Source organism: Chryseobacterium hagamense, from assembly GCF_007991455.1.
Lineage (GTDB): Bacteria > Bacteroidota > Bacteroidia > Flavobacteriales > Weeksellaceae > Chryseobacterium > Chryseobacterium hagamense.
The window spans coordinates 288,358-345,152 of record NZ_BJYJ01000001.1 but is presented as its reverse complement, the minus strand read 5'-3'; the positions used below and the strand labels follow the sequence as shown (position 1 = coordinate 345,152).

At 42.6% G+C, this 56,795-nt stretch carries 60 protein-coding genes (1 of these 60 running past the window's edge); 25 read left to right on the top strand and 35 right to left on the bottom strand.

The window, feature by feature from the left end; all coding sequences use genetic code 11:
* The first annotated feature begins 117 nt into the window (after positions 1-117).
* The 4 genes from CHA01nite_RS01465 (at position 118) to CHA01nite_RS01450 (ending at position 3,670) form a co-directional block, all read left to right on the top strand.
* Positions 118-1,101: an aldo/keto reductase gene (locus CHA01nite_RS01465; RefSeq protein ID WP_146939442.1), complete on the top strand. Its 984-nt coding sequence runs from the start codon at positions 118-120 to the stop codon at positions 1,099-1,101.
* Between the two features lie 374 nt (positions 1,102-1,475).
* Positions 1,476-2,348, top strand: coding sequence for an NAD(P)-dependent oxidoreductase (locus CHA01nite_RS01460; RefSeq protein ID WP_146939441.1), 873 nt, complete (start codon positions 1,476-1,478; stop codon positions 2,346-2,348).
* Between the two features lie 177 nt (positions 2,349-2,525).
* Positions 2,526-2,930 (top strand): MauE/DoxX family redox-associated membrane protein, encoded by a 405-nt coding sequence (locus CHA01nite_RS01455; RefSeq protein ID WP_146939440.1) that lies wholly within the window; start codon positions 2,526-2,528, stop codon positions 2,928-2,930.
* 230 nt (positions 2,931-3,160) lie between these two features.
* Positions 3,161-3,670: a pyridoxamine 5'-phosphate oxidase family protein gene (locus CHA01nite_RS01450; RefSeq protein WP_146939439.1), complete on the top strand. Its 510-nt coding sequence runs from the start codon at positions 3,161-3,163 to the stop codon at positions 3,668-3,670.
* 394 nt (positions 3,671-4,064) lie between these two features.
* Here the strand turns inward: CHA01nite_RS01450 and CHA01nite_RS20785 are convergent, their stop codons facing one another.
* The 18 genes from CHA01nite_RS20785 to CHA01nite_RS01370 form a co-directional block, all read right to left on the bottom strand.
* Positions 4,065-4,424 (bottom strand): DUF6766 family protein, encoded by a 360-nt coding sequence (locus tag CHA01nite_RS20785; RefSeq protein WP_228458315.1) that lies wholly within the window; start codon positions 4,422-4,424, stop codon positions 4,065-4,067.
* A gap of 22 nt (positions 4,425-4,446) precedes the next feature.
* Positions 4,447-4,668, bottom strand: a complete 222-nt coding sequence (locus CHA01nite_RS20780) for a DUF6766 family protein (protein ID WP_228458314.1) — start codon at positions 4,666-4,668, stop codon at positions 4,447-4,449.
* Between the two features lie 71 nt (positions 4,669-4,739).
* A complete protein-coding gene (locus CHA01nite_RS01440; protein WP_146939438.1) occupies positions 4,740-6,266 on the bottom strand; it encodes an FAD-dependent oxidoreductase in 1,527 nt (508 codons plus the stop codon).
* A 45-nt stretch (positions 6,267-6,311) separates the two neighbouring features.
* A complete protein-coding gene (locus CHA01nite_RS20425; RefSeq protein WP_170234663.1) occupies positions 6,312-6,482 on the bottom strand; it encodes a hypothetical protein in 171 nt (56 codons plus the stop codon).
* Between the two features lie 28 nt (positions 6,483-6,510).
* The gene (locus tag CHA01nite_RS01435) at positions 6,511-7,263 is read right to left on the bottom strand and encodes an SDR family oxidoreductase (protein ID WP_228458313.1); all 753 of its coding nucleotides are present in this window, start codon (positions 7,261-7,263) and stop codon (positions 6,511-6,513) included.
* Positions 7,264-7,270: 7 nt separating this feature from the next.
* Positions 7,271-8,068, bottom strand: a complete 798-nt coding sequence (locus tag CHA01nite_RS01430; RefSeq protein WP_146939436.1) for an SDR family NAD(P)-dependent oxidoreductase — start codon at positions 8,066-8,068, stop codon at positions 7,271-7,273.
* Positions 8,069-8,075: 7 nt separating this feature from the next.
* The gene (locus tag CHA01nite_RS01425; RefSeq protein WP_146939435.1) at positions 8,076-8,576 is read right to left on the bottom strand and encodes a CinA family protein; all 501 of its coding nucleotides are present in this window, start codon (positions 8,574-8,576) and stop codon (positions 8,076-8,078) included.
* Between the two features lie 246 nt (positions 8,577-8,822).
* Positions 8,823-9,002: a hypothetical protein gene (locus CHA01nite_RS01420; RefSeq protein ID WP_174771803.1), complete on the bottom strand. Its 180-nt coding sequence runs from the start codon at positions 9,000-9,002 to the stop codon at positions 8,823-8,825.
* A gap of 43 nt (positions 9,003-9,045) precedes the next feature.
* Positions 9,046-11,184, bottom strand: a complete 2,139-nt coding sequence (locus tag CHA01nite_RS01415) for a catalase (RefSeq protein WP_146939434.1) — start codon at positions 11,182-11,184, stop codon at positions 9,046-9,048.
* A gap of 147 nt (positions 11,185-11,331) precedes the next feature.
* Positions 11,332-11,940 (bottom strand): ferritin-like domain-containing protein, encoded by a 609-nt coding sequence (locus CHA01nite_RS01410; RefSeq protein WP_146939433.1) that lies wholly within the window; start codon positions 11,938-11,940, stop codon positions 11,332-11,334.
* Positions 11,941-12,013: 73 nt separating this feature from the next.
* Positions 12,014-12,808, bottom strand: coding sequence for a KGG domain-containing protein (locus CHA01nite_RS01405; RefSeq protein ID WP_146939432.1), 795 nt, complete (start codon positions 12,806-12,808; stop codon positions 12,014-12,016).
* A 346-nt stretch (positions 12,809-13,154) separates the two neighbouring features.
* Positions 13,155-13,751, bottom strand: a complete 597-nt coding sequence (locus CHA01nite_RS01400; protein WP_146939431.1) for a Crp/Fnr family transcriptional regulator — start codon at positions 13,749-13,751, stop codon at positions 13,155-13,157.
* Positions 13,752-14,050: 299 nt separating this feature from the next.
* Entirely contained in the window at positions 14,051-14,260 is a 210-nt protein-coding gene (locus tag CHA01nite_RS01395; protein ID WP_146939430.1) for a hypothetical protein, read from the bottom strand.
* A 470-nt stretch (positions 14,261-14,730) separates the two neighbouring features.
* The gene (locus CHA01nite_RS01390; RefSeq protein ID WP_146939429.1) at positions 14,731-15,327 is read right to left on the bottom strand and encodes a Crp/Fnr family transcriptional regulator; all 597 of its coding nucleotides are present in this window, start codon (positions 15,325-15,327) and stop codon (positions 14,731-14,733) included.
* The gene (ytxJ, locus tag CHA01nite_RS01385; protein ID WP_146939428.1) at positions 15,324-15,704 is read right to left on the bottom strand and encodes a bacillithiol system redox-active protein YtxJ; all 381 of its coding nucleotides are present in this window, start codon (positions 15,702-15,704) and stop codon (positions 15,324-15,326) included. The genes CHA01nite_RS01390 and ytxJ overlap by 4 nt, the downstream gene beginning before the upstream one ends.
* On the bottom strand, positions 15,701-16,162 hold the full coding sequence (locus CHA01nite_RS21040; protein WP_373869008.1) for a DUF1569 domain-containing protein: 462 nt from the start codon (positions 16,160-16,162) through the stop codon (positions 15,701-15,703). Before CHA01nite_RS21040 ends, ytxJ begins: the two co-directional genes overlap by 4 nt.
* Complete coding sequence (locus tag CHA01nite_RS01375; RefSeq protein WP_146939427.1) at positions 16,156-16,692, bottom strand: YfiT family bacillithiol transferase; 537 nt, start codon at positions 16,690-16,692, stop codon at positions 16,156-16,158. Before CHA01nite_RS01375 ends, CHA01nite_RS21040 begins: the two co-directional genes overlap by 7 nt.
* A gap of 290 nt (positions 16,693-16,982) precedes the next feature.
* Complete coding sequence (locus CHA01nite_RS01370; RefSeq protein ID WP_146939426.1) at positions 16,983-18,125, bottom strand: DEAD/DEAH box helicase; 1,143 nt, start codon at positions 18,123-18,125, stop codon at positions 16,983-16,985.
* A gap of 159 nt (positions 18,126-18,284) precedes the next feature.
* Here CHA01nite_RS01370 and pncA point away from each other — a divergent pair, with 159 nt between their 5' ends.
* Positions 18,285-18,890, top strand: coding sequence for a bifunctional nicotinamidase/pyrazinamidase (pncA, locus tag CHA01nite_RS01365; protein ID WP_146939425.1), 606 nt, complete (start codon positions 18,285-18,287; stop codon positions 18,888-18,890).
* Between the two features lie 259 nt (positions 18,891-19,149).
* Here pncA and CHA01nite_RS01360 read toward each other — a convergent pair whose 3' ends face one another.
* Positions 19,150-20,346, bottom strand: a complete 1,197-nt coding sequence (locus CHA01nite_RS01360; RefSeq protein ID WP_228458311.1) for a pseudouridine synthase — start codon at positions 20,344-20,346, stop codon at positions 19,150-19,152.
* A 103-nt stretch (positions 20,347-20,449) separates the two neighbouring features.
* Here CHA01nite_RS01360 and aroB point away from each other — a divergent pair, with 103 nt between their 5' ends.
* From aroB to CHA01nite_RS01335, 6 genes are all read left to right on the top strand, one after another.
* Positions 20,450-21,496 (top strand): 3-dehydroquinate synthase, encoded by a 1,047-nt coding sequence (gene aroB / locus CHA01nite_RS01355; protein ID WP_146939424.1) that lies wholly within the window; start codon positions 20,450-20,452, stop codon positions 21,494-21,496.
* A 282-nt stretch (positions 21,497-21,778) separates the two neighbouring features.
* Complete coding sequence (locus CHA01nite_RS01350) at positions 21,779-22,471, top strand: porin family protein (protein WP_146939423.1); 693 nt, start codon at positions 21,779-21,781, stop codon at positions 22,469-22,471.
* A gap of 240 nt (positions 22,472-22,711) precedes the next feature.
* Positions 22,712-23,434: a porin family protein gene (locus tag CHA01nite_RS01345; RefSeq protein WP_146939422.1), complete on the top strand. Its 723-nt coding sequence runs from the start codon at positions 22,712-22,714 to the stop codon at positions 23,432-23,434.
* A gap of 493 nt (positions 23,435-23,927) precedes the next feature.
* On the top strand, positions 23,928-24,191 hold the full coding sequence (locus CHA01nite_RS20770) for a hypothetical protein (protein ID WP_228458310.1): 264 nt from the start codon (positions 23,928-23,930) through the stop codon (positions 24,189-24,191).
* The gene (locus CHA01nite_RS20765) at positions 24,158-24,565 is read left to right on the top strand and encodes an outer membrane beta-barrel protein (protein WP_262712127.1); all 408 of its coding nucleotides are present in this window, start codon (positions 24,158-24,160) and stop codon (positions 24,563-24,565) included. Before CHA01nite_RS20770 ends, CHA01nite_RS20765 begins: the two co-directional genes overlap by 34 nt.
* Positions 24,566-24,794: 229 nt before the next feature.
* Positions 24,795-25,379, top strand: a complete 585-nt coding sequence (locus CHA01nite_RS01335; protein ID WP_146939421.1) for a porin family protein — start codon at positions 24,795-24,797, stop codon at positions 25,377-25,379.
* A gap of 73 nt (positions 25,380-25,452) precedes the next feature.
* On the opposite strand, the gene purF is transcribed toward CHA01nite_RS01335, so the two are convergent.
* The 5 genes from purF to CHA01nite_RS01310 all read right to left on the bottom strand — a co-directional run bounded on the left by purF (position 25,453) and on the right by CHA01nite_RS01310 (position 31,129).
* Entirely contained in the window at positions 25,453-26,952 is a 1,500-nt protein-coding gene (gene purF, locus CHA01nite_RS01330; RefSeq protein ID WP_146939420.1) for an amidophosphoribosyltransferase, read from the bottom strand.
* 97 nt (positions 26,953-27,049) lie between these two features.
* Positions 27,050-27,769: a phosphoribosylaminoimidazolesuccinocarboxamide synthase gene (purC, locus tag CHA01nite_RS01325; protein WP_146939419.1), complete on the bottom strand. Its 720-nt coding sequence runs from the start codon at positions 27,767-27,769 to the stop codon at positions 27,050-27,052.
* Between the two features lie 34 nt (positions 27,770-27,803).
* The gene (locus tag CHA01nite_RS01320; RefSeq protein ID WP_146939418.1) at positions 27,804-28,499 is read right to left on the bottom strand and encodes a DUF3307 domain-containing protein; all 696 of its coding nucleotides are present in this window, start codon (positions 28,497-28,499) and stop codon (positions 27,804-27,806) included.
* 2 nt (positions 28,500-28,501) lie between these two features.
* Positions 28,502-29,107, bottom strand: a complete 606-nt coding sequence (locus CHA01nite_RS01315; RefSeq protein WP_146939417.1) for a SatD family protein — start codon at positions 29,105-29,107, stop codon at positions 28,502-28,504.
* A 120-nt stretch (positions 29,108-29,227) separates the two neighbouring features.
* Positions 29,228-31,129 (bottom strand): endonuclease, encoded by a 1,902-nt coding sequence (locus tag CHA01nite_RS01310; protein WP_146939416.1) that lies wholly within the window; start codon positions 31,127-31,129, stop codon positions 29,228-29,230.
* Positions 31,130-31,320: 191 nt separating this feature from the next.
* Here CHA01nite_RS01310 and CHA01nite_RS01305 point away from each other — a divergent pair, with 191 nt between their 5' ends.
* The 6 genes from CHA01nite_RS01305 to CHA01nite_RS01280 all read left to right on the top strand — a co-directional run bounded on the left by CHA01nite_RS01305 (position 31,321) and on the right by CHA01nite_RS01280 (position 37,939).
* Entirely contained in the window at positions 31,321-32,460 is a 1,140-nt protein-coding gene (locus tag CHA01nite_RS01305; protein WP_146939415.1) for an acyl-CoA dehydrogenase family protein, read from the top strand.
* Positions 32,461-32,667: 207 nt separating this feature from the next.
* Positions 32,668-35,598, top strand: a complete 2,931-nt coding sequence (locus CHA01nite_RS01300; protein WP_146939414.1) for a reprolysin-like metallopeptidase — start codon at positions 32,668-32,670, stop codon at positions 35,596-35,598.
* A gap of 487 nt (positions 35,599-36,085) precedes the next feature.
* Positions 36,086-36,553 carry a pyrophosphohydrolase domain-containing protein gene (locus CHA01nite_RS01295; protein ID WP_146939413.1) on the top strand — a complete coding sequence of 156 codons (468 nt, stop codon included), beginning with the start codon at positions 36,086-36,088 and terminating at the stop codon, positions 36,551-36,553.
* 6 nt (positions 36,554-36,559) lie between these two features.
* Positions 36,560-37,126 (top strand): TlpA family protein disulfide reductase, encoded by a 567-nt coding sequence (locus CHA01nite_RS01290; RefSeq protein ID WP_146939412.1) that lies wholly within the window; start codon positions 36,560-36,562, stop codon positions 37,124-37,126.
* Positions 37,127-37,134: 8 nt separating this feature from the next.
* A complete protein-coding gene (locus CHA01nite_RS01285) occupies positions 37,135-37,740 on the top strand; it encodes a DUF4230 domain-containing protein (RefSeq protein WP_146939411.1) in 606 nt (201 codons plus the stop codon).
* A gap of 10 nt (positions 37,741-37,750) precedes the next feature.
* The gene (locus CHA01nite_RS01280; RefSeq protein ID WP_146939410.1) at positions 37,751-37,939 is read left to right on the top strand and encodes a hypothetical protein; all 189 of its coding nucleotides are present in this window, start codon (positions 37,751-37,753) and stop codon (positions 37,937-37,939) included.
* Positions 37,940-38,255: 316 nt separating this feature from the next.
* Here CHA01nite_RS01280 and leuB read toward each other — a convergent pair whose 3' ends face one another.
* From leuB to CHA01nite_RS01260, 4 genes are all read right to left on the bottom strand, one after another.
* Positions 38,256-39,377: a 3-isopropylmalate dehydrogenase gene (leuB, locus tag CHA01nite_RS01275; protein WP_146939409.1), complete on the bottom strand. Its 1,122-nt coding sequence runs from the start codon at positions 39,375-39,377 to the stop codon at positions 38,256-38,258.
* Positions 39,367-39,966 carry a 3-isopropylmalate dehydratase small subunit gene (leuD, locus tag CHA01nite_RS01270; RefSeq protein ID WP_146939408.1) on the bottom strand — a complete coding sequence of 200 codons (600 nt, stop codon included), beginning with the start codon at positions 39,964-39,966 and terminating at the stop codon, positions 39,367-39,369. Before leuD ends, leuB begins: the two co-directional genes overlap by 11 nt.
* 269 nt (positions 39,967-40,235) lie before the next feature.
* Entirely contained in the window at positions 40,236-41,615 is a 1,380-nt protein-coding gene (leuC, locus tag CHA01nite_RS01265; RefSeq protein WP_146939407.1) for a 3-isopropylmalate dehydratase large subunit, read from the bottom strand.
* A 29-nt stretch (positions 41,616-41,644) separates the two neighbouring features.
* Positions 41,645-42,808, bottom strand: a complete 1,164-nt coding sequence (locus CHA01nite_RS01260) for a 2-isopropylmalate synthase (protein WP_146939406.1) — start codon at positions 42,806-42,808, stop codon at positions 41,645-41,647.
* 148 nt (positions 42,809-42,956) lie between these two features.
* Between CHA01nite_RS01260 and CHA01nite_RS01255 the strand changes: the two genes are divergently transcribed.
* A complete protein-coding gene (locus CHA01nite_RS01255; protein WP_146939405.1) occupies positions 42,957-44,501 on the top strand; it encodes a hypothetical protein in 1,545 nt (514 codons plus the stop codon).
* A gap of 219 nt (positions 44,502-44,720) precedes the next feature.
* On the opposite strand, the gene CHA01nite_RS01250 is transcribed toward CHA01nite_RS01255, so the two are convergent.
* The 3 genes from CHA01nite_RS01250 to CHA01nite_RS01240 form a co-directional block, all read right to left on the bottom strand.
* Entirely contained in the window at positions 44,721-45,170 is a 450-nt protein-coding gene (locus CHA01nite_RS01250) for a hypothetical protein (protein ID WP_170234662.1), read from the bottom strand.
* 39 nt (positions 45,171-45,209) lie between these two features.
* On the bottom strand, positions 45,210-45,557 hold the full coding sequence (locus tag CHA01nite_RS01245) for a phage tail-like protein (protein WP_146939403.1): 348 nt from the start codon (positions 45,555-45,557) through the stop codon (positions 45,210-45,212).
* 79 nt (positions 45,558-45,636) lie between these two features.
* Positions 45,637-46,086, bottom strand: a complete 450-nt coding sequence (locus CHA01nite_RS01240) for a hypothetical protein (RefSeq protein WP_146939402.1) — start codon at positions 46,084-46,086, stop codon at positions 45,637-45,639.
* A 188-nt stretch (positions 46,087-46,274) separates the two neighbouring features.
* On the opposite strand from CHA01nite_RS01240, the gene thrS reads away from it, so the two are divergent.
* The 7 genes from thrS (at position 46,275) to CHA01nite_RS01205 (ending at position 53,755) form a co-directional block, all read left to right on the top strand.
* Positions 46,275-48,194, top strand: coding sequence for a threonine--tRNA ligase (gene thrS, locus CHA01nite_RS01235; protein WP_146939401.1), 1,920 nt, complete (start codon positions 46,275-46,277; stop codon positions 48,192-48,194).
* Between the two features lie 150 nt (positions 48,195-48,344).
* Positions 48,345-48,845: a translation initiation factor IF-3 gene (gene infC, locus CHA01nite_RS01230; RefSeq protein WP_174771802.1), complete on the top strand. Its 501-nt coding sequence runs from the start codon at positions 48,345-48,347 to the stop codon at positions 48,843-48,845.
* A 173-nt stretch (positions 48,846-49,018) separates the two neighbouring features.
* A complete protein-coding gene (locus CHA01nite_RS01225; RefSeq protein ID WP_146939399.1) occupies positions 49,019-50,794 on the top strand; it encodes a DUF8728 domain-containing protein in 1,776 nt (591 codons plus the stop codon).
* Between the two features lie 87 nt (positions 50,795-50,881).
* Positions 50,882-51,079, top strand: a complete 198-nt coding sequence (gene rpmI, locus CHA01nite_RS01220) for a 50S ribosomal protein L35 (RefSeq protein WP_076390550.1) — start codon at positions 50,882-50,884, stop codon at positions 51,077-51,079.
* Positions 51,080-51,200: 121 nt separating this feature from the next.
* On the top strand, positions 51,201-51,545 hold the full coding sequence (gene rplT / locus CHA01nite_RS01215; protein ID WP_146939398.1) for a 50S ribosomal protein L20: 345 nt from the start codon (positions 51,201-51,203) through the stop codon (positions 51,543-51,545).
* A gap of 101 nt (positions 51,546-51,646) precedes the next feature.
* Positions 51,647-52,819, top strand: coding sequence for a M20/M25/M40 family metallo-hydrolase (locus CHA01nite_RS01210; protein ID WP_146939397.1), 1,173 nt, complete (start codon positions 51,647-51,649; stop codon positions 52,817-52,819).
* A 24-nt stretch (positions 52,820-52,843) separates the two neighbouring features.
* On the top strand, positions 52,844-53,755 hold the full coding sequence (locus CHA01nite_RS01205) for a M28 family metallopeptidase (RefSeq protein WP_146939396.1): 912 nt from the start codon (positions 52,844-52,846) through the stop codon (positions 53,753-53,755).
* Between the two features lie 472 nt (positions 53,756-54,227).
* On the opposite strand, the gene hisIE is transcribed toward CHA01nite_RS01205, so the two are convergent.
* The 4 genes from hisIE to hisH form a co-directional block, all read right to left on the bottom strand.
* Positions 54,228-54,818: a bifunctional phosphoribosyl-AMP cyclohydrolase/phosphoribosyl-ATP diphosphatase HisIE gene (gene hisIE / locus CHA01nite_RS01200; RefSeq protein ID WP_146939395.1), complete on the bottom strand. Its 591-nt coding sequence runs from the start codon at positions 54,816-54,818 to the stop codon at positions 54,228-54,230.
* The gene (gene hisF / locus CHA01nite_RS01195; RefSeq protein ID WP_146939394.1) at positions 54,815-55,567 is read right to left on the bottom strand and encodes an imidazole glycerol phosphate synthase subunit HisF; all 753 of its coding nucleotides are present in this window, start codon (positions 55,565-55,567) and stop codon (positions 54,815-54,817) included. Before hisF ends, hisIE begins: the two co-directional genes overlap by 4 nt.
* 283 nt (positions 55,568-55,850) lie before the next feature.
* Positions 55,851-56,564, bottom strand: coding sequence for a 1-(5-phosphoribosyl)-5-[(5-phosphoribosylamino)methylideneamino]imidazole-4-carboxamide isomerase (gene hisA / locus CHA01nite_RS01190; protein WP_146939393.1), 714 nt, complete (start codon positions 56,562-56,564; stop codon positions 55,851-55,853).
* Between the two features lie 2 nt (positions 56,565-56,566).
* Positions 56,567-56,795: the 3' end of an imidazole glycerol phosphate synthase subunit HisH gene (hisH, locus tag CHA01nite_RS01185; RefSeq protein WP_146939392.1), read on the bottom strand. Its footprint extends 350 nt past the window's final position; only the last 229 of its 579 coding nucleotides appear in the window; the start codon falls outside the window, past its right edge — the gene reads right to left on this strand; its stop codon occupies positions 56,567-56,569.

Genomic DNA, 56,795 nt, shown 5'->3' with positions numbered 1-56,795 from the left:
ATGATCCGGCTAAATAATTCAAACAGGATCAGTATAAATCAGTTCTATTTTCAGGAAAAGCCCATAAACAGAAGTTTAACCGGGCAAGTCATATCATACCATTAAAATTATTACAATATGCAATACAGAAAATTAGGAAAAAGCGATCTTGAAGTTTCAGCTATAACGTTCGGCGCATGGGCGGCCGGAGGATGGATGTGGGGAAGCACCGACCGGAATGATGCCATTGAAGCCATCAGGGCTTCTTATGACGCGGGGGTAACCTCCATCGATACGGCTCCGATTTACGGCCAGGGAACCAGTGAAGAAATCGTAGGGGAAGCAATCAAAGGAATTTCGCGGGACCAGGTTCAGATCCTGACCAAATTCGGAATGCGTTGGGACCTTGCCAAGGGGGATTTCGCCATGCACAGCAAAAATAACAACGGGGAGGACATTGATGTCTACAAGTATGCGGGAAAAGACAGCATCATCTATGAATGCGAACAGAGCCTAAAGAGACTGGGCACGGATTACATCGACCTGTACCAGATCCACTGGCCGGATTCCACCACACCGATCGACGAAACTTTTGAAGCGGTTGCCAGGCTGATCGAACAGGGAAAAGTACGTTTTGCTGGCGTCTGCAATTATAACGCCGCGCAGATGGAAGAAGCAGAGAAAACCCTGAAGCTGGTTTCGAACCAGATTCCGTTCAGCATGGTGAACCGCGGAGTTGAGGAGGAAACAGTTCCTTACTGTATGGAGAATAATAAATCCGTTTTGGCCTACAGTCCGCTCGAAAGAGGTTTACTGACGGGTAAAATAACACCCGGCTACCGGTTTCAGGAAGGCGACCACCGTGCCGGCCACAAACACTTCCAGCCGGATTTCATTAAAAAAACCAATGCATTGCTGGATCAGATAAAACCTGTTGCTGACCGGCACAGCGCTACCCTGGGACAGCTCGTTCTCCGGTGGACTATTGAGAGACCGGGAATTACCGTGGCCCTGGCAGGAGCAAGAAATGCAGAACAGGCCGTGCAGAATGCCAGGTCAGCCGAGATTAATCTGAGCAAAGAGGAGATCGACAGCATTAGTGAGCTTGTTGAAAGGTTTTAGTATCTGCAGTAAATGGTCAATGGTCAATCCGCTTTGCCGGTTAATTTTTTATGTTTGGAAATATTTATTTAACATTTAAAATCAATGATTGACCTTAGCTAGAAGATGGTTGGATAATAGTGAATTCGCTGGTCAAGTTTATATAAGCTGTGAAAAGAAATTCGTAAATTAGTTCAAAACGAAGCTGATAAAACTTTAACCACAATTCCACTCCTTTGGGAGAGGTGGCGGAAATTCCAGAAGAATTTTTGAAGGGGCGGTTTTACAGTACCTGCATTTAGCAGATACTCCTGTAAATCAATTTTAAAAATAAAATTCACCATTCATCATCGACCTTTTAAATTAATTTTAAGATAAACAAATCTGAGAAAAAAATGAACAAAGAAAGATTAGGATTTATCGGCCTTGGAAATATGGGGCATCCTATGGCAAAAAATCTGGAAAAGGCAGGATTTCAGCTATCGGTCTATAACAGGACACCGGAGAAGGCGGATGACTTCCGGGAAAATTCCATTGTCTGCAATTCGGTGGCAGACGTCGTAAAAAACAGTGATATTATCTTTACCATGCTGACGAATGATGAAGCGTTGAAGGAAGTATTTGAAGAAATTCTGACTCAGGATCTCTCAGGAAAGCTGCTCGTGGATATGAGTACCGTTTCGCCTGAAGCCAGCAGTAAGATTTCGGCAGCCGTGATCATCAAAGAAGCTTCTTTTATCGATGCTCCGGTGGCGGGAAGTACCAAACCGGCCGCCGACGGGACGCTCATCATTATGGCCGGCGGTAAAGAGCGTGATATTAACCGGGCTCTACCCTATCTTGAAAAATTAGGAAAAGAGATCCGGCATCTGGGCGAAAACGGTAAAGGAATTGCCGCAAAACTGGCGGTAAATTATTTTATTTCCTGCCTGTACCAGGGACTGGCGGAAACCGTTCTCTTTTCAGATAAGTTGGGAATCGACCGTAAGGAAATGCTGGACATCATCAATGAAAGTGCCAGCGGCAGCGGTGCCACGAAAGTAAAAACCCCTCTTTTAGTTAATGAAAATTATGATCCTGCCTTTTCCCTTGATCTCATGCTGAAAGACATTCTTCTGGCAAAAAATGCAGGGGCACAGTTCCCGTTGTCGGAAACATTGATCCGGACTTATCAGGGCGCAAGTACTGCAGGCTTTGGTAAGGATGATGTGATCGGGATTATTCAATATTTAAAGGAATCCGGACAGGAAAAGTCAGATGAAGAGTAAAAAGGGCGATGTGGAATGTAGTCTGAACCAGTAAGGTGGATGAAGACCTTAAAATTGGAATAAGGTGAAATCAAAGATTTATTCAGCCTTTTGCTTAGAATAAAACTGGCTGAATTTTTTAAATCACGTATAGATCTCAATGGTTCGTATCAGAAATTTTAATTAAAATAATTAAGTATGAAAGATTTCAGAACGGCTTTCTTTTTTCTGAGGCTGCCGGTGGCGGTTTCTCTTTTGGGCCACGGATTGGTCCGGCTGCCAAAACTACCGGATTTCAGTACCTGGATGGTGAAAACAATGGAAAAATCAACTATTCCGGAAGCTTTAATTGTTCCTTTCAGTTATTTCCTTCCGGTAGCGGAAGCGGTTATCGGGCTTTTATTGCTGATAAACATAAAGACGGAATATACGCTGTATGCAGCGTTGGTTTTAATGAGCATCCTGACAGCCGGAAGCTGCTCGATCGAAAACTGGATGGCTATTGAAGCGCAGCTGCTGCATTGCGTTTACCTTTTCGGACTCTTCTGTTTTTATAAGAGATTCAGCGGTAAAGCAAATGGAGATTCTGTAAATGTTAAATAGTCAATTCGCTGCACTTGTGAATTTCCTGAAATACCTGATTAAATGATGCTTTCATTACCGGTACAACTTAATCAAATTATGTTGATCATTCAGTTACCAGGCATAATTGGTGATTCGCTCTTACATTATTGATCTTTCCGCTCTAATATTTCGATTATGGTCGGATTTTTGAATACGTACTGTAATTAAATTCAGGTTTAATTAAACCAGTCACTTAAAATATATTTATTATGTCAACAGAAAATCTTACGAACACAGAAGCGATTAAAAAAATTAAAGAACTTTCAGAAAATGCAAAGATCTGCATGTTCTGTACGGAACTGAATACCCTTCCGGTCAATTCCCGCCCGATGACTTTACAGGAAACGGATGATGAAGGAAACTTATGGTTCATCAGCGGCGATACGAGCAACAAAAATTTTGAAATAAAAGACGATAAAAGAGTACAGTTATTTTTCATGAACAACGGCGATTACCAGTACCTTTCCGTTTTCGGTGATGCAACAATTTATAAAGATAAGTCTACGATTGAAGACAAATGGTCACCAATGGCTAAAGCATGGTTTGAGGACGGTAAAGACGATCCGAATGTATCAATTATCAGGGTAGAGCCGAAAGATTCTTATTACTGGGATACCAAAGCCGGGAAACTGGTGAGCATCCTTAATTTTGTGGCCAATGCCGTTACCGGGCAAACAACCGATAATTCCGACGGTGTAGAAGGTAATGCTAAAATCTAAGATCCTTATTACGCAAATACTTCAACTATTAAATAATGTGAGGCCGCAGAATTTTTTGCGGCCTTATTTATTTTGTAGTTATTCAGTATCAACATTTTTCCTGTAACAATATGAAGTTGCCAACCTGAAGGATTTTCAAAATCTGGTTGATTTTTATCAATCTATCCAAGTTTATTCGCCGGCCCATTAGCAGACTTCAAACTCATCAGGTACCGCTATTTTTATATACGTAAAATATGAGGCATCATTACTTAAGTAACACAACCAAAGTCTTTAATTAAACAAAATTTTTAAAAAAATATTAATTATCAGAGTAATTTTGATCGGATTGCTAAAATAAAAAAACCATACAACGAGGTACGGTTTTTTCTGAGTGTTTTTAATAACGAGGGAACTAAGGTGTCTCAGTGTGCGGCATATCTACGGGCTTTGATTCCGGAGAACCTTTTTCACGCAGCCAAATCGACAGGATTACCAACGATGCGACGGCGAGAAATTCACTTTGCCAGTTCTGGAAAGATTCAAACCAGAATCTGGACTCCGTTATATATTCCGAAGCTGTGATCACCTGCTGCTTTTTGGAAATCTGTTCTTCGTTGTAGTCCTTCAGACTTCCGTAAAAGTGTAGCGAAAAACTTATTGCAAACAGGATGCCAAATGCCAAAGAAAGTGAATGTTTATACAGCCTCAGCCAGATTCCTCCTCTTCGTACGGGCCATGGCGCATCAGGATGCGGTTCCGGCTCCTGGTCCACTTCTTCTTTTTTATCAAGCGATTTATTTGGATTCGCTGGAACCTTTCTGCCGTAGGGAAACCGTCAGTACCACATAAATCATCATCTGAAGAAACTCGCTTTCCCAATTTTCAAAGGTGGCCTGAATAAAATGGCCGCTGCGGATATATTGGTCCAGGCTTAGTAAGGCACTTCCATTCTCAGCCAGTTCCTTGTTCAAGGTCTTCCAGCCGGTAAGAAACTGCCCCATAAGGGAGATGAACATCAGTATAATTAAAACGATGCTTAAACCGTTACGGTAAAAAAACGGTGCTTATTCATTAATGCAATTGAAATTTAAGATTCGGAGTCTTCAGGATCCACCCTTTGCAAAGCGGTTACACTTGGTCCGGTGAGGATCTTTCCGTTTACATTAAACCTGGAACCATGGCAGGGACAGTCCCAACTGAGTTCGGCACTGTTCCATCGTACTTCGCATTTTGCATGGGGGCAGGTACTCTTCACCAGATGAACTTTTCCGCCGGTCTCTTTGTACAGCGCGTAGGAATCGCCTTCATATTTTACCACTTTGGCTTCTCCTTCCGTTACATCACTGAGAGATGTAATCTTTTCTTTAAAAAGCTTATCTTTAATAAAATCATACGCTACCACTGCATTCTCTTCTACAAAACTGGTAAATCCGGCAATCGGCTTTATCCTGGAAGGATTAAATACGTTCTCATATTTGCTGCTGCCGTCTGTAATTAAATCCGAAATGATCTGTGAGGAGATCGTCCCGAAAATCATTCCGTTTCCTCTGAAGCCGGTAGCGGCATACACTTTTCCTTTACTTCCGGGAAGCTTTCCGATATACGGGAATCCGTCCGTCGGCTCGTAATACTGGCTGGACCAGCTGTAATACGCCGTTTCCACATCGAAGTATTTCCTCACGTAATTTTCCAGCCGTGAAAAACATTCACCGGTATCTTCTTCGTGACCGGTCTTATGGTCCTCCCCGCCGGCAATCAGGAGCATTTCTCCATTTATCTCCTGAACCCTGTAATAATGATATGGATCGATCAGATCATAACCTAAATCTTTCGGATAATTTTCATCCTTCAGGCTGAATGCCATCGCGTAGCTCCGGTACGGCGCATTGGTGGTATGGAGAATGCTTAATCCCGGAGGAATGTGGGTAGCATACACCACATTTGACGCTCTGATTTCACCTTTTGAAGTTTTTAAAATAACCTCGTCTTCCTGTTCATCATAATTTTCGCAGAGGCAGTCTTCCAGAATCATTCCGCCTGCGTTGATGAAGGCTTCAGCTAAAGCTTTAATATATCTGATGGGGTGAAACTGCGCCTGGTCCGGAATGGAAACCGCCTTTTTAAAAGGAATCGGAAAAGGGATTTCATCCACATACCTCATTTCATGTCCTACTTCCGAAGCACCGTCTACAATATCCTGCAGCTGTTTTTCCTGTTTTTCATCCAGAGCAAAAAGGTAAGCGGTCTTTCGCTCGAAATTGCAGTCAATATTATAATTCCTGATGTTGGTTTCTATTATTCCAATCGCCTCCTGTCCTACTTCTGCGAGCAGTTTAGCATTATCTTCACCAAAATCGCTGATGGCTTCCTTAAAAGTCGTATCAAAAAAATCATTTAAATGGGCGGTGGTTCCGCCGGTAGTTCCGAAACCGATGTTGGCCGCTTCCAGCAGAATACATTTTTTACCCGATTGCTGTAATTTTAAGGCAGTAGAAACACCGGTAATTCCTCCTCCTACGATGGCTGCATCGTACTGATGGTGAAAGCCGGTTTCCGAAGAAAATCTTTTTATCTCTTCCTGCCAGATGCTTTTTCTCGCTCCGTCTCTATACATATCGTTACTGTTTTTGTGATTAGTGGTTGGTTAAAATACCCGGTATTACTTATTTAATGACAGCAGGGTATCGTTTTCCAGATTTGACTGCCTGAACTGTTGGGTATCTTTGTCTTTGTTCTCATCTTCCGGTTCATCCGAAGGCAGATCACATCGGCACGACGTGAAGGTCCATAGGGAAATCATCCCCATAATCATGATGGCTTTGGTTTTCATAAATTTAGTTTAATCGGTTTTAATCAGTTTATCCGCTGACGATGAGTCCGCCGTTCGGATGCAGTACCTGCCCTGACATCTGTGCCGAATCCCGGCAGGCCAGAAACAGGAAGCTGTAGGCCACCTCTTCCGGCGATGCATTTCTTTCGAAAGGCGGCTTGCCCGGATCTTCTTTCGTGTCTCCAAAGGTCGCTTCGGTGAGCGGCGTGGCTACCGGTCCCGGTGCTACGGCATTCACACGGATTCCTTTCGGTTTTGCCTGCAGGGCCAGTGAACGGGTAAAAGAAACAATGGCGCCCTTCGTTGCCGAATAATCCAAGAGTTCGGGATGTCCCTGGTAGGCTGCTGCAGAAGTGGTGTTGATAATTGCGCTTCCTTCTTTGAGATGCGGGAAAACCGCTTTCGTAAGCAGGATCATCCCGATGATATTGGAATCGAATGTTTTCCGGATGTTCTCTTCTGCAAGATCTTCAATGCTGTCGGCAGGAAACTGTACGCCGGCATTGTTTATCAGGATGTCAATTCCTCCGAATTCAGCAATTGTTTTTTCAGCTGCCTCTTTACAGAAGCCAGCATCACTTACATTCCCCTGCATGATCACCGATTTTCTTCCAAGTTCTTCAATTTCGGCTTTTACCTGCTCCGCATCTTCTTTACTGGAATGGTAAACAATAGCCACATCAGCCCCTTCTTTGGCAAAGAGCAAGGCCACTGCTTTTCCTATTCCGCTATCCGCTCCCGTAATCAGAACGGATTTATTTTCTAACTTTAATTTCCCCATTATGAAATTACTTTTCGTTCATGGGCTTCTGCATTTCCCCCATCCGGTGTGCCGCCATGCTGTCGGTTGTAATATTGGTCATTGCCACAGAAAGCTTATTTGTCAGGCCGGATATTACTTTATCCTCCCCATTCATGAGGGCTTTATAACCGTCCACCGCCACTTGTTCAGGCGACATCAGGTTATCTTTATCCTCAAGAATTTTACTTTCGTTCATACCGGCTTTATTAAAGAAGTCCGTATCGGTAGGCCCTGGCAAGAGCGCAGTCACCGTAATCCCTGAATCCTTCAGTTCCTCACGGATGGCTTCGGACCATGAGAGTACGAAAGCTTTTGTTCCGTGATATACCGAATGCCATGGACCCGGGGCCTTGCTGGCAATCGATGCCAGATTCAGAATCCTTCCGGATCCTTTAGCCAGGCGGTCTTTGAGGAAAAGCTTGGTCAGGATTATAACGGAAACAATGTTCAGGTTAATGATATCCACCTCACGATGGATATCGGTATTCTGGAATTTTCCGTATACGCCCTGTCCCGCATCATTGACGAGGATCTCCGGGCTGATTCCGTTTAACTTAAGTTCGGAATACAGGGAGAAAGCGTCATCCTGCGTAAACAGGTTCTTGGCCATGGTGATGACATTGATCCCGTAACTTTTAAATTCATTGGCTTTTGCCTGAAGCTCATCGTGGTTTCTGGAAACCATTACAAGATCATACCCGTCTTTGGCAAATAGCTTTGCCAGTTCATAGCCGATCCCGCTGGTAGCTCCTGTAATTAAAGCATACTGGTTCTTCCTGTTCATTTGTTTTTTATTTTAAGATAAGCAGCTGGTTGATCTCGCTTTTAAAACACCCAAGTATAAATTCGGTGTAATAGAGTTGAGCATTCAGTGCCTGCGTTTTAGGATGCAGTTCCAGTTTTTTCGTCAGTACAATCTCCCCTTTATAGGCAAAGGAAAAATAAGCAAAAATTTTATAGGATGAATTTCTGATCGGTGTGCAGTAGCCGGTTGTTGCGATGGACCAGTCGGATTCGAAAAGCCTGGCTACATTCAATGCCATGGTTTCCGCAATATTCTCAGAAACACAGTCGCATTCCTCGGCTTCATCAGGATCTACATTCAATAGCCTTACCTTCTCTGCCATAGTATAGGTCGTTATTCCGCCCTTGTAAAAAAGAGAGGCGTTCGGCATTTGTGAAAAGGCCAGCTGCAGGCAGCCAGAGGTAACACTTTCTACAACCGAAATCGTTTCGTCTGCGGTCATCAGCGACTGGCTGATGTATTCCAGGAGGTTTTTTTGAAATTCCATAATTTTATATTTAAGTGTGTGTGTATTTATGTTTAGGGGGGTAGAAGATTTCCACGGATAGAGAACCACTTTTACACAAGTTGTCTATCTTTTTATCGAAAATCTAGTAACCTTTAGAAACATCTTTCAATGACAGATGATGGGTAATGATATCATCTAAAGTAACCCGGCCGCTCTATACATATTCCATCAACTCATCGGATGGTATGGACATTGCACTGTCCGGCTCTTATAGTTATTCCTTTATCAAAAATCCGTCCAAGTTGGTCTTGCCTGAGGGATTCCACCGGAAAACAAATGCAGATCGCTCCCGCAGATAGCTGTAGACGTTACTTTCGGGATAACATCATAGGAATCTTTAATGAGGGGATCATCTACGGTATCACACGTACTGACTCGCGGCAAATGGATGACTGCAGCTTTCATAACGTAATATTTTATGGTTTTATGAGGTGATGTTCTGATGTCATTAATCCTGGGTATTTCTTTCCAGTTCAAGATGCCAGACCCTATGCTTTGCAATGGCATCAATGAATTTGTTCTCAGGCATTTCATCCTCCCAGGATACAATCGCCGGGTCGATATGCTTTTTAAGGCTTACGTTGCTGTTCATATAAAACGGTTCGGATCCTTCCCCGAAATAGATCGCTTTACAGTGCTTGTAAGCTTCATTGATGAAATTTAAAACATGCGGTTTGTTTCCGGCAGTGAGCAGCGCCTTCACGGAATCTTCTCCTGCTGCAATATAAAGCGCATCAAAAGCCACACTGGCGATACTGGTAATCGAGTGTTTCGGCGTCAGCATCGATCCGTCATTCGTCGTTACCGGTACCATGTTCGGGCCGATAATTTCCACGACAGCGTTTTCTCCTTCCAGCTTGGTTTTCAGGTCATGTACACTTAACGCGTTTACCCCGTTGGCCATAATGAAGCCTATTTTCCTTCCTTTGATGGTATCCTTAATGGTATCGGCCATACTCAGGGCCCCAGAAACCCTGGTGTGGGCTTCTCTTTCTTCACTCTGGAGATCCTGGTGATTGCTGTCTGCAGGCAGGCTCTGGTTCGGAAACTCAAGTTCTTTTACCTCAACACCTACTTCAGCTGCCACTTTCTGAGCCAGTGCTTTATCGATAAAGTTCAGCTGCCCGACCATTCTTTCCCGTACTGCGGGAACCGTTACTTTGGAAAGCTCGAAGATCAATGCGTTCTGAAGATGCATCTTTTCGTAGTCGGACTGGCTGTTGTAAAATAATTTAGCCTGGGAGTAATGGTCTACAAAACTCTCGCTGCGCTGTCTCACCTTCGGGCCGGAAACCCTTTCCTGATGGGAGACATATCCTCCTTCGGACATCATCGACTGGAACGGGCATCCTCCGCCGATGGAATTCGGCTCATAGCTTACTTTTCCTTTGTTGATCTGCTGCCTCATGTAGCCGTCGCGCTGGTTGTTGTGAACGGTTTTAACGGACCGGTTGATCGGGATCTCATGGAAATTCGGTCCGCCCAGTCTGATAAGCTGGGTATCGGTATAAGAAAATAATCTTCCCTGAAGCAACGGATCTTTGCTGAAATCGATGCCGGGAACAATATGCCCCGGATGGAAAGCGATCTGCTCGGTTTCTGCAAAGAAATTATCGGGATTTCTGTTCAGGGTCAGGGTGCCTACGAGTTCTACCGGAACTTCCTCTTCAGGGACGATTTTCGTAGGATCCAGAAGATCGAAATCAAATTTATCCTCGTCTTCTTCGGGGATCAGCTGTACGCCGAAGTCCCATTCCGGGAACATTCCGTTTTCAATGGATTCCCAAAGGTCCCTTTTATGGAAGTCCGGATCTACGCCGGAAATCCGCTGGGCTTCGTCCCAGGCCACGGAATGGACACCCAGTTTCGGCTTGAAGTGGAATTTTACGAAATGCATTCTTCCTTCATTATTGATAAATTTAAAGGAATGCACCCCGAAACCTTCCATGCGGCTGTAGCTCCTCGGGATCGAACGGTCGCTCATCAGCCACATGATCATGTGCATGCTTTCCGGCATCAGGGAAATAAAATCCCAGAAGGTATCGTGTGCCGACTGGGCCTGCGGGATTTCATTATGCGGTTCCGGTTTTACGGCATGCACCAGATCCGGGAATTTAATCGCATCCTGAATAAAAAATACCGGAATATTGTTGGCCACCAAATCGTAATTTCCTTCGTCGGTATAGAATTTTACGGCAAAGCCCCTTACATCTCTCGCAAGGTCCGTACTTCCCCTGTTTCCTGCCACGGTAGAGAACCTTACAAAGACGGGCGTTTCTTTTCCTACTTCTGTCAAAAATCCTGCTTTGGTATATTTTTCAAGGCTTTTATTGAGTTTAAAGACACCGTGGGCACCGGATCCACGGGCATGGACGACCCTTTCCGGAATTCTTTCATGATCGAAATGGGTCATCTTTTCCCTGAAGAAGAAATCTTCCATCAGGGTAGGCCCCCGGTTTCCGGCTTTCAGGGAATCCTGGTTATTGTTGATTCTGAGTCCCTGATTGCTTGTAAGCCTGGTGTTTTCGCTAGACGTGGCATGTGATTCCAGTTGGTCCAGCTTTTTGTTGTGTGGCTTGTTGTTCATAAATTTTATATTTTGTGATTTGGCGTATAATGAATAAGTAAAAAATAATTGTTCTTTCGATAATGATGATGTTTAGCTGATGGTTACCGTAACCAACTGATCGGTAAAAAAGCCATATAGAAAGCTCCATATGGCTTTTCATACATTTTAATCTTCCTGTTCCGCATCAAAATTGATGTACGTTTCCGCAATTTCGGTAAGGTTGTAATCGGTATCTTCTTCTTCCTGTAATGTTTTTTCCAGAAGATCTGCTGCTTTATCGTGTCCCATGGTAATGGCCAGCTGAGCCAGTCCTCCGTAGGTTGCGATTTCGTAATGCTCCACCTTCTGAGCCGCAATAATAAGGGCGGCGTCCCGCGTCATGGATCCTTCTTCGGTAGACCTGATGATTTCTTCCCCTTCTTCGATAATGCCTTTGATGGCTTTGCATTCCTTCTGTTCGGGAGTTTCGTCGATCAGCTTAAAAACTTTTTCAAGACGGCTGACATGCTTTTTGGTTTGCAGCTGATGATCCTCAAATGCTTCTTTCAGCTCTTCGGTAGTGGCTGCTTCCTGCATTTTTTCAAGGGCATCAATGATGGCATTCTCTGCAAAATAAATGTCTTTAAGTGCGGACACAAAGAATTTATGAAGCGGAGCGGTTTTCATTTCGTTTCCATCTACTTTTGCGTTATCTACGGCCGTTGTACCTTTATGGGCTGCCGGAGTTCCGGTGCCTGGAGTATTGCTTTTATTTTCTGATGTATGGGTTGCCATAAGGTGATTGTGGTGTTTTTGGTTTAAAAGATTGCCTCTTTACCGTCACTTATAAAGAGGCAATCCTGAAGAATTATGAATTGTTACGTCTGCCTCCGAAGCCGGATCTTCCGGAACCAGAAGATCTGCCGCCTCTGTGAGAAGCCTGGCCTCCCATGCGGGCGATCCTTGTACGTTCTTCCCTGCTCATTGAGGCGAAACCTCTCCGCGAACTGCCTGAGCTATTTCCTGATCCAGAACTGGAACCCCGCCCGGAACCACTGTTATTTCCGGATCCTGAGCCTGAACCTGAATTACCTCTTCCGCCTGATCTGCCTCCTGAATCTGAGTCTGAGCCTGAAGAAGATCTTCCGCCGCCATGAGACGCTTGACCACCCATACGGGCAATTCTTGTACGTTCTTCAGGGCTCATGGCTGCAAAGCCACGTCCTGAATTTCCGTTCCCTGAAGAAGAAGACCGTCCTCTTCCACCGCCGGAACCCGAACCGGATCTGCTGCCGGAGTTCGATCCTCTTCCGGATCCTCCGCGTGAGCCGCTTCTTCCGCCGCCTGAAGTAAACCTTCCCTGATCGTCTCTCTGCTGGTTTCCGTTGTTCCCACGGCCTCTGGCCCTGTAGTCGTTTTCGTCATCATAGCCGTCATCTTCATAATCATAATCATAATCATCATCTTCATAATCGTCATAGTCATCATCATAATCGTCATCCTCAAAATAATTTTCGTATTCTGAGAAGTCATCGTCATAATCTTCATCGTTCTGTGCGTCGCTGTATCCGTGGTCATAACCCAGCTGATAGATTTCCTCAAGATTGTCGGAAGAATTGGAATTTCCTCTTGAACTACGATTTCCTAAATTTCTGTTGTTCATAACTTTTTTTTTACGTTAATATTAAGTGATAAATATTGCCGGCCGTGACTAGTATTAGACAGCAATTGGTTTGGTTTCAGTTAAAAAAAATAAAATATAATTACCTTAAAATGAGGTATCTGGGAAATATGGATGAATTATATACTCAAATTTACGATAGAATAATTCACCTTTTTATGACCGGAGTCATGTTGGCCGTAAATCCATACAACGGGTTACGGTTTGTATTTTAATATTTTTCTTTCCATCATACCCGCACAGAATATCCGGAGCAATAACACAACTTATTATTCAATGTTTCTTTTAAGTTCTGATGCAAAAAGGCCATCTCTCCTATCCCGGAAAATTAATACAGAATCTTACGGTCTTTTATCTGTAAGATTTTATTCCGCTCCATCATCTTTATCGTACGAATAGCGGTTTCTACGCAAAGACCTGTAAGACTGGCCATCTGCTGCCGTGTAAGCGGAATCATGAAGGAATAAGGAGCCTGCTCTTCCTGGGAACTTTTAAGGTAATCCATCAGAACTTTGAGCTTTGCCGTCGGGCTTTGGCTGCCCAGGTTTTGCGCCATGATAATTTTGAAATAAAGTCGCTGTGCAAGCACCCGGTTCATTTCGAAAGAGATATCGGGATACTGCCTGAGGAGCTCGAAAAAATTGTTTTTCGGAAGCCGAAGAACCTTACAGCTGGTTAATGCAATAGCATTAATAGGATAGAGCTTATCCATAAAGAGAAGGGATTCTCCGATGCACTGTCCGTCTTCCAGCAGGGTCTGGATAATTTCTTTTCCCTCGTCGTTATAATTGTTAAGTTTTACTTCTCCGGTTATAATCTGGTAATAATAATTAGCCGGATCGCCTTCACTGAAAATAATTTCAGCTGGTTTATACTGTTTTACTGTTGCTCCTGCCGAGTACAGAAGTTCTTCCTTGATAATCATATTTTGCCTTTTTAGTGTTTCTTGTAATTTCAAGCATCTTTAGTAAAAGTAAAATTGGATAATAAATAAATGATGAATGCGAATAGTAAACACTGACTTATACCGCCGGTGAAGTAAATTATCACCTTTACCGGACGTTAAGTATCTAATATTTAGCTTTTAAGATAAATTTACCAAAAATTTTAATCGTATTAATTTTGCAATTTTTTCATTATACCTACTTTCTCATTTGGAGATCATACGTACCATGAATGATGACCCGGCCTAGTCTAAGCGGGTCTTAAATTTCAATGGTAAATTTATCGTGCTGTGTTGGTCGTATCAGATACGGCATTGCCTGGCCGAAGGCTACTGTCTGCTGCCGTCACAGTGTCTGAAGACATCGGGGCAGCTGAAGTTTTATCGGTGACTTCCATCGGATCCTGCATATCGGCAGGAGGTGAGGTTTCTTTTTTTTCACAGCTCAGGAGAAGAAATCCTAAAGCTGCGAATGCTGATGAAAATTTCATAATATTTATATTTTAAGTGGTGTGATGATCAAAGATAAGCGAATATATCATTAAAAATTTATGATCATAATCAATAAATTCCATAATTATAAAAACTTTATGATTAAAAATCGAAATTTTCAATGCCACTTTAATAGTAATATGAAAGAAACTGGCCGGTATGCAAAAAACCGTTCGGTGCCTGAAATCAGCCGGCAGTATAACAAAATTTATTACAGATGATAAAAAATCAGGTAAACCGAATAATATTTATTTGGCTTTCCGAAAAATTAAAAGAACAAAAAACAGGAATTTTAAGAAAATTTCAGCTTAGTAAAAATATAATATTCAAGGCTCCTGAGAGTATTTTGAACAAGGGTGTTTCAGGCTTCAAGCATCCTTATTCCAGTCTTTTTTAGACAGGTATAATCCGGGTTATGTTAAAATGCAAAAATGATGATTCTGTGCAAGGTTAAAAACTTTCATTCCCGTTATTTGCTGTCGGGAACGAAATTTTTTCTTGCCAGCTCTTTACGTACACGGCTCAGACTCTCAGGCGTAATTCCCAGATAGGAAGCAATCATCCACTGCGGAACCCTTAACAGGAGATCCGGATACATTTTAATGAATTTCATGTACCGTTCCTCTGCGGTTTCTGCCAGTAAAGAATTGATCCGGTCCTGCAGGCTTTTAATATGCTTCTGCAGAAGTATATCGCTTTGTTCAAGACTGTTGGGGAATCCTTCGATCAGCCTGTTGATAAAATCCGGGGGCAGCATCAGAATTTCTGAATCTTCTACCGCTTCAATGTAATACACGGATTTTTCGTTGAAGTACAGGCTGCTCCGGTCGGAAATCAGCCAGCTTTCCGGTGCAAACTGGATGATGTGCTCTTTTCCGTTCTTATCGATCGAATACATTTTCAGAAGTCCTTTCTCTACAAAATAAATATATCTGCAGATTTCACCATACTGAAGCAGAAACTGGTTTTTCTGTACTTTTTTGGCTTCATAATGCAGGCTGCACATATTCACTCTTTCCAGAGGAACATTCAGGACCTTAGCCAGGTAATTGTTGATATTCTTCATGACGAAAGTTGATCTGCCGAAATACTCTGATGAGATGCGTTGTTTACAGCTTTTCCGTTCTCGATAACGATAAGCTGAGGGCTTTGGTGGGTTACGCCGAGATCTTCCGCAATTTTATTGGAAAGCGGTCGATGGGCCAGCAGGTCGAGATAATACAGTTCTGCCTCATGCTCAAGGCCTGCTACTTCTTTTTCGAAATTCCTCAGCACCGTTTTACTGATAAAGCAGCTGGTTGAATGTTTGAAAATGGCTATCTTATGATCGGAAGAACTTTCAATGGCCTTTTGCAGATCCTCTTCGGATTCTATTTTTTTCCAGAAAGTCTTTTGCTCAGGGGCTTCTTCCTTTCCGCCGAATATTTTATCAAAAAAACTCATACGTTAAATTGTTTTAAATGATGATCGAGATGTTTGTACTCCAAAAAGCCCCAGTCCCGCTCCTCCATCTTCCCGAAAAGGACATGCTGACCCGGCAGTCTGCCGTTTTTGAAATGAATCAGATAATCATCAAGCGTTTTCAGAAGATTTTGTTGCTCTTCATCGAAATTACATTCAAAATTAACAATAAGTTTTTGAAAAGTCGGCATATTTCGCGGAATTCCGTTGTTGAAGAGCTGCATTTCTTTTTTTGTGGCTATGCCGATCATGCGGAACAGCCTGTTGATAGGCGGAAGCGTGAGTTTTTGCTGAGGGACCTGGAGCACACAGCTGCAGTGCCGCATCATCTGGCTTACCTCCATTTTTCCCCACTTCCTGGGGGAATTCTTACTGAGGCCGGAAATTCTTTCCCTGATTTCCCGTAAGTCGGGGGGATGATGTAAACTTTTTTTTACCAACCTTTTTCTTTCTTTAAGTTTTCGATATGGGCAAAATGATGGTTGCAGTGCCAGGCATATAAGGCAAGATAACTTCGCAGATTGTAGTTCTTATTGTGTTCAGGATGATGGAACGTTCTTTCAAAATGCCGGTTGGTCATACTTTTCAGCAAGACCGTCCATCGCTGGTGGGTACCTTTCAGCATCCGCATCGCCGGTTTTACGGGCATGCTCAGACTGTCCTGAAGTTCTGCCCATCTGGCTTCGTCATAAGGTTTTATAACGGGGTTTTCTTCGGTAAGGGCCAGTTTCAAACGCATAAAACTATTGATGTGGCTGTCTGCCAGATGATTGATAACCTGCCGTACCGTCCATCCGCCCTCCCGGTACTGGGTATCCAGCTGGTCATCGGTAAAATGTTCGATCAGGTTTTTCAGTTTACCCGGAAAATCCCTGATGACTTTAATGTATTCGTCCAGCCTGATGTCGCAGATGTTTCCGGGTTCTTCAAACCTTCCGATCGGAAATTTTTTGTGTTCTGAGTCGCTCATTTTTAATGATGTTGTTTAATATGTTAAGTAAGGTGACAGCTGGTGTTTCAGATAATACAGCATTTTGTTATCGTACGGATTATTTTCGGGAACACCACAAAATAACGGTAATACCTTTTCAGGTCCGGATGCTCAGACAGGATTTTACTTTTACTGAATTTAATTCGGTTCACAGCAATTTCAATGCCTGCCATCCCGACTATTTCTTTATTTCCGAGTTAAACTAAGAATCATCGGTTATGATAAAAATGCCCCCCGGATCCTGCTTCCCTCTTCCAGCCTGTATCATCCTAATATCCGTGAAGATCCAGTCCTTCGGTTCTCTGTAGAGATACCTTTTTTCCCATCTTCTTCTGGATCACCCGGAAGTGCTGCAGCTCATCATCCGTAAGAATGCTGATGGCAGTTCCTTTTTCATTGGCACGGCCGGTTCTTCCGATGCGGTGAATATAATCCAGCGGTGAACGGGGCAATTCATAGTTGATGACGCAGGGCAATGATTCGATGTGGATCCCACGGCCGATCAGATCGGTAGCGACCAGGATCTGTGCACCGTCTACTCTGAACTCTTCCAGGTTATTCCGGCGGGCGCCCTGCGATTTCTGGCTGTGAATGGCCACGGCTTTGATTTTATTCTTTTTGAGCTTTTCAACCAGATTATCGGCCGATCTCGTGGAAGACACGAAAACCAGTGCTTTTTCCACTTTCTTTTCTTTGATCAGATAGCGCAGAAACGGACCTTTGCTTTCCGGCGAAACATGGTAAGCCAGCTGTTCGATATTGTCGATTTCCACATCTTCTTTTTTGATTTCGATAATGACGGGATCAATCGTAAGGCGTTCCTTTATTTCGGCCACCTTGTCGTTTAACGTTGCAGAAAATAAGATGGTCTGTTTAGCAACCGGCATCATGGCAAAAAGCCTGTCCAGCTCTTCCCCGAAGCCCAGCTGAAACATTTTATCAGCTTCGTCGATAATCAGATGCTTAATCCCTGAAATACTTAAGGCATTATGGTCTATGAGATCCAGCAGACGGCCGGGCGTAGCAATCAATACTTCCACTCCGAATAATCCTTTCATCTGCGGATTGATGGAAACCCCGCCATAGACTGCCATCGTCCGGATTTCCCGCTTCAGGTTTTCCGTAAAAGTCCTGAAAACCTCATCGATCTGAATAGCAAGCTCCCTCGTCGGAACCAATATCAGAACCTGGACATTACGGTCTTTTTTAACCTCCGCATTCTGAAGCTTTTCCAGGACGGGCATTACAAAACAGGCTGTCTTTCCTGATCCCGTCTGCGCAATTCCCATCAGGTCCTTGCCCTGCAGAATAACAGGAACGGCCTGTTCCTGGACCGGAAAAGGTTTCAGGTAACCCAATTTGTTTACAGATCGGATAATGTTGTGTGATAATCCCAGCGATTCAAATGACATAAATACTTATTTTAGGCAAAGATAAGCTATTGCGTTTTCATGAAGAAAAAGAAAGCTGTTCCGATTAGGATTATAATGCCGATTTGTCCGATAAAAAAGTTTTGGATAATTTTTTGAGGAATAGATTCTATACATTTATCGGAAATTCAAGAATTACATATGAAAAAAGCGTTAATCATCGTAGATGTGCAGAATGATTTTTGTCAGGGCGGGGCTCTGGCAGTGCCGGAAGCCAATGAAGTGATCCCTTACATCAATGCCCTGATGGAAGAAAACGAGTACGACCAGATTGTCCTGACGCAGGACTGGCATCCGGCCAATCATAAAAGCTTTGCCAGCACTAACGGCAGAAAGGTAGGCGAAAGCATTATCCTGAACGGTGTTCCGCAGTTTATGTGGCCGGACCACTGCATCCAGGGAACTGCCGGAGCAGAATTCCATAAGGACCTGAACCGGGATAAGGTAACCCATATCGTGCAGAAGGGGAAGAATGTAGAAATCGACAGCTACAGCGGTTTTCAGGACAACAACCACTTTATGAAAACCGGTCTGGACGACTTTTTAAAATTCCATGATATCCAACTGGTGGAGATTGTAGGTCTTGCCATGGATTATTGCGTGAAATTCACCTGTATCGACGCCGTAAACAGCGGTTATGTCACCTGTCTTCACTTCAATGGCACACGTGCGGTAAACGTGAAGCCGGACAACGGAAGGGATGCCATTTACGAAATGATCCAGAAAGGAGTGACAGTGTTAGGATAACTTGAATCCGTACAAGAAATCAGAGTACGGGAAGGTGGAAGAAGGAAGCTGGAAATCCCTTGTGTCACTGCCATACAAAAGGTATTCATGATCAAAAAGGCTTTCTTTAAGCATTATCCAGACTTTTTGTTTTTTATTTTGAAAACCTGCTGAATATGGGGTCTGATTTACTTCAGGATGGTTAAACATCTGTTTCTGTAAACGGAAAACGGCATTGAAATTTTCAATGCCGTTTTATTTTATCCTTAAAAAACTTTATTTAAAGCATTTTAAGATTGTTCACCTCCAGTTCCGAAAGGATTCTCCAGTGTCCTCTTTTGATATTTTTCTTTGTTAATCCGGCAAACATGACACGGTCTAAAGCTTCCACTTCGTAACCCAGTCGCTGAAAGATTCTTCTGATTACCCGGTTCCAGCCGATGTGGATCTCAATGCCCACTTCATTTTTCGGCTTGCCTTCGATAAAGGAAATCTGATCGACAACTGCTACCCCTTCATCCAGACGGATTCCTTCGGCAATAAGCTTCATGTCTTCATGGGTCAGCTTTTTATCCAGGGTAACATGATAGATTTTCTTGGCATCGAAAGAAGGGTGCGTCAGCTTCTTCGTCATGTGTCCGTCGTTCGTCAGCAGGATAACGCCTGTTGTGGAACGGTCCAGCCTTCCAACCGGGAACAGGCGGTACGGCGAAGCATTGGCCACCAGGTCCATCACGGTTTTCCTTGCTTTATCGTCTTTCGTGGTAGAAATATAGCCTTTCGGTTTATTGAGGAGAACGTATACCGGCTTTTCAGGCGTAATGTTCTGTCCGTCGAAAACTACTTTATCGGTCTTTTCCACCTGGTATCCCATTTCGGTCACCACTTTACCGTTAACTTCCACCAGCCCCTGGGTAATCAGCTCGTCGGCTTCCCTCCTGCTGCAAATCCCTGAGTTGGCAATGTATTTATTCAGACGTACGGTATCTTTATGGACGTCTTTATCGATCTTGTTCAGCCTTCTTTTCTGTACAAAAGATCTGGCTTTGTCCTGTCGGTCATCACCTTCTGCGGAAGGTCTTTTTCCGTATTTCAGGCTGCCTCTTTCGTATTTATCACGGGTGTCGAAACTTTTCCCGCCTCTTTTAGGAGCCGGTTTCCCGAAGGTCTTCTTGCCCTCCCCTTCGGTGGTAATATAAGGCTCTCTGTCGGTTTTCGAATATTTCTTATCCATCCGGGCCTGATAGCTGGTGTCTTTCTTACCGCCGTCAAATCCTTCAGAACTTCTTTCAAAAGGTTTCTTTTCGAATCTTGTATTGGATCCTCTGTCGGAATTTCTTTCTCCAGCCTTAGGGAAAGATTTCTTAAAAGGTTTGGAGCCGGAATTGCCGGATCCGGAAGCGCGAGAATCATCAGAATTATTTCTTGTTGAAGTTCTTGGTCTTTTGGGTTTTCCTGAATTATTGTCTCTGCTCATTCTAAAATATTTTTGCAAAGATAGTATATTTAGCAACGAGTTAAAAATTAAGAATCATAACTTTGTACATAGTTTTATACCAAACCTTACAGAAAATCCGAAAATGATAACAATATTAGACCCCGCTTTTTCCCAGCTGAACGAATTTCTCCACGAAAAGTCTTTCAGTAAAATATTCATCCTTGTGGACGAAAATACGCATGAGTACTGTCTTCCTGTACTTTTGGGAAATATGGAAACGGATCTGGGCTTCGAGATCCTGGAAGTCGAGGCCGGTGAAGAGATGAAGAACATCCGGACGGCGAATCAGCTTTGGGAAATCCTGACGGAAATGAAGGCCGACCGGAAAGCACTGGTCATCAATCTCGGCGGCGGTGTCATTACAGACATGGGCGGTTTTGTGGCCGCTACCTATAAGAGAGGCATCCAGTTTATTAATATCCCCACGACGCTTCTCTCGATGTGCGATGCCTCGATCGGCGGAAAAACCGGGATTGACCTTATGCATTATAAAAATATGGTGGGAACATTTACTTTTCCGGAGCGTATTTTCGTCTATCCGAAATTCCTGGAAACATTACCATTTAAAGAGCTGAGAAGCGGTTTTGCCGAAATGCTGAAACACGGGCTGATTGCCGATAAAATCCATTGGGAAAATCTCATCCGGATGAACAAGCCGGATCTTGAAGGGATCATTCCTCATATCGAAACGTCGATGGGGATCAAGCAGGAAGTGGTGAATAAGGATTTCCAGGAAAAAAACATCCGCAAGACCCTGAATTTCGGACATACCATTGGCCATGCTGTTGAGAGCCTCTGCCTGCACCAGGGAAATCCTGTGCTTCACGGCGAGGCCGTAGCTATGGGGATGATCGCCGAAACCCATCTGGCTTACCTTGAAGACCTGATTTCCGGAGAGGACAGCACCGCCATCATCGAAAGCCTGAAGAAATACTATCCTTATGTGGATATCAGCGATTTTAAAGACGAAGATATTTTTGATCTTTTATGGAATGATAAAAAAAATACGGACCGCAGGATTAACTTTTCTTTGATATCAGGCATCGGAAGCTGTGTCTTCGATCATCAGTGCAGCGAGGAAAACATTGCAGGATCTCTGGATTTCTATCGCAGACTCAACAACGTTTAAATATTCTGAAGGCTGTTTTCCCGGCAGGTTACCGCTTTTTTACCTGAATTTTCAATTTAGACCAGTTCTGAATAATTTTGAAGAAAAAGCAAACAAAATATTGAAAATCAAATTTTTAAAAATAAAATCCGCTTGTCCGTACAGGCGGATTTTTCATGACTTTAATCATGATTTCCCTTTTTGGCAAGCAATTTGAAAGATTCCTTCCGTCCATCCGGAATCCGGGTCGGCAGTAGTAAAATTTAGAATTAGAAAAATAGTAAAATTAAAAAAATTAAAGTTATGAAAAAGTTAATCTTAGGAATGGCACTTGCAGCAGGATCTATGGCATTTGCTCAGACTACAACAGGAATGTCTTCATCTGCCAGCCCGGTACAATTCGGTATTAAAGCAGGGATGAACGTTGCTTCATTATCTAAAGATGCAAGTCTTCAGGACCAAAAATCTAAAATAGGTTTCAATGCAGGTTTATTTGCAAACATTCCGTTAGCTGCATCTTTCAGCGTACAACCGGAGGTTCTATATTCTCAGTACGGAGCTAAAGTTGAAAGTGTGAACGAGTATACTGTATTAGGTACTACGACAAGAGATGTAGAATCTTATTCAACTCATTTGGATTATATTACAGTACCGGTAATGTTCCAGTACAAATTCGTACCTAACTTCTATGTTGAAGCAGGACCTGAATTCGGTTTTAACGTTACTGCTAAGAATAAAGGAGACAGAACAGTTACCACAACCAATGGATCTTCAAGCAGCGTAGCTAATTCCAGTTATACAGAAGATATTGATAAAGATAACCTGAATACTTTTAACTTTGGTCTTGGTTTAGGAGCAGGATATTATTTTACAGATAATTTCGGTATTACTGCAAGATATGTTGCAGGACTTACAGATGTAATTAAAAACAGACCAAACGGTTCTGATGCTATCAGAAACAATGTATTCCAGGTTGGTTTAGCTTTTAAATTCTAAGAAACAGAAAATTAAAAATAATTTTGATTTCAATAAAAGGTCAGTTTCATTCGGAGCTGACCTTTATCTTTATTTGTATTTCTCATATCCCATGCTTAGCATACAATTAATTCCGGATCATTCCTAATTCTATTCCATTATATTCTTTACAAAGCCTTTAATGGCAAGCCTTTTGCAAAATAGTTCATGCCTGATTGAAATACCAGGCTTTCAACAACAGTAAAATTTAAATGTAAAATTATGAAGAAGTTATTTTTAGGAATGGCTGTGGCCGCTACGTCTATGGCATTTGCACAGGAAGTTCAACCGACACCGGCACCCGTTCCTCCAATGAAGGTGAAAGAACCTGTAAGATTCGGTATTAAAGGTGCTGCTACGGCTGCCCAGTTCAGCGAACAGCAACTTACAGCCAAAAACCAGAAGATCGGTTTTAATGCAGGGGTTTTCGTAAATGTTCCTTTAACTGAAAAATTTGCTTTGCAGCCGGAGGTTCTTTACAACCAGATGGGCGCAAAAAGCGTAATATCCGACAATGAAACAACCGCCGGAACAACAACGGTAAGAACCAGACAGGACTACAGCACTACCCTGAATTATATTTCGGTACCGGTGATGCTCCAGATGAAGCCTACAGATAATTTCTATGTAGAAGCAGGGCCTGAAGTAAGCTATTTTGTGGACGGAAAAAATAAAGGGGAACAGACCATCTCCACTACGACTGCCGGCACAACGACAACCCAGACTGTTTCCGCTTCGGAAAGCATTGATAAAGACAATATCAAGAAATTCAATTTGGGATTCGGCGTAGGTCTTGGCTATTATTTTACACCTAACTTAGGCATCAACGCAAGATATGTTAACAGTTTAACGCATATTTATGATAACTCGAATGCGGTAACCGATGCACAGAAAAACGTCAATACCAACAGAGTATTCCAGTTGGGACTGAATTATAAATTCTAAAACAAATTTTCAATTCAATAAGAAAGGTCAGGCTTTACCATGAAGCCTGACCTTTTGTATAGAAGGTATATCCTTTTTTTATTAAATTAACGTAAACACGAAGAAGAGAACCTGGATTCAGCGGCTGGAAGAGCTGCCGGATGCCGGAAGTTTCTCTTGTCAAATAAAGGAAAGGTCCTGATCATCAAACTGAACAGGTTACCACTTTATCAGAGGAGTTTTTATCTGATCCTCAATAACCGGTCTCGGTTATTTTCAATCAGAGACGGATTAATCGTTTCAAAGTCCTGAAGTGCCGGCTTGGTACAGGATAGGATAAAATCATGTCAGAAGCGTCAACCGTTTATTCATTCTGCCAGGATGAGTGGTATCCAAAATCCCGACTGAATCATTCTACTTTTTATTTTTGATTTAAATAATCGGTTGAATATAATGTCAATACGGTCGAATTCACATTAAATTGCAGGAAATTGAAAATTTTAAAATAATACCAATGAAAAAACTTTCCTTCGGGTTCGCCATTTCTGCAGGTCTTATGTGTTTCGCTCAGGAACAGGCTGCTGCTGCTGCTTCACCGGTAAGATCCGGGATTAAAGCAGGACTTAACGTTTCTGCCATCAGCTCTGATGATACCAAAACAAAAGCGGGAATCTACGGAGGCGTATCTGCCAATAGTCCGGTAGTCCGTGATTCAGGCTACAGCCTGAAGTTTTGTACAGCGGAATGGGTGCTAAAAATAAGGATAATTCCAGCATAAGACTGAATCTCTATTATATTTCGGTTCCCGTGATGCTACAGTACAATATTCTTCCCGTATCATATCTTGAGGCAGGTCCGCAGCTCAGTTTTGCGATCAATAAAAAAATCAGGAATGACAACCGATCGGTGGATGCAACAAGACATTACAACGGATTCGACTTCGAACCCTGGTTGGGTGCCGGATACTGTTTTGAACAGGGCTCTGGTGTTACCGCCCGGTATATTGCCGGGCTTACCAATATCATAGAAAACGGTCAGGGTAATGATATGAGAAACAACTTTTCCAGGTTGGAGTCGCGTATAAATTTTAAAGTAAATTCCTATCCTTTAAAACCCGGATTTTACCGAAATCCGGGTTTTGATTCTATATAAACTAGTTTTAATATTTGCTTTTCCTTTCAATTCACCGTACTGTATTATTTCATATCCAAAGCAATGATTAATAGATAGTGAATTGTACTTGATTTTTAGAGTAACATATAAGGAAAATTAATTTTAACTGAAAGACGATAATCTCTGATGAAAACTGAACTTTTGCATGCAGGATGTATAATATTTTTCTTAAATTGCGAGACTTTAAATAATATTAAAAATAATAACTATGAAAAAGTTTTTCTTAGGACTTGCCATTACAGCAGGTACCTTATCCTTTGCTCAGGAAAAAGCAGCTTCTTCTGCTTCACCGGTAAGATTCGGACTTAAAGCCGGACTTAACGTTGCTACAATTTCCGGTGGCGACTCAAAAGCAAAAGCAGGATTTTACGGAGGCGCGTTTGCAAATATTCCATTGGCATCAAACTTCAGTATTCAGCCGGAAGTTTTATATAACGGAGCAGGAGCAAAAGCTGAAGGAATGGATGATTTAAAAGTGAATTTAAGCTATATCTCGGTTCCGGTAATGTTTCAGTACAACGCTCTTCCGAACTTATATCTTGAAGCTGGACCTCAATTCAGTTTTCTGATCGATTCTAAATTTAAATATCAGTCTGTATCTGTTGATGCCAAGGATTATATCAAAGGCTTTGATTTCGGACTGGGTCTTGGTGCCGGATATTATTTCAATAACAATATCGGTATTACTGCAAGATACGTTGCAGGTCTTACAGACATTGCCAAAGAAATCCAGGGTACTGAAGCTGAAGGAAAAAATAATGTATTCCAGATTGGTTTAGCTTATAAATTCTAAGCCATTAAGAGAAAATAGAAACGTCAGACTTAAATCTAAGTCTGACGTTTTTTATTTATTAGAATTAAAATTTTTAATTAAATAATTCCACTTCTTCTCCTTTTCCTACCGGATATTGCTCGGTAAAGCATCCGAAGCAGTGGTTGGCAGAGCCTAAAATTTCCTTTAGGTTTTCTACACTCAGGAACTCCAGGGAATCTACCCCCAGATAATCCCTCAGCTGTTCCGTAGACATATTGGCGGAAATAAGATCGTCCTTGGAAGGGGTATCGATACCTAAGTAACAAGGGGCAATGATCGGCGGGGAAACACTTCTGAAGTGGATCTCTTTAACGCCGGCATCTTTCAGGATCTTCACCAGCCTCTTGGAAGTGGTACCTCGAACGATGGAATCATCGATGATCACTACTCTTTTGTCTTTAATTTCCGAAATGATCGGATTCAGTTTCAGGTTCACCACCCTTTCTCTCATTTCCTGAGTCGGTACGATGAAGCTTCTCCCGATATACCGGTTCTTGATCAGAACAGGACGGAAAGGAATTCCCGAAGCCTTGGAGAATCCGATAGCCGCCGGAACACCCGAGTCGGGTACACCGATCACTACATCCGCATCCACCGGAGCCTGGTCCCAGATCTTCTCTCCCGATTTCTCCCTGATCTCATAGACATTGATATTCTCTAAAGAAGAGTCAGGTCTTGCAAAATAAATGTATTCAAAAGAACAGATCCGCTGCTTTCCTTTTTCTTCATCCACCATATAGGAATGAAGTTTTCCAGGTTCGTTCTCATTGGTATAAATGATTTCTCCAGGTAAAATATCCCGGACATACTGAGCCCCTACCGCATCCAGAGCAACCGACTCGGAAGCCACCACGTAAGAATTTTCATTGATTGCTCCCAGAACCAACGGCCTGATCCCGTTGAAATCCCTGAAGGCAAAGAATTTATTTCTCGTCATTCCAACCACCGAATAAGCCCCTTCAATTTTATCCATCGTCGCTTTAATGGCTCCGCGAAGACCCAGATCGAGGTTTTTCTGGATCAGCCTCAAAATGACCTCGGAATCTGAAGTCGCCCTGAAGACCACACCCTCCGCCTCAAGTTCCGCTTTGAGCTCTTTGGCATTGGTCAGGTTCCCGTTGTGGGCAATGGAAAGGATAATCTGGTCGTACTCGTTTTTGGCGAAGAACGGCTGGAAATTATATTTCTTTTTGTCTCCTGCCGTTGTGTAACGGGTATGCCCGATGGCAGAATTCCCCATAAAAGTTTCAGGATCGGAGATCTCTTTATAAACATCCAGAACCAGCCCTTCGTCTTTCATATTGGTGATCCTTCCGTTCTTTAAAACAGATATACCGCAGGCTTCCTGGCCTCTGTGCTGCAAAGCAAAAAGACCGAACTGTGAAAGCGAAAACGTATCCAGATCATCATCAGAATACATTCCGAAGATGCCGCACTCCTCATTCGGGGCGTCCAGCCTTTCTTCTTCCTGCGTTCTGAAAAGATTCCGTCCGTAGGTCTCGGTTTCAAATTGTTTTAAATATTCACTTTTATGAATGTCTAAACTTTTCATTCTATTTTTTCTAATCTAGATTTTATGTTGACAGATATTCATTAGATGCAGAATCTTACATTATGTTAAATTCCGCATCGGATGGATCTGCATTTATTTACTTGCCAAGAACAGCTTTCAATCGGTTGTGGATCTCCACATAAGCTTCGGTAACTTCCCCGAGATCCCTTCTGAAGCGGTCTTTATCCAGCTTCTTCATGGTGTCTTTGTCCCAAAGCCTGCACGTATCCGGAGAGATTTCGTCTGCCAGGATAATCTCGCCGTCTGCCGTTTTTCCCAGCTCGATTTTAAAATCAACCAGGATGATGTTCATTTTATCAAAAAGATCGATCAGGATTTCGTTGATGTCTGAAGTGAGTTCATACATCTCATCCAGCTCCTCATACGTCGCAGCACCTAAAAAAACCGCGTGGTGATCGTTGATCAGCGGATCCCCCAGCTCATCTTTCTTGTAGCAGATGTCGAAGATGGTCACCGGCGATTTGATGCCTTCTTCCACCCCTAATCTCTGGGCCATGCTTCCGGCGGAATAATTTCTTACCACCATTTCCAAAGGAATGATCGATACTTTTTTTACCAGTTGCTCTCTTTCGTCCAGCTGTTTAATGAAATGAGTCTTAATCCCTTTTTCATTTAAATATTCAAAAATAAGAGTCGTGATGGCGTTGTTCATTTCTCCCTTAAGATCCACAGATCCTCTTTTCTGAGCATTAAATGCCGTGGCATCGTCTTTGAAACGTACCACTACTTCGTTAGGATTATCGGTAGCAAATACCTGTTTTGCCTTACCTTCGTACAACATTTCTTTCTTTTCCATTTTCTGAAATTACTTTTTAGTTAGATTTATATATTTACTTAATTAAAATTCCTGTCAGAACCGCCATCCCGAAACTCAGCAGCGTTCCGATCAGCACGTATTCCGTTAGTTTTCTCTGTTTGGCCTGTGCCAGGTCGCTGAACCTGAACACGGATTTTGCCGCTACCATAAAGCCGACGCCTTCCCAGTGGTTAACCATAATAAAGGTGAAAACCATTAAACGCTCCAGGATCCCGATATATTTTCCGGCACTCGACAGAGATTCGGTCTGTATATTTCCCTGGGCTTCGGGCACGGGCGTCCAGGACGACAGCAAGATCCTTACAAAAACCGAAGCCGGCATCGTAAGAAATACTGCTGCAGCCACTGTTTTCAAAAGGTTCTGATCCTTTAGGAATCCGAAATTGAATTCATTAAAATAAAGAGAAATTCCGGCAATCACCAGAACATGCAGTGCCTGATCAATAAAAAACCAGCTTTTTTTATTCTTGACAGTCTGAAAGCTCAGCTTGGCAGCATCGATGATGAAATGTGAAATTCCGACCGTGGGTGCAATCCACCAAAGTTCGGTATTCCACAGAAAAACAAAGCTTAAGACCGCATGAATGAGTGCATGAAGATACAGATAGCCGCTCTTCAGCTTTTTGCTTTCCTTGTCTGCAACCCATGAATCCGGCTGAAGAATAAAATCTCCCAACAGATGTGCGAATATGAGCTGGATAAAAATCATGCTTAAAGTTCGGAGATTTTTTTTCTGAAATACTGGTTGGTTTCGGCGATCAGTTCGTAGTTGGCGCGTTTGAGCCGCTGGCTTACGGAAGACTGGGAGATCGCAAATTTTTTCGCAAGATCTTCCTGCGTGAGGTCTTTATTCATGATCATCTCGTGGATGATCTCTGCAGTGGCCACCGTCCAGCTGTCGAAATCCTTGGAAGACCATTTCAGCAGGATATTCAGATCCCGGTCTACGGAAACATTGGACGTTTTGATGGCAACGGTGTGGCCGTCATTCTTAAGGTCATTCAGCAGCCTTCCGGAATGGATGTAGGCCGTACCGTTGGATTCGGTAATCTTCCCGGACGAAAAGTTTTCCTCACCGATGCCGATGGCCATCCGCACATCCAGGTTTTCCTGACTTCTGATTAATGATTTTATGGCTAAGAAACGCCAGAATACCTCATCGATATTACATTTGAACTGGAACTCATCGCCTCTGTAGATTTCCCATATCTCGGGAGCGCTTCCCCACTGGTCGAGAAGATTTTTAAGTCTGGTAATCCAAACCTCCGTTTCCGCGTGTTGTGAATTTATAATATCTCCGGTAATGACCGCTATCATTCTGCAAATATAAGCATAATTACTTATAAATAAAAAATATAAGCAGATGTACTTATAGATAATGATTATCGGTACATCTGCTTATATCAATTTTAATCTAAATCATTGAATTTAATTAAACTATCTCTTAATAAACGGATAGGTCTTGCCATCTAAATTCAACAGATAAGAACCTGCCGGCAGAGACTTGACGGAAATTTCTTTTTTATTTCTGAACGGATTTTGCTCAGTATAGATCAGTTTTCCTGAAAAATCCAGGATCTGTGCAGATTTTATATTTTCTGTTCTGCCGCTTAAGAATATATTTTCGTGAGCAGGATTTGGATAGATTTTAACCTGATCATCATTGGCCAAAGCTATACCAGAGGTTGCTAATGTTCCTAAATTCTGACAGTAATCCATAGCGTAAGAATTCCATTCGGAACTATTGAATACAGAAGCCGGCTGCGTCACCGTATTTTTTCTGTATAATGAAATATTTGCATTGGAATTAGAAGTAAATTTTGCCCCAATCGCATCTACAGTAATGGTTTTATTATAAGCCAGTTCAACGTATTGAGTTCCCGAAAACGTCATCGGGTCGGAAGCCGTAACAAATCTCGCCTGATTATTTGTATAGCACGAGAGCGTTGCATTGGGATTTAAAATAACAAAACTTTCATTACCGGCGACTTTGCCCTCCAATTCATAAGTATCGGCATTGTAGTAATTTCCGCTTGTACTGTTATACAACTGTATATTTATCCTGTAGTTATTCAAATCAACTTCATGCCCTGTTTTATTTATAATTTCAAGAGCTTTATTGTTTCCTGTTCCTTCAATATATTTTACAATCATCAGATCGGAAGCGTAGGAATCCGAAGCTAAAGTGGTTGCTGACACCGTATTGCTCTGCGGAGATTCCAGGTATCCTTTATCAAAAGACTTAACCGTAAAACTGTAGGCAGTAGAAGGACTTAAATGATCAATACTGACAGACGTGTTCTTCGTTGTTGCCACAGGCGTGGACGATCCGTTCATATAAATTCGGTATCCTAAAATGTCGGTATCCGTGCTGGGTGACCAGCTTAAATTAACAAAACGGGCATTCTGCTGTGTAGAAACCAGTGAAGACGGCGCTGAAGGAGCAACGGTATCCGGAGTTTCGGACCAGATCAGATTAATCCATTCCGGATGATCAATAAAAGGATTTCTGTTTTTCTGAATAGCATAAACAGCATTATTCCGGTCAATTTCCCTTTGTGAAACAGGATCTGCATTATTCCATTGTTTCAACATTTCAATATACGGCAAATCGATCGCTCTTTCTTCCGTGCCATCAAACGGACATTGATCCGTAGCCGGAGTGATCGTTGAAGAAGTGCTGTAAGCGGTATTGAATGAGCCTAATTTCCCCTCATATCTTACTGCAAAATATAATAAAGTCCTCGCAATATCCCCTTTGAATTCAGCATTCGGTTCGTACACTCTGCCTGTATAGGGATAATTCGGAATTGCCGCATTACTCATTCTGGAGCCGTTGGTGAAATTATAGAAATTGGTATTTCCGCCTACTCCATACGGATAATTATTTCTCAGCTGATTGATTCTTGCATCCGCCGGAATCAAAAAGTTCAGATCAGAATACATCGGATAATCGCTGATCCCCGAACTCGTACTGAATGTACTCTGAGGGATCATATGCTCTCTGTTCCATCCCATGCCTTCCGCAGAGGCGCTGCCGATCATCTGTGCCGATGTATACTCGTACGCATCCGGACCTGAAGGGATTTCGGAATAAATATCCAGCAGATAAGTCGTATTCGTTGCATTATGGTCATAGTATTTGTCCAGATCCGTCTGGTTAAACAAATTCTGCAGATCGCCGTAATTCCAGTTGATGTTCTTAGCCGATATAATATCGTGCAGCCTGGATTTCAGCGCGTACCCGCTGAGACCGGATGTTCCGTTGTAGTAGCCCGCCGGAGCCTGTGCCGCTATATAAGATGAAATAAGGACAATAGGTAGGAGAAGTTTTTTCATACGTAAAAAATTGGGAGGCTAAAATAGTAAATTAATTCACTTAAATTTCGGAAAATTTTATTAAAAAATGATTAACTATTAGAATATAAAAAATTGAAAATTAGTTTTTTGTGAATAAATTCCTATGGATACAATAATTTTTTTGGGCGTAACCGCAATTTATTTATCTTTGGGAATTAACTATTATCTATATGAATACAGAGACTATTGACAATATCAAAATGATAGCGGAAACGGCAAGGGAGTTTGCTGAAAAGAACATCAGACCAAACATTATGGAGTGGGATGAAAGCCAGACTTTCCCTAAAGATCTGTTTCATGAGTTGGGAGAAATGGGTTTTATGGGCATTGTGATTCCTGAAGAATACGGAGGTTCCGGTCTTGGATATCACGAGTACGTAACGATCCTGGATGAGATTTCCCAGGTAGACCCGTCGATCGGACTTTCCGTAGCGGCACACAATTCCCTTTGTACCAACCATATTTATGAATTCGCCAATGAAGAGCAGAGACACCGCTGGCTTCCGCAACTGGCTTCCGGTAAGGTGATCGGTGCCTGGGGACTGACGGAGCATAACACCGGTTCCGATTCCGGAGGAATGTCTACCACTGCGGTAAAAGACGGCGACGACTGGATCATCAACGGGGCAAAAAACTTCATTACCCATGCCATTTCAGGGGATATTGCCGTGGTAATGACCAGAACAGGTGAAAAAGGAGCGAAAAATAATTCAACGGCGTTTGTCCTGGAAAAGGGAATGCCGGGATTCAGCTCCGGTAAAAAAGAAAACAAGCTGGGAATGAGGGCTTCCGAAACGGCAGAACTTATCTTCGACAATGTCCGTGTACCGGATTCCCACCGTTTGGGCGAAGTGGGTGAAGGCTTCAAACAGGCGATGAAAATCCTTGACGGCGGAAGAATTTCCATTGCAGCGTTAAGTTTGGGAACGGCAAGAGGCGCCTACAAAGCGGCTTTGAAATATGCAAAAGAAAGACATCAGTTCGGCAAATCCATTTCCGAATTCCAGGCCATCAACTTCATGCTGGCGGATATGGCAACGGAAATTGACGCTGCAGAGCTGTTGATCCAGAGAGCATCCACCATGAAAAATGCCAAGCAGAAAATGACGAAAGAAGGAGCTATGGCCAAACTGTATGCTTCTGAAGCTTGTGTAAGAATCGCGAACAATGCCGTGCAGATTTTCGGAGGTTACGGCTATACCAAAGATTTCCCTGCTGAAAAATTCTATAGGGATTCCAAACTCTGCACCATTGGTGAAGGAACATCAGAAATCCAGAGATTGGTTATCGGAAGGGATATTACCAGATAAACAAAATCAGAATTATATTATTCTTGTTTCAATAGCATCCGCCGACGGCGGATGCTATTCTTTTCCGGGTAAAATCATCATTTAGCAATAATTAATGTATTGCATAATTATTTAAATGAATTATCAGAAAAATTCTTAAAAAATTTTGTTTTCCGTATCATATTTTTTATTAGATTTGATATTCCACAATCAAAACAAAGGATATATATGAGAAAACAATTATTTTTGATTGGAATGCTGGCATCCGGTATTTCATTCGCTCAGACCGACCTTCTCTGGTCTGAAACTTCAGAAAAAAGTGCCTCAGAAATTTTACAGAACAAATTAACGATCAGTTACCCGAAATTATACAGTCTGGATATTAACGGATTGAAAAATGCTCTTGCCAAAGCACCGAGAAGACTGGCACCGGGAGAAAAATCCGAAATCCTCATTTCCTTTCCCAATGCGGAAGGCAAAATGGAAAGCTTTAAGGTAAAAGAAAACTCAAACTTCGATCCTCAGCTGGCCGCAAAATATCCGGATATCAAATCGTATATCGGCGAAGGAATGGGTGATTCCGGAACCACGGTTTATTTCAGTATTTCCCCGCTCGGATTATCTTCCATGGAGATTTACGGTGATAAATCCGCTGTTTTTATAGAACCCTATTCAAAAGACCTTTCAACCTATGTAGTATATAAGAAGTCTGATAAAAAAGACAATCTGAACGCTTTTGAATGTACGGTAATTGATGTTGCCCAGAAAGGAGTAGCCGGCACAACCAGTCTGGCCGCAAGACCTAACGCCGATGATGCCAAACTCAGGACTTTCCGCCTGGCATTGTCCTGTACGGGAGAATATACCACCTATTTCGGTGGCACAAAAGCCAATGCCCTGGCCGCCATGAACAATACCATGACCCGCGTCAACGGGGTTTTTGAAAAGGACTTTTCGGCAAGAATGGTGCTGATTTCAAACAACGATTCGGTGATTTACACCAATGCCTCTACCGATCCGTATTCCCCTTCGTCGCAGATGAACAACTGGAATTCCCAACTGCAGTCTACACTCACTTCCGTAATCGGTGATGCCAACTATGACATCGGCCACCTGTTCGGAGCTACCGGCGGCGGCGGAAATGCCGGATGTATCGGCTGCGTGTGTACCAACGGCTCCAAAGGAAGCGGTTATACTTCTCCGGCAGACGGAATTCCGGCAGGTGATAATTTCGATATCGATTATGTAGCCCATGAAATGGGTCATCAGTTCGGCGGAAACCATACGTTCTCCATGAGCAATGAAGGAACCGGCGCCAATATGGAACCGGGATCGGGATCCACCATTATGGGGTATGCAGGAATTACCAGTCAGGATATCCAGCCGCATTCGGATGCCTTTTTCCATGCCATCAGCATCCAGCAGATTACCAATAATATCAAAGCGAAGACATGCCCCGTAAGCACCAGTACGGGCAACTCCATTCCGACTGCCAATGCCGGCCTGGATTATACCATCCCGAAAGGAACGCCATTCATGTTAACGGGATCCGGAACCGATGCCAACGGCGATACTCTAACTTACATCTGGGAACAGATGGACAATGCCTCTTCTTCGCAGACGGGAACAGGCTCCGCGGCCAGTGCAACCAAAGCTTCAGGACCGACTTTCAGATCTTTTACGCCCCAAACCACGCCGGTACGGTATTTTCCAAGAATGGCCTCCGTACTGGCGGGCGCTACCACAACCGCAGGTTCCGAAATTACCGTGGAAGCTTTATCCAGTGTAGCCAGAACCTACAACTTCAGGTTTACCGTTCGCGATAACAGAGCCGGCGGATCCGGAAACAATTCCGATGATGCCGTAATCACCGTAAACGGTACGGCAGGCCCCTTTGTAGTAAGTTCTCAGAATTCGGCCACTACCTTTGCCGGCGGAAGCAGCCAGACCGTTACCTGGGATATTGCAGGAACTACGGCAAACGGCGTTAATGCCGCCAATGTGGATATCCTATGGTCTACTGACAGCGGAAATACCTGGACCACCCTGCTGGCGGGAACAACGAATGACGGTTCCCAGGCCGTAACCATTCCAAATGTATCGACTTCCACAGGGCGGATTATGGTAAAAGGTTCCAATCATATCTTTTTTGATGTAAACAATGCCAATATTACGGTGAACGCAGGTTCTTCATCCGTAGATCAGACGGCTCCGACAGCTCCTGCCCTCGCCGCTTCCGGAACGACCTCCACAGCAACCAATCTTTCCTGGTCGGGAGCAACGGACAATGTAGGCGTTACAGGCTATGAGGTGTATCAGGGAAGCTCGATGATCGGCTCAACTTCCTCGACATCTTATACCGTAACCGGATTGACGCCTTCTACTACCTACAGCTTTAATGTAAAAGCAAAAGATGCGGCAGGAAATACCTCAACTTCCAGCAATACGGTTTCCGTAACGACTTCTGCAGGAAGTACCGTAAGCTATTGTTCCGCCTCTTCAACGAACACCGGCGACGAAAAAATCGGAAATGTGAAATTCGGAACGATTAACAATACTTCAACAGGAACTTCAGGATATGAAAACTTTACCTCAATTTCTACGAATGTAACCAAAGGATCTGCTTATACCATTTCCATAACACCTGTCTGGACATCAACCAAGTATAAGGAAGGGTACGCAGTGTATATTGATTACAACGGGGACGGAGATTTTACGGACAGCGGCGAACTGGTTTGGTCCAAATCAGCCTCCACAACTTCTCCGGTAACGGGAACAGTGACGATTCCTTCTACTGCCGTAACAGGAAGCACCAGAATGCGGGTAATGATGCAGTATAATGCCATTCCTTCTTCATCATGCGGATCCTATACCTACGGACAGGTGGAAGACTACACCGTGAATATCGTTTCTTCGGGAAGAGGCGAACTACCGGGAACCAAAGACCTGATTACGGATCTGAAATTATATCCGAATCCGGCAAAAGACATCCTGCATGTTTCTAATACTACAAACGAAGATTACAGAATCTTCGATATGGGTGGAAAACTAATTAATTCAGGAAAACTTGAAAGAGGCTCCGTGAATGTAAGCAGTCTGATCAAAGGAGCATACATGATCCAGATCGGAGAAATCTCCAGGAGATTCATTAAAAACTAATTTCTATCTCAATTTAATCTTGTGAAAGGCGGCCTGGAAACGGGCGGCCTTTTTTTATGATAATGAGCGATGAGTGAAACGTAATGGAATCTGCAAAGATGAACTTCAAATGATAATTCAGAAACTTTTTGATATGATTTTTTCGAAAGTGCACTAATGCTTAATATATATAACTTAAAAACAAATCACACGGATATATTAATTGATAACATTAATAATTTCACTAAGTGATACTACATCAATTGTGATCATTTGTGAGATCATTGGTGCTATTGGTGTCAGGTGATGCTATAATTTTTCATTTCAATACAATGAATTAAATAAATACTGATGAACAGCCAATACATTAATTTTTCCAAGGTAAAAAAATAAAAGCTGAATATTAACAAGTCTTAACCCAATTAAACTTGAGGTTTGGAAAAACCTTGTTGCTGATTCCTGATTTGTAAAACTGAATTTTTATATTTGCGTAAATTTAAAAATATTCATGGATACAATTGACAGTCTGAACCAGGTAGCAGAATTCCACACCACTTTTAAAGCACCGATTTTAGAGACGCCGCAGATTCCTTCACCGGAAAGATGCAATCTCAGGGTTGAACTGCTGCAGGAGGAACTGAACGAGTTGAAACAGGCCATCGCCGATAACAATATCGTTGAAATTGCCGATGCTTTATGCGATCTGCAGTATGTTCTGAGCGGTGCCGTTCTGGAGTTCGGACTTGGCAGCAAATTTGTAGAACTGTTCAACGAAGTTCAGCGGTCCAATATGTCCAAGGCCTGCGACAATGAAGAACAGGCACAGGAAACCGTTGAATTTTATAAAGCAAAGGAAGTGGATTCCTTTTATGAAAAATCGGGTGAGAAATTCAATGTCTACCGCAGGGCCGACCATAAAGTTCTGAAAAACAAATACTACTCTCCTGCCGATTTGAAAACCATTATTGAGAAGTAAAACCGTATGAAAAAAATCGTTACAAATATCATGGCCATTTCGGCTCTGTTTCTTGCCTCCCAACAACTTACTGCACAAAAAGTAGTGGTCGGCCGTGAAGTGGAAACAACCAACGACGGCAAAATGCTTTTGGGAATGCAGCTGAAAAGCAAATTTACCGAAGCGCCTTATTCAGACTGGTATGTGAAAGAGCATGATGAATATGCTCTGGATCAGAAAGCCGTCAGCGAACTTAAAAAAGACAAGATCAATTCTTATAATCTTGTGGTTTTCATCGGGACCTGGTGCGAAGATTCCCACCGTGATTTCCCGAGGCTGATGCGGATCCTGGAAGAAGTAAATTATCCGGAAGGCAAACTGAAGATCATCGCCGTTAACCGTAAAAAGGAATCTCCGAACGGCGAGGAAGGCCTCTACAACGTTCATAAAGTTCCTACGATTATCGTACAGAAATACGGTAAGGAAATCGGAAGAATTATTGAAATGCCGACTACCGGATACATTGAAAGGGATCTGGTAGAAATCCTGAAGAAAGACGACGGTTCCGTAATCAAAGAAATTTTCAGCAAATAAATAAAGTTTTGAAAAATAGTAAAATTGCAGTTGCTTTTCTGGCCGGAATCATCGTTATGGTTATTCTGTTTTTCAGTTTTAAATCTTTTTTAAACCCGACAAAAAAGACAGAGAAATCAGATTATTATATACTGACCAACCAGATTGCCAAAATGAATAAGATGGTGGTCATGGAGCAGAATACGTCTTCCATACAGAAAACCAAAATGGGCTACGAGTTTTTTGGCAAAGAAGTATCCAGCAACAGTATTATTACCTTTACCAAAACCAATGCCCAGGTTTCCTATGATTTAAATAAGATGAAGATCGAGGTGGATTCAGTCAATAAAAAATTAATGATTACCGCCCTGCCTGATGCTGACATCAGGATTACTCCAAGTGTGGAAATCCAGTCGGTGGATGATTCTTTTTTCAACAGGATTTCAGAAAAAGACATTAAAAATGTGACACAAAAAGCCAAGGATACGGCTATCCGGTCGATCGATCAGAACCGGTTGAGGACAGAGGGTCGTGAACAATTAATGGAAAACCTGAACAATATTTTCGTTTTGGCAAAAGCTTTGAATTATAAGATCGAAGACCAGACCGGTAAGCTGGGTGTTTTAGGACTATAAATTTAATGCTATGAACGAACAAGAAGACCCGAAAGGCAAAGAATCTGCAAACAAAGCAGAAACAAAAAAACAAAATGAAGATTTTCAGAATATTCCCGCTTCTTCAGAAAAGACGAATCCGTCTGATGTAGACAAGGAAGATATTCAGAAGTCTTCAGAAAACAATGAATCCGGAAAAACGGATAATACGGAAGAGTAAATTTAAAAAGGTTCTGTCTCAGATGAGGCGGAACCTTTTTTCAGAAAAAAAATATACAAATAAAAATCAAACGACAATTTTCTTGAACCCTTGGAGCTCGCATTTAATGCAAATCCGGTCGTATCTAGCCTAGAAAGCCATCGATTAGTGGCTTTAAAACAATGTAAATTTTACCTTATACAATTTGCGTTGGGCCATCTTCCTTCTTCTAACGTATTTTTCATATTATATTTAAAACAGCCCTTCGCTCCGCAAGTGAATTTTATGGACTATTGAATGGATCTAATGATGGCGAAGCGAATTCTGCTGTTTGTATTTATACGATCGTTGATTTGCCAAGCTTTACATTTTCAAAATTATAGTACGATTTCTCGGAATACATAATATAATCTGCAATAAAGCTTCCCACTTCAGCCGTAGAATAGGGTTGCTGGTTATTCAGATCTGCCGTAACATACCTGTTGTCAACAGCATGTTCAACGGACTGCCTTAATTTTTCGGCGGCCTGATCAAGCTTTAAGTAATCCAGCATCATGGCCGTGCTCAGAACGGACGCGATCGGGTTGGCAATCCCTTTTCCTTTTGCCTGAGGATAAGAACCGTGAATCGGCTCAAATAGCGCATTGTCCGCACCAATGGAAGCGGAAGGCAGCAGGCCGATAGACCCCCCGATGACACTGGCTTCATCAGAAATGATATCCCCGAACATATTTTCCGTTACAATAACATCAAACTGCTTCGGATTCAGGATCAGCTGCATTGCCGCATTATCAACAAACATAAAGTCCAGCTCCACCTCCGGATATCCCGCGGCAATCTCTTTGCAGATCTTTCTCCATAATCTGGAAGTGTCCAGGACGTTGGCTTTATCGATAAGTGTAACTTTTTTCCTTCGTTTTTGCGCTTCCTGAAAGGCCATATGAACAACAGGTACAATCTCATCCCGATGGTATCTGCAGTTGTCATAGGCATAACCTGCTTCTTCATCCGTAAACTTTTCCCCGAAATAAATCCCGCTCACCAGTTCCCGGAAAATCAATATATCCGTTCCGTCGATAATCTCTTTTTTCAGAGGGCTTTTGTCAATCAGTGAGCTGTAGATTTTAAGGGGTCTGATGTTGGCAAAAAGCCCCAGTTCCTTACGGAGCTTCAGCAAACCCTGTTCGGGACGTACTTTCGCATCCGGATTATTGTCAAAGGAAGGATCTCCGATAGCGCCGAACAGAACGGCGTCAGATGCCCGGCAGATGGCCAGGGTTTCATCCGGCAGCGGCTTTCCCGTTTTGTAAATGGCCTCCGCACCCATCAGTCCGTAGGTAAAATCAAACTTATAACGGAAGGCTTCTGCAATGGCATTTAAGATTTTAATGCTTTCGTCCACCACTTCCGGGCCGATGCCGTCTCCGGGAAGTACGGCAATATTAAAATTAGTTTTCATATATTTTCTGTGTTTTAAGTTCAAATTCCCTGATCGCCTGCTTTCTGCTGATTAAGAAATCGATATCATCGTAGCCGTTCATCAGGCAGATCTTTTTATAGGAGTCCATTTCAAAACTTTCCGACTGGCCATCAAAAGCAATGGTCTGCTTTTCCACATCGACCACGAGTTCTTTTTCAGGATTTTCGGTAATGCCGTTCAGGATTTCTTTAAGGAATGCTTCGGAAACCTTTACGGGAAGCAAACCGTTATTCAGTGCATTCCCTTTGAAAATATCGGCAAAGAAACTTGAGACCACGACTTTAAACCCATAATCCGTCAGTGCCCATGCGGCATGTTCCCTGCTGCTCCCGCACCCGAAATTGTTCCCGGCTACCAGGATTTCACCTCTGTATTCCGGGTTATTCAGAACAAAATCCGCATTAGGCATTCCGGTATGGACGTTATACCGCCAGTCTCTGAAAAGATTCTCACCGAATCCTTTCTTGTCAATGCTTTTTAAAAAGCGGGCCGGAATAATTTGGTCCGTATCTATATTTTCAACCGGCAACGGAATCGCGCGGGCTCTTAATTTTATTAATTTTTGCATTTTGTTTAGTTTTTTGGAGTCAATGGTTGATTCCTACGGGTGAATGGTCAATTTAATTACGTTTTAAAATTCACATGCGGAGCAAAATTCACCTTTAAACCACCCCGTCAAAAATTCTTCTGGAATTTTCGCCACTCCTCCAGAGGAATGGAATTTTTAAGTTAAGTTTATTTAATGCAGGGTTTTGATGATGACTATTCACTTTTAAGTTAACGGTTAATTTCCATCAAATTCACCTGCAAAGCAGAATTCACTATTCATCTTCTTCATCAGTTTTCGAAAGCTGAAATTTTTCCTTCGAGCGCTACTTTTGCAGCCGTCAGCGGGCTTGCCAGAATTGTTCTCGCCCCCTGCCCTTGCCTTCCTTCAAAATTCCGGTTGGATGTAGATACGCAATATTCGCCTTCCGGAATTTTATCGTCATTCATGGCTAGACATGCTGAGCATCCCGGCTGCCTGATCTGAAATCCGGCTTCAGTGAAAATTGCGTCCAGGCCTTCTTCATAAATCTGTTTAACCACCCGTTGGGAGCCGGGAACGATCAGTGCGTGAACATTTCCGGCTTTTCTTTTTCCTCTGATATAATGTGCCACAGTCCGGAAATCTTCAATTCTCGCATTGGTACAGCTTCCGAAAAAGACATAATTGACTTTAATATCCGAAAGTGCCTGTCCGGCTTTTAACCCCATGTATCTTAATGCCTTTTTCTCAGAATCGTTTTGCGGAACCGGAATATTCCGGCTGATGGAAATCCCCATTCCGGGGTTTGTGCCATAAGTGACCATCGGGTGAATATCAGCGGCATCAAAGGAAAATTCTGCATCAAAAACAGCTTCAGCATCTGTTTTCAGTGTTTTCCAGTACGCCGCTTTTTCTTCCCATTCTTCTCCATCCGGAGCAAAAGTTCTTCCTTTAACATACAGGAAAGTGGTTTCATCCGGTGCAATCATTCCGCCGCGGGCTCCCATTTCAATACTCATGTTGCAGACCGTCATTCTTCCTTCCATCGACATTTCTTCGAAAACACTTCCGGCATATTCACAGAAATATCCGGTGCCGCCATCGGTTCCGATTTTTGAAATGATATAAAGAATCACATCTTTGGGCTGTACATTTTTATTCAGTGCCCCGTTTACCGTAATCCGCATGGACTTAGGCTTGTTCAGCAATAAGCACTGGCTCGCAAATACCTGCGCTACCTGGCTGGTCCCGATCCCGAAAGCGATTGAACCGAAAGCACCATGGGTCGAAGTGTGGCTGTCGCCGCAGACAATGCTCATTCCCGGCTGGGTAACGCCCAGTTCGGGAGCAATGATGTGTACAATTCCCTGATACGGATGGCCTAAACCATAGAATTCGATATTATTTTTTTTACAGTTTTCGGTAAGCTGCTCCACCTGGTTTCTTGAAGATTCGTCACGGATGGGCTTGTCCTGATCCCAGGTCGGAACATTGTGATCGGCTGTGGCAAGGATCTGCCGCGGCCTGAAAACCTTCAGATTCCTGGATTCCAGTTCGGCAAAGGCCTGCGGACTGGTTACTTCATGGATCAGGTGTTTATCGATATAGATGATCTGAGGCCCGTCGGGAATTGTTTCAACCACGTGGGCATCCCAGACTTTGTCAAAAAGTGTCTTTTTATTATTCATTTTAAATGATCCTGCTAAAATCAATATTTCTATCCTATTTTCCGGGTGACTTTTTCGATGATTGCACTGAGGTCATCATTATCCACTTCTTTCTTACGGTCAGCTACCTGCAGGAATTCCTCGTATAGAAAATCAAGCTCGTTTTTGGTCACTTCAAAACCGATATGCCTGAACCGGTAGGCCAGTGCCGAGCGTCCGCTTCTTGCCGTCAGGACAATCGTTGAAGCATTCACTCCCACCTCTGCCGGATCAATTATTTCGTAAGTTTCCCTGTTTTTAATAACGCCGTCCTGATGGATTCCCGAGCTGTGGGCGAATGCATTGGCTCCCACGATCGCCTTATTCGGCTGTACGGGCATTCCCATGAGTTCGGATACCAACAGGCTCACCGGATTCAGCATTCTGGATTTTACACCGGTATACAGCTGTAAGCCCGGATGCTGTTTCAGGATCATCACTACTTCCTCCAAAGCGGTATTACCGGCTCTTTCACCAAGTCCGTTGATTGTACATTCAATCTGCCTTGCTCCGTTGATGACCCCCGAAATAGAATTGGCGGTTGCCATTCCCAGGTCATTGTGGCAGTGGCAGGAAAGGATAGCCCTGTGGATACCACTCACATTTTCTTTTAAATATTTTATTTTTTCACCGTATTCTTCCGGCAGGCAATATCCCGTGGTGTCGGGAATGTTAAGTACCGTAGCACCGGCTTTAATCGCCGCCTCACAGACCCTGGCCAGGTAATCGTTATCGGTTCTTCCGGCATCTTCGGCATAAAACTCCACATCTTCTACAAAAGTCCTGGCATATTTTACAGCCTGTGCCGCTCTTTCGATAATATCTTCCCGGTTGGAATTGAATTTAAACCGGATATGGGAATCCGAAGTTCCGATACCGGTATGGATTCTTGGTCTTTTGGCAAAGCGCAGGGCTTCAGCAGCGGCGTCGATGTCTTTCGGGTTGGCTCTGGTCAATCCGCAGACCTTTGCATTTTTCACCAGTTTTGAAATCTCTGAAACCGAATGAAAATCGCCCGGACTGGAAATCGGAAAACCGGCTTCGATCACATCCACTCCCAGTTCGTCCAGTTTCTCAGCAATGCTTAATTTCTGCGGTGTATTTAATTTGCAACCCGGCACCTGCTCTCCGTCACGCAGTGTGGTATCAAAAATTTCAATTTTTTCGGATTTCATACTGAAGTTTTTTACTTAATTTTGAATCAAATCTAAAAAGATGAAACGTTTAGTCCTTGCCGTTTTAAAAAAAAATTACAATAGCCGGAATAATATACTTTAAGCTTAATTATTTATTTATCAATATTTTAAATTCCAAAAATTTACAATGGCAGAATTGCACAAAGATTTTTTATTTGTTCTGGTTAAATCCCTTACAACATCAGAAAAAAGACAATTCCGGCTGTATGTAAACCGTCTTGGAATTAATGCGGATGCGAAATTCCTCCTGCTGTTTTCTGAAATCGAAAAGATGAAGGAATACGATGAAAGCTGTATTATCGAGAAGAAAATTTCCACAAAGCAGCAGTTGTCCAATCTCAAAGCTCATCTGTATAAACAGATTCTGGTGAGTTTACGCCTGAATCCCAGCCATCAGAATTCCCGCATCCAGCTCCGCGAACAATTGGATTTTGCCAATATTCTTTACCAGAAAGGCCTTTACAAACAGGCTCTGAAAATTCTTGATAAAACCAAACAATCCGCTCTGCAGCTGGATGAGAAAACCATTGCTTCGGAGATCATCGACCTTGAAAAAGTTATTGAATCCCAATTTATTACCCGGAGTATCGCCGGCCGAGCCGATGAACTGATCCGGCAGTCTACGGAAATCAGTAAACAGAATCACTATGCGACCGAATTATCCAATCTTTCGCTGAAGTTATACAGCGAAATGCTTACCCATGGCTATGTGAAAAACGATGAAGACCGCCAGGAAATCATGAATCTCTTCAATGCTCAGATCCGGAAAATTAATTTTGACAGACTGAATTTTACGGAGAAGCTTTGGTATTTTAAAGCACATGTCTGGAAAAACCAGTTGTTCCAGGATTATAAATATACCCTGAAATATGCTTTCCAATGGGTAGATCTGTTTCACAAAAATCCCGAAATGATTCTCAGCCATCCCGTCTGGTACATCAAAGGCAACACTTACCTTCTGAAAATCCTTTTCCTGTATGGGAATATCGATATCCTGGAGAGCAGTTTCCGGGAATTTAATGAAAGGGTGCATTCCTCAGGCTTTGTTCAGAATGAAAACCTGCAGTCGCTAATTTTCCTGACGCACTACAACACTTTGATGAATATTTACTTTGTAAAAGGCGAATTCTTTTCGGGATCGAAGCTGATTCCTGAGATTGAGCTGAAGATGGAAAAACTTAAGGACAAAATTGATGAGCACCACTTTATGATCTTATACCTGAAAATGGCAGCGATGTTTTTCGGCAGTAAAAAGTTTAAGGATTCAATAAGGTACTCTTCAAAAATCATCGGATCTAAAGCAAATGTTCAGGAAGATTTGCTGTTTCACACGAGAATACTGATTTTAATGGCTAAATATGAATCAGGAAATGATGAAGATTATGACGAGTTTATTAAATCTACATCCGCTTTTGTAAGAAAAATGAAGAAACCCGATGAATTTCATTCTGAAAGCATCACCTTTTTCAAAAGCCTGAATGCTTTAACGCCTGATCAGCAAACGGACTCTTTCAGAAAGTTCGATGCCAGGCTGGAAAAATTTGCCGACAATGAATATTACAGGAGATCGCTGTTATATATTGATATCCACGGGTGGGTAAAATCCAGAATTAGGAATGTGGATGTCATTGAGATTATTAAAGAGAAAGTAAAGTACAAGAGAAGGAAATGAGGTTATGAAAAGGCTGATGGACTTCGCCTTTTCGGGATCTTTTATGAATAATATGGGATTGGTTTATCACCGGAAATTTTACGGTGAACTATGTTCTGTGATACATACTGATTCCATAACCGGCTTTTAACAGTAATAACCATATTCATCCATTACACCATCATGTCACATTTCTGTAAAACAAATTGTATAAGGATAAATATGGTTTGTAACAGATACTTACTGTCCTAAATAAATAAAAGAATTTACTGTAATATAGGCCGACTGGTTATTCATAGATTGTCCTGAGCCTAAAGTTGTGGATAGGGTCCCTGTAAAGCTATGGGTATGATTTCCCGCGGCATTGGTATTACCTACCCCAACCCCTCCGAATAAACCCGGACTGGCACTGCTGCCATGACCTGTACCGTAGTTGCCGGCATTTGTACCAGAATACAGAAATGCACCACCCGTATCTGAATTGCGGGTGTGTGATCCCGATGTTAAGGCAGTGCCACTGACCGTAGTTGTAAGATTGGCATTGGGCAGATTGCTTTGTGATAGTGTAAAGGCGTTGCTTCCCCCGGTATCCCCTGTATTTTCAGCGGTACTTTTAGTTTTGAGGGTTCTGCCTGAAGCATCATATAAGTTGGTCGTCATTCCTAAACCGGCAGCTGCCGTCTTTGCCACTGCAGGAAGACTTGAAAGCGCTCTCCCATTCATCAGATATCATCCGTCATGATCTGCGGATCTGAATGATTGGGTGATACTGCCGGTCGGGTATGATAAAAGTGTCTTATTGATCTTTTCCCAGACACTTCCATTATAAAAATAGAATCCATTGGCATCAATATTCTGGGCCTGTGCAGTTTGGCTTCCTGTGGTATAATCATTTACATAGATTATGGTAGAAATTTCCACGCCGCTCATATTTTGTGCGCTTAGGCGGTCTACCCTGGGAATCAGCATTCCGTCTGTTCCGGTTGTCGTTCCGGCAGGGTTTTTAGCAACAATATCCAAAGTCGACTGCGGAGAAGTTGTGTTAATTCCAACCTGACAGAAAATGGTATTGCACATTAAAAAGAATATGAGTGATAATAATGATTTTTTATTCATGATTTTTGTTTGAAAATAAATTATGGTTAAATGAAAGGTATTACTCACCTAAATAGATAAAAGTATTGACAGACAGGTAAGGAGATCTGTTGTCGATGGAGACATTTCCTCCGCCCAGAGGCGTGCTGACTGTTCCGCTGAACGTATGCGTATGAGATCCTGAACTTGCTGTATTGGCTCTCGCATTTACCCCTCCCCAGCCGTTGCTTCCGGCATTGCCATAACCATTTCCATTGTTTCCGAAACTTGTCCCTGAAAGCAGGTATGCATTTCCTATTGCAGGTCCATGCGCATGGGATCCTTCTGCCGAAGTTGTTCCACTCACGTTGCCCGTCAATGTTATATTGGGTAAATTACCCTGTAAAATGGTCAGCAGATTGCTTCCGCCTGTAAGACCTAAACTTTCTGTAGCATCTTTGGTTTTCAGTACCTTGTCAGATGCATTGGGCAGGTTGGCCGTAAATCCCAGGGTAAACAAATCTATTAACATGTAATCGGTTTATTATAAGTTGTTTAAAAACATTTTTAATTTCAGAAACATGATTCTTTTCGTACAATCTTTTTTTAAAAGCGAAACCACAGGAAAAAAATTCAGGGTTATGTTTTACAAATCCCCGTGAAAATAGCATACTAAGTAAAATTTTCGTATTTTTGCGTCTTAAAATTTCTTAGTAAACAATGATAAAAATTACACTTCCTGACAACAGCGTCAAAGAATTCGAGGCGGGAGTTACTCCGCTGGACGTGGCAAAATCTATAAGCGAAGGATTGGCTAGAAATACCATTTCCGCAATTGTTAATGACAAACAAGTAGAGACGACCACGCCTATCACCACGGATTCTGCGATACAGCTGCTGACCTGGAACGATGATCTTGGAAAGAAAGCCTTCTGGCATTCTTCTGCCCATTTGCTGGCGCAGGCTATCCTGGAGTTTTATCCTGATGCTAAGCTCACCATCGGTCCGGCCATTGAAAGCGGATTCTACTACGATGTAGATTTCGGGGATGAGAGTCTATCGGAAAAGGATTTTGATAAAATAGAGAAAAAGGTTCTGGAAAATGCAAAAAAAGGCTCTACGTTCTCATTATACCCTGTTTCCAAAGAAGAAGCATTGAAAACGTATGCAGACAACCCTTACAAAGTGGAGCTGATCTCTAATCTTAATGATGGTGAAATTACCTTTGTAACCCACGATAACTTCACGGATCTTTGCCGCGGAGGACATATTCCCAATACCAGCATTGTAAAAGCGGTAAAAATTTTAAATGCCGCCGGAGCATACTGGAGAGGAAACGAAAAAAATCCACAGCTTACAAGAGTGTACGGCGTTTCTTTCCCTAAACAGAAAGAACTTACCGAATATCTCGAAAGGCTGGAGGAAGCCAAAAGAAGGGACCACCGGAAATTAGGTAAGGAACTGGGAATTTTTGCATTCTCTGAAAAAGTAGGTGCAGGATTGCCTTTATGGTTGCCGAAAGGAACGGCTTTAAGAAGAAAGCTGGAAAACTTCCTTTCTGCTGCTCAGAAAAAAGGAGGTTACGAATTCGTTATGACTCCGCATATCGGATCTAAAGACCTGTATGTTACTTCAGGGCACTGGGATAAGTACGGCGCCGACAGCTTCCAGCCGATCAAAACTCCGAACGAAGGAGAAGAATTCATGCTGAAGCCGATGAACTGCCCGCACCACTGTGAAATCTACAAGACTTCGCAATGGAGCTACAGGGATCTGCCGAAAAGATATGCAGAATTCGGAACAGTGTACCGGTATGAGCAGTCGGGAGAGCTTCACGGATTAACGAGAGTCCGCGGATTTACACAGGATGATGCCCACCTGTTCTGTACTCCGGATCAATTGTTGGGAGAGTTTGAAGCCGTAATTGATTTGGTATTATATGTTTTCAGATCTTTAGGCTTTGAAGATTTCTTAACCCAGGTTTCTTTAAGGGACCCGGATAACAGAGAAAAATATATCGGTTCCGATGAGAACTGGGAGAAAGCGGAAAATGCCATCATCACCGCTGCCAAAAACAAAGGTTTGAAGACCGTTGTGGAATATGGTGAAGCAGCCTTTTACGGTCCGAAACTGGATTTCATGGTGAAAGATGCTTTGGGAAGAAAGTGGCAGCTGGGAACAATTCAGGTGGATTATAACTTACCGGAAAGATTCGATCTTCATTATATTGGAAATGATAATGAGAAACACAGACCGGTGATGATCCACAGAGCGCCGTTCGGCTCGATGGAACGTTTCATTGCTATTTTGCTTGAGAATACGGCCGGAGATTTCCCGTTGTGGCTGAGCCCTGACCAGTTTATCATTCTTCCGATCAGTGAAAAATATGTAGATTATGCCAAAAAAGTTTCAGAATTTTTAGAAAATCACGATATTAGCGGTCAGATTGACGACCGGAATGAAAAGACCGGGAAGAAGATCCGCGATGCAGAATTAAATAAAATCCCATTCATGCTGGTTGTCGGCGAAAATGAAGAAAAGGATGGCACAATTTCTGTACGTAGACGTGGTGAAGGAGATCTGGGAGCGATGAATCTTGAAGATTTCGTCTCCTACTTCAAAAAAGAATCAGCGATATAAAATCAAAGATTCGGATTCAGAACAGAAGTGAATGTATCCTTCGGATTCTGAATAAATTAAATTAGAGTTAACCAATAAAATTATAATACAATAGCACAACGATTTAACAACAGGGGCCCACAAAGACGTCCGGTACAGGAGGACTTACACTTGATCAACGATAAAATTCGTGTGAGAGAGCTTCGTTTGGTGGGCGATAACGTAGAGCCGGGAATTTACCCGATTGACAAAGCAAGACAGATTGCTGCAGAGCAGGACCTTGATTTGGTAGTCATTTCCGATAAGGCTGAACCGTTTATTGCAAGAATACTGGAATATAAGAAATTCCTTTATGAGCAAAAGAAAAAACAGAAGGAACTTAAGGCCAAGCAGGTAAAAGTGGTGGTAAAAGAGATCCGTTTCGGACCTCAGACCGATGAGCACGATTACGAATTCAAGAAAAAGCATGCTGAAAAATTCCTTGAAGAAGGTTCAAAATTAAAGACCTACGTATTTTTTAAAGGACGTTCGATTATCTTTAAAGACCAGGGAGAGATCCTGCTTCTGAAACTTGCCCAGGAACTGGAGCATGTAGGAAAAGTAGACCAGCTGCCTAAGCTTGAAGGAAAAAGAATGATTATGATGATGAGTCCTAAAAAACCGGCTAAATAATCGATAGCAGGGATCCATTCGATCCGATAAAACATATCAGCTGAAACCGCCTCATGATTGGGGCGGTTTTCTTATTTGAACTTTACGAAAGATCATGGTTCTTTACTTTTTTATTTTTTGTTATTTTGCATTTATTCTTAAAGGGCTTAAGAAGTTTATTTTAACTCGGTTTCATGAAGGCAGGATATTATTCCTTTTTTGTATTCATCCTGATTATTTTTTTGCTGGGCTGTTATTACCACTACCCTTTTCTGTCTGATGACAGCCTGATCTCGCTGCGGTATGCACAGCGTTTCATTGAAGGCAAAGGGCTTACCTGGAATGACGGGCACCCTGTGGAAGGGTATTCCAATCTGTTGTGGATCCTGCTTATTTCTTTTTCAGGAAAACTGGGGATCGACCTGATCCTCGCCGCCAGAATTTTGGGCATCTTCTGTTCCGTCGGAACCCTGGCTGTGGTGCTTTCCTATTTTAAAACGATAAATATTAAAAAAGAATATGTTTTTTCGGCCGTTTTTCTGCTGGTAACCACTCCCTGCTTTACGGTCTGGGCCATCGGCGGACTGGAACAGCCTTTATATATTTTTCTCCTTACCCTTGCTTTAACCGAAGTATCAAAAATCATCAATGATAAAAATCCCGGCAGGATGTATTTGCTGTCGTTGTGGCTGGGACTGTTGGCCATCACAAGACCCGACGGTTTCCTGTTTACAATAGTTACGGCTCTCTTTCTATGCTTCTTTTTCAGGAAAAGCAGAAGCGATCTTGTTAAAGTCTTTTTTGTTGTTGCCGTTGTACCTGCTCTGTTTTTGCTGGGGCAGTTTGTTTTCCGCTATAGCTTTTACGGCGAACTGGTTCCGAATACGGCATTGGTAAAAGTAAAGGTTACGGTGCACCATGTACTGCGGGGCGGGTTTTACATCCTGAAAGCATTTACCGGTACCTTAATATTATCTGCCTTGGGGATGTACGGATTGTTTCATCTGGTGTACAGGAAAAAAAATCCCTTCGCCGTTTATCTGTTATTGAATGCTGTAGCCTGGACTGCCTATGTAGTTCTGGTAGGCGGTGATATTTTCCCTGCTTTCCGCCATTATTATGTGATCCTGATTATACTGATATTCGCCGTTATTTTCAGTCTGGACGATCTGCAGATCCGCCTTAAAACAAAAAGCCTTCGTACAGGATTTGTTATTTTGCTTTTCATCAATGCTTATATACAGCTCCTGGTTCCCGCCAACGAATATGCCATCGGGGAACGCTGGGAATTCCGTGGGCTGAAACTGGGGGAAACCCTGAAAAACTCATTTCCCAAAACCACGGTGGTGGCAGTAACGGCAGCGGGATGTATTCCTTACGCTTCCGAATTGCCGGCTATCGATATGCTGGGCCTCAATGATTATTATACGCCACGCCATCCCCCGGAGAATTTCGGCACCGGAGCCTTGGCTCATGAACTTGGGGACGCCGGATACGTTCTTGGAAGAAATCCGGATATCATTATTTATCACATGGGGGTTGAGCCGCAGTTCAATATCGGGGAACAGATGAAAATCAATCCGGTTTTTAAGAACAACTATGTGAAGGTTCTGGCGAGACGGAATAATGACAGTCATATCTTATATTTTAATAAATACGGAAAAAATACCGGTATTGTAAAAAGGGATCATCTGATGATTATTCCTGCCTATCTGATGAGTACCGTTTCAGATGATGAAAGTGTTTTTGACCGAAACGGAAATCTTGTAAAGCATTTACAGAAAGGAAAGCGGTATACCCTCTCTCTTCAGAATCCGGATTCTGAAAAGTGGGAACTGCACAAATCTCCTGGAATTTTATTTTCGCCGGATCCGGAAATCCGGTATGGTAAAAATAGCATCACCATCACGATTCGTCCGGAAAATGAATTATTTTTAGAAAGCCTGGAATTACACAGGAAATATGAATAATTTTTTGTAATTTTGCACCCTATTATTTCCGGGAGTTACCGGAAGCCAGATACAGATATTGATAACAAAACCATAAAAAGCAAGACAATGCCAAAATTAAAAACGAAATCAGGTGCTAAGAAACGTTTTGCTCTTACCGGTTCCGGTAAGATCAAAAGAAAGAATGCTTACAAAAGCCACATCTTAACAAAGAAAGAAACGAAACAAAAGAGAAATCTTACGACGACTTCTTACGTTGCTGCTGTGGACGAGAAAAGCGTACTTCGTCAATTAGCCATTAAGTAGTTTTTATAAATCCATATCCGGTTTATAAGAATTCAAAACAAATTCAACATTTTAACCCTGAACTGGAGCCTCCAAGTGTAATGTCACCATTACCGCCCATTTCAAAAAAACAATTTAAATTATGCCTAGATCAGTAAATTCGGTAGCTTCAAGAGCTAGAAGAAAGAAAATTTTCAAGCACGCTAAAGGTTATTTCGGAAGAAGAAAGAACGTTTGGACGGTAGCTAAAAACGCGGTAGAAAAAGCAATGCAATATGCTTACCGTGGCAGAAAAGAGAAGAAAAGAAATTTCAGAGCCCTTTGGATCACCCGTATCAATGCGGGAGCCAGACAGCACGGAATGTCTTACTCTCAATTTATGGGAGCTCTTAAAAAGAACAACATTGAGCTTAACAGAAAAGTTTTGGCCGATTTAGCAATGAATCACCCTGAAGCTTTCCAAGCAGTTGTAGATCAAGTAAAATAATGTAAAATTTTTGTTATCAATATAAATCCTGGGTTTTTTGCTCAGGATTTTTTTATTATCTACATTTGCTCATTATAAAATCTGTAAAATTTTCTTCACCGGTGAAACAAATATCCACACTACTGCTCATTTCTTTATCAGCATACGGCCTTCAGGCACAAAGTTTTGTCCAGGCTTATAAAAACAGGGCCGACCAGGTTTCACAAACCAATATTACAAGCATGCTGCAGGATTTCCAGAATCTTGGCGTAAAGACTACCGGTTCAGCAGCCAATACCAATACCCTGAACTGGCTGAAGGCAAAATACCAGTCTTACGGTTATACCGCCAGCCAGATTACGGAGGATGCTTTTACATTCGGAAATGTGAGCTCGAAAAATTTAATCATTACCAAAACAGGCACGCTGTATCCTAATATATATGTTATTATCTGCGGACATTACGATACCATTGTCGGCCCTGGGGTAAGTGATAACGGCAGCGGAACAGCAATCCTTCTTGAAGCGGCCAGGATCCTGAAAGATATACCAACCGAATACTCGATTAAATTCATCCATTTTTCAGGAGAAGAACAGGGAATGCAGGGAAGCGGCCATTATGCCGACAATGTCCTGTTCCAGAACAATGTCCGTCAGTTTAGTACCCGGGTGGTTTTCAATATCGATCAGGTAGGAGGAAAGCTGGGCAACATCAACGATGCCATTAAGTGCGAAAGTGATCAGGCAGGACTCAGTTCCAACAATGCCCAGTCGTTGAGCTTTACGCAGCAGCTTGCCACCTGTACCGGACTTTATTCACCTTTGCAGACGGTAATGTCAAATGCCTATTCTTCAGATTACGTTCCATTTGAGCAGAAAGGAGACATCATTACCGGGTTTTATGAAAATGTAAGAAGCAACAATGAACATACGGCAAACGATACTTTTGCCAATGTAGACCCTACCTATGTATATAATGTCGGAAAAGCGGCGGTAGGTGCTTTACAGTATTTTGCCACTGCATCTTCAAGCTTACTGGCTGCCGATGAAATAAGACAGAATCCTTTGGAATCAATAAAAGTCTACCCGAATCCTGCCAAAGATTATCTGCAGGTAGAAGTTCCGGAAACCGTTAAAAATTTCAATCTGGAACTTTCCGATATGAGCGGCCGGTTGATTTTAAACAGACAAAATGAAACGAAGATAAATGTTTCAGGACTCATAGACGGTACTTATCTCGTCACCTTAAAATCAGATGGAAAAACGGCTATGCGAAAAGTAATCATTGCGAAATAATCAATCAGAAACGAAGGCCGACCCATGAAAAAACTGATAACCACTGCCCTATGTATATTCGGGCTTACCTCTTCTGACGCACAGGAATTTATCCGGAAATATCAGGACCGCGCAAACCTGGTGTCTATCGATCGTATAACGGCAAACCTTAAATCCTTCGAAAAGCTGGGCGTCAAAACAACGGGATCGCCGGAAAACGATAATGCCCTGCAATGGATCCGGGAGCAGTATCTTTCTTATGGTTATACTGCAGATCAGATTAGTGAAGATCCCTTTTCCATCGGTAAAAAGAAATCCAATAATCTGATTATTACCAAAAAGGGAACGGTAAATCCTGATCAGCATATTATTATCTGCGGTCATTTTGACAGCATCAACGGTCCGGGCGTCAATGACAACGGAAGCGGGACTTCAATTATCCTGGAAGCGGCAAGGATATTAAAGGATGTTCCAACAGATTACTCCATAAAATTCATCCATTTCTCCGGGGAAGAACAGGGATTGTACGGCAGCAGGCATTACGCCAATGAAGTGGCTTACACCGGAAAACAGCGGAATATTGAAATTAAGATGGTTCTGAATCTTGATCAGGTCGGTGGTAAAAAAGGCATGTTCAATGATACGGTATTCTGTGATGAAGACCAGGACGGAACCTCGAAAAACAATGAAGCGTCCACCAGAGCCACCCTTGAGCTGATGAAATGTACCAAATTGTATTCTCCGTTGAAGGCGGAAATCGATCCGGCGGAACACAGCGATTATATTTCTTTTGAGAAAAAGGGAGAAGTGATTACCGGCTTTTTCGAATACATCAGGAGTGATCTTCCGCATACCCGAGATGATACTTTTGCCAATACGGATGTGCGGTATGTCTATAATATTGGAAAAGCCACCTTGGGTGCCCTTCAGCATTTTGCAGGTGCATCCGACAAATAAAAGTTTAAATTCATTTAATGATAAAAGCCAATCGATACCGACTGGCTTTTACTTTATTGCTTCTACCTCCAATTTACTTAAATTATGCGAATTCGACCGTATTGACATCATATCCAGTCGATTATTCAATTCAAAAATAAGATGAGAAGATTCAGTCGGGATTTTGGATATCACTCATCCTGGTAGAAAAAATAAACGGTTCACGCTTCTGAAAGGATTTTATCCTATCCTGTACCAAGCCGTCACTTCAGGACTTTAAAAAAATTTGACCACGGCTGAAAAATTAATACCAAGGTTATTTATTCAGGAATAAATTGGCATTCTCTCTGATGAAATACTGAAATATTTAGTTTGATGATCAGGATTTTAGATCCTGTTTTTGACCAGAGAAACTTCCGGCATCCGGCACCCCTCTTCCAGCCGCTTAATCCAGTTTCTTCTTCGAGTTCACGTTAAATAAGAAAGCAGTGCCTCATCTGTTTCGTGACATAAGAATTTCTTCGGTATCCTGAAGCGAAAAATTCTTTGCTTTGAGTAAAATCAAAAAGTGGTACAGCAGGTCTGCCGCCTCGTTTTTGAACAGGTCATCATTATCATCTTTGGCTTCGATAACCAATTCTACGGCTTCCTCTCCTACCTTCTGGGCCATTTTATTAATGCCTCTCTGAAATAAGGAATAGGTATAAGAGCCTTCTGCTTTTCCGTCAATCCTCCTGCTGATTTTTTCTTCCAGTTCATAGAGGAACCCTTTGGAATCCTTATCCCCGAAACAGCTGAAGCTTCCGGTGTGGCAGACTACATTTTCAGGAACTACTTTTATCAAAACCGTGTCCTGATCGCAATCGACCGCTATGCTTTTTACCGTCAGGAAATTTCCGGATTCTTCGCCCTTTGTCCAGAGTCTGTTCTTCGATCGGCTGAAAAAAGTAACTACTTTTTCCTGATTTGTTTTTTCAAAGGCTTCTTCATTCATGTAGCCGAGCATCAGGACCTGCAGTGTTCTGTCGTCCTGCACCACTACCGGTACCAGACCGTCCTGGCTTTTATTAAAATCAATATTCATCGTACGGCAATATTTTTTAAGGTTAAATTATTTTTCAGGTCCCGGATCCCGACTTCGCCGAAATGGAAAATGCTGGCTGCCAAAGCGGCCGTAGCTTTCGTCAGGGTAAAGACTTCTTCAAAATCTTCCGGTTTACCGGCACCTCCGGAAGCGATTACCGGGATATTTATATTTTCGGCAACCAGCCTGGTGATCCGGATATCGAATCCGTTTTTGGTACCGTCGCCATCCATGGAGGTCAGTAAGATTTCACCAGCCCCCAATACTTCCGCCTGCTTTGCCCAATCCACTGTTTTCAGTACGGTACGTTCCCGGCCGCCTTTGATGTGTACGTAATCCGAACCGTCTGCGCAGCGGGTATCTATGGCTACCACTACGCACTGGCTTCCGAATTGCCCTGCAATATCCGAAATTAAAGTCGGATTTTTTACGGCAGACGAATTGATACTGATTTTATCCGCTCCTGCTTCCAGCAGTTTCCTTACGTCGTCCACCGTTGAAATACCGCCGCCAACTGTAAAAGGAATGCTGAGTTCCCGGGAAATCTTCTGCACCAGCTCAGCAAAGGTTTTCCTTTCCTCGATTGTGGCAGTAATGTCCAGGAAAACAAGCTCATCGGCGCCCTCTTTTTCGTAACGCTTCGCCAGCTCAACAGGATCCCCTGCATCCCGTAATCCTTCAAAATTGATTCCTTTAACGGTGGTTCCGTTTTTTATATCAAGACAGGGGATGATTCTTTTTTTTAGCATTTTTAAATAGTTTAAAGTTTCTGGTTCAGGGTTTATGGTTTTATTTTGACGGATCCCGACCAAATTAGTTCCCGCGGATCGCACCGATCTTCACAGATGATAGGGTTTCGGCTACGCTCAGCCACCGGACAGCAAATAAGCGTGCACATCATATCTCTAAAACTAGTATGCGAAACAAAAAATCTTTGATTTTTAATCTCATGTATTCTAAAATATGCACAAAGCTTTCATCTAAAAATCTCATGTGACTCATGTGTCAAAAAGCTTTCGTGACTTTGTATGTTTAAATAAAATCCTGTAACTGTTTTAAAGAAATTCTCCCTTCGTAGATCGCTTTTCCGATGATGGTTCCGGAGCACCCGATTTTTTCCATCTCGTAGACGTCTTCCATACACGAAATGCCGCCGCTTGCCACCAAATTAATTTCTGTTCTGTTTAAAATCTCCGAGTACAGTTCTCCGGAGGCACCCTGCAGCATCCCGTCTTTGGCAATATCGGTACAAATCACATGTGCGATCCCCTTCTTCCAATACTGCAGGATAAAATCGATGACATCCAGCTTACTTTCTTTCAGCCAGCCGGACGTTTTGATTTTCCGGTTTTCACAGTCGGCACCCAGAATGATCTTTTCAGGGCCGTACTTTTCAATCAGCTGGAAACAGAATCCGGGATCCTGTACGGCAATGCTTCCGATGGTGATTTGCTTTGCTCCGCAGTTAAAAGCCGTTTCAATGTCTTCCAGGGTTTTCAGGCCACCTCCGAAGTCTATGGCAAGACCGGTTTCCCTCGCGATATTTTCCAGCATTTTGTGGTTGACGATATGTTTCGATTTCGCACCGTCCAGATCTACCAGGTGAAGGTACCGGATGCCATGGCTTTCAAATTCTTTGGCCACTTCCACCGGGTTTTCATTGTATATTTTTTTTGTTCCGTAATCACCTTTTGAGAGACGGACACATTTTCCGTCGATGATATCGATGGCAGGAATAATTTTCATTTTTAAAGTTTTAAAAAGTTCTCCAACAGCCGGCTTCCGACCGTTCCCGACTTTTCCGGGTGAAACTGCATCGCGTAAAAGTTGTCTTTCTGCAGGGAAGCACTGAAAGGCAGGATGTAATCGCAGACGGAAGTAGTAAATTCCGACGGCTCACAATAATAGCTGTGTACAAAATAGACATCGCTGTTTTCCTCAATTCCTGAAAACAGGTCGGATTTCAACTTTGAAACC

What these genes read in the sequence shown, in the direction of transcription:
- thrS (WP_146939401.1), top strand. Translation starts at nt 46,275, where the DNA reads ATGATAAAAATTACACTTCCTGACAACAGCGTCAAAGAATTCGAGGCG.
- CHA01nite_RS01370 (WP_146939426.1), bottom strand. Translation starts at nt 18,125, where the DNA reads ATGTCATTTGAATCGCTGGGATTATCACACAACATTATCCGATCTGTA.
- CHA01nite_RS01255 (WP_146939405.1), top strand. Translation starts at nt 42,957, where the DNA reads ATGGCAGAATTGCACAAAGATTTTTTATTTGTTCTGGTTAAATCCCTT.
- CHA01nite_RS01410 (WP_146939433.1), bottom strand. Translation starts at nt 11,940, where the DNA reads ATGGCAACCCATACATCAGAAAATAAAAGCAATACTCCAGGCACCGGA.
- CHA01nite_RS01435 (WP_228458313.1), bottom strand. Translation starts at nt 7,263, where the DNA reads ATGGGGAAATTAAAGTTAGAAAATAAATCCGTTCTGATTACGGGAGCG.
- CHA01nite_RS01455 (WP_146939440.1), top strand. Translation starts at nt 2,526, where the DNA reads ATGAAAGATTTCAGAACGGCTTTCTTTTTTCTGAGGCTGCCGGTGGCG.
- aroB (WP_146939424.1), top strand. Translation starts at nt 20,450, where the DNA reads ATGATAACAATATTAGACCCCGCTTTTTCCCAGCTGAACGAATTTCTC.
- leuD (WP_146939408.1), bottom strand. Translation starts at nt 39,966, where the DNA reads ATGCAAAAATTAATAAAATTAAGAGCCCGCGCGATTCCGTTGCCGGTT.
- CHA01nite_RS01425 (WP_146939435.1), bottom strand. Translation starts at nt 8,576, where the DNA reads ATGGAATTTCAAAAAAACCTCCTGGAATACATCAGCCAGTCGCTGATG.
- purC (WP_146939419.1), bottom strand. Translation starts at nt 27,769, where the DNA reads ATGGAAAAGAAAGAAATGTTGTACGAAGGTAAGGCAAAACAGGTATTT.
- hisIE (WP_146939395.1), bottom strand. Translation starts at nt 54,818, where the DNA reads ATGAATATTGATTTTAATAAAAGCCAGGACGGTCTGGTACCGGTAGTG.
- CHA01nite_RS01395 (WP_146939430.1), bottom strand. Translation starts at nt 14,260, where the DNA reads ATGAAATTTTCATCAGCATTCGCAGCTTTAGGATTTCTTCTCCTGAGC.
- CHA01nite_RS20780 (WP_228458314.1), bottom strand. Translation starts at nt 4,668, where the DNA reads ATGTTCATCTCCCTTATGGGGCAGTTTCTTACCGGCTGGAAGACCTTG.
- pncA (WP_146939425.1), top strand. Translation starts at nt 18,285, where the DNA reads ATGAAAAAAGCGTTAATCATCGTAGATGTGCAGAATGATTTTTGTCAG.
- CHA01nite_RS01295 (WP_146939413.1), top strand. Translation starts at nt 36,086, where the DNA reads ATGGATACAATTGACAGTCTGAACCAGGTAGCAGAATTCCACACCACT.
- CHA01nite_RS01440 (WP_146939438.1), bottom strand. Translation starts at nt 6,266, where the DNA reads ATGTATAGAGACGGAGCGAGAAAAAGCATCTGGCAGGAAGAGATAAAA.
- CHA01nite_RS20425 (WP_170234663.1), bottom strand. Translation starts at nt 6,482, where the DNA reads ATGAAAACCAAAGCCATCATGATTATGGGGATGATTTCCCTATGGACC.
- hisF (WP_146939394.1), bottom strand. Translation starts at nt 55,567, where the DNA reads ATGCTAAAAAAAAGAATCATCCCCTGTCTTGATATAAAAAACGGAACC.
- CHA01nite_RS01465 (WP_146939442.1), top strand. Translation starts at nt 118, where the DNA reads ATGCAATACAGAAAATTAGGAAAAAGCGATCTTGAAGTTTCAGCTATA.
- CHA01nite_RS20765 (WP_262712127.1), top strand. Translation starts at nt 24,158, where the DNA reads ATGGGTGCTAAAAATAAGGATAATTCCAGCATAAGACTGAATCTCTAT.
- CHA01nite_RS01335 (WP_146939421.1), top strand. Translation starts at nt 24,795, where the DNA reads ATGAAAAAGTTTTTCTTAGGACTTGCCATTACAGCAGGTACCTTATCC.
- CHA01nite_RS01430 (WP_146939436.1), bottom strand. Translation starts at nt 8,068, where the DNA reads ATGAACAGGAAGAACCAGTATGCTTTAATTACAGGAGCTACCAGCGGG.
- CHA01nite_RS01375 (WP_146939427.1), bottom strand. Translation starts at nt 16,692, where the DNA reads ATGAGCGACTCAGAACACAAAAAATTTCCGATCGGAAGGTTTGAAGAA.
- CHA01nite_RS01205 (WP_146939396.1), top strand. Translation starts at nt 52,844, where the DNA reads ATGAAAAAACTGATAACCACTGCCCTATGTATATTCGGGCTTACCTCT.
- CHA01nite_RS01260 (WP_146939406.1), bottom strand. Translation starts at nt 42,808, where the DNA reads ATGAAATCCGAAAAAATTGAAATTTTTGATACCACACTGCGTGACGGA.
- CHA01nite_RS01315 (WP_146939417.1), bottom strand. Translation starts at nt 29,107, where the DNA reads ATGATAGCGGTCATTACCGGAGATATTATAAATTCACAACACGCGGAA.
- CHA01nite_RS01300 (WP_146939414.1), top strand. Translation starts at nt 32,668, where the DNA reads ATGAGAAAACAATTATTTTTGATTGGAATGCTGGCATCCGGTATTTCA.
- CHA01nite_RS01405 (WP_146939432.1), bottom strand. Translation starts at nt 12,808, where the DNA reads ATGAACAACAGAAATTTAGGAAATCGTAGTTCAAGAGGAAATTCCAAT.
- rplT (WP_146939398.1), top strand. Translation starts at nt 51,201, where the DNA reads ATGCCTAGATCAGTAAATTCGGTAGCTTCAAGAGCTAGAAGAAAGAAA.
- CHA01nite_RS01245 (WP_146939403.1), bottom strand. Translation starts at nt 45,557, where the DNA reads ATGTGCAATACCATTTTCTGTCAGGTTGGAATTAACACAACTTCTCCG.
- CHA01nite_RS01310 (WP_146939416.1), bottom strand. Translation starts at nt 31,129, where the DNA reads ATGAAAAAACTTCTCCTACCTATTGTCCTTATTTCATCTTATATAGCG.
- leuB (WP_146939409.1), bottom strand. Translation starts at nt 39,377, where the DNA reads ATGAAAACTAATTTTAATATTGCCGTACTTCCCGGAGACGGCATCGGC.
- CHA01nite_RS01400 (WP_146939431.1), bottom strand. Translation starts at nt 13,751, where the DNA reads ATGATTATCAAGGAAGAACTTCTGTACTCGGCAGGAGCAACAGTAAAA.
- CHA01nite_RS01240 (WP_146939402.1), bottom strand. Translation starts at nt 46,086, where the DNA reads ATGTTAATAGATTTGTTTACCCTGGGATTTACGGCCAACCTGCCCAAT.
- CHA01nite_RS01415 (WP_146939434.1), bottom strand. Translation starts at nt 11,184, where the DNA reads ATGAACAACAAGCCACACAACAAAAAGCTGGACCAACTGGAATCACAT.
- purF (WP_146939420.1), bottom strand. Translation starts at nt 26,952, where the DNA reads ATGAAAAGTTTAGACATTCATAAAAGTGAATATTTAAAACAATTTGAA.
- ytxJ (WP_146939428.1), bottom strand. Translation starts at nt 15,704, where the DNA reads ATGAGTTTTTTTGATAAAATATTCGGCGGAAAGGAAGAAGCCCCTGAG.
- leuC (WP_146939407.1), bottom strand. Translation starts at nt 41,615, where the DNA reads ATGAATAATAAAAAGACACTTTTTGACAAAGTCTGGGATGCCCACGTG.
- CHA01nite_RS01280 (WP_146939410.1), top strand. Translation starts at nt 37,751, where the DNA reads ATGAACGAACAAGAAGACCCGAAAGGCAAAGAATCTGCAAACAAAGCA.
- CHA01nite_RS01345 (WP_146939422.1), top strand. Translation starts at nt 22,712, where the DNA reads ATGAAGAAGTTATTTTTAGGAATGGCTGTGGCCGCTACGTCTATGGCA.
- CHA01nite_RS01320 (WP_146939418.1), bottom strand. Translation starts at nt 28,499, where the DNA reads ATGATTTTTATCCAGCTCATATTCGCACATCTGTTGGGAGATTTTATT.
- CHA01nite_RS01225 (WP_146939399.1), top strand. Translation starts at nt 49,019, where the DNA reads ATGAAGGCAGGATATTATTCCTTTTTTGTATTCATCCTGATTATTTTT.
- hisA (WP_146939393.1), bottom strand. Translation starts at nt 56,564, where the DNA reads ATGAAAATTATTCCTGCCATCGATATCATCGACGGAAAATGTGTCCGT.
- CHA01nite_RS01450 (WP_146939439.1), top strand. Translation starts at nt 3,161, where the DNA reads ATGTCAACAGAAAATCTTACGAACACAGAAGCGATTAAAAAAATTAAA.
- CHA01nite_RS01360 (WP_228458311.1), bottom strand. Translation starts at nt 20,346, where the DNA reads ATGAGCAGAGACAATAATTCAGGAAAACCCAAAAGACCAAGAACTTCA.
- rpmI (WP_076390550.1), top strand. Translation starts at nt 50,882, where the DNA reads ATGCCAAAATTAAAAACGAAATCAGGTGCTAAGAAACGTTTTGCTCTT.
- CHA01nite_RS01350 (WP_146939423.1), top strand. Translation starts at nt 21,779, where the DNA reads ATGAAAAAGTTAATCTTAGGAATGGCACTTGCAGCAGGATCTATGGCA.
- CHA01nite_RS20770 (WP_228458310.1), top strand. Translation starts at nt 23,928, where the DNA reads ATGAAAAAACTTTCCTTCGGGTTCGCCATTTCTGCAGGTCTTATGTGT.
- CHA01nite_RS01420 (WP_174771803.1), bottom strand. Translation starts at nt 9,002, where the DNA reads ATGAAAGCTGCAGTCATCCATTTGCCGCGAGTCAGTACGTGTGATACC.
- CHA01nite_RS01460 (WP_146939441.1), top strand. Translation starts at nt 1,476, where the DNA reads ATGAACAAAGAAAGATTAGGATTTATCGGCCTTGGAAATATGGGGCAT.
- CHA01nite_RS01290 (WP_146939412.1), top strand. Translation starts at nt 36,560, where the DNA reads ATGAAAAAAATCGTTACAAATATCATGGCCATTTCGGCTCTGTTTCTT.
- CHA01nite_RS01305 (WP_146939415.1), top strand. Translation starts at nt 31,321, where the DNA reads ATGAATACAGAGACTATTGACAATATCAAAATGATAGCGGAAACGGCA.
- CHA01nite_RS01390 (WP_146939429.1), bottom strand. Translation starts at nt 15,327, where the DNA reads ATGAAGAATATCAACAATTACCTGGCTAAGGTCCTGAATGTTCCTCTG.